This is a genomic window from Micromonospora sp. ATLC20, from assembly GCF_057196585.1.
The window spans coordinates 1-55,765 of record NZ_JBXUOV010000017.1; the positions used below are offsets into that span (position 1 = coordinate 1).

General features: G+C 73.9%; 56 protein-coding genes, 1 pseudogene and 1 riboswitch (1 of these 58 cut by a window edge). Of the genes and pseudogenes, 40 read left to right on the forward strand and 17 right to left on the reverse strand.

All coding sequences use genetic code 11. The annotated features are described in order from the left end of the window. From AC2CHG_RS06200 to AC2CHG_RS06230, 7 genes and pseudogenes are all read left to right on the forward strand, one after another. Positions 1-709: pseudogene (locus AC2CHG_RS06200) on the forward strand (primosome assembly protein PriA); the annotation flags it as partial. Between the two features lie 229 nt (positions 710-938). Next, on the forward strand, positions 939-1,919 hold the full coding sequence (locus AC2CHG_RS06205; protein WP_366619374.1) for an AAA family ATPase: 981 nt from the start codon (positions 939-941) through the stop codon (positions 1,917-1,919). Between the two features lie 93 nt (positions 1,920-2,012). Then, entirely contained in the window at positions 2,013-3,275 is a 1,263-nt protein-coding gene (locus tag AC2CHG_RS06210; protein WP_484524343.1) for a cytochrome P450, read from the forward strand. Between the two features lie 42 nt (positions 3,276-3,317). Further along, positions 3,318-3,878 carry a peptide deformylase gene (gene def / locus AC2CHG_RS06215; protein WP_043324943.1) on the forward strand — a complete coding sequence of 187 codons (561 nt, stop codon included), beginning with the start codon at positions 3,318-3,320 and terminating at the stop codon, positions 3,876-3,878. Between the two features lie 5 nt (positions 3,879-3,883). Continuing rightward, positions 3,884-4,810 (forward strand): methionyl-tRNA formyltransferase, encoded by a 927-nt coding sequence (fmt, locus tag AC2CHG_RS06220; protein WP_194802937.1) that lies wholly within the window; start codon positions 3,884-3,886, stop codon positions 4,808-4,810. Next, positions 4,807-6,456 carry an RsmB/NOP family class I SAM-dependent RNA methyltransferase gene (locus AC2CHG_RS06225; protein WP_484524344.1) on the forward strand — a complete coding sequence of 550 codons (1,650 nt, stop codon included), beginning with the start codon at positions 4,807-4,809 and terminating at the stop codon, positions 6,454-6,456. Before fmt ends, AC2CHG_RS06225 begins: the two co-directional genes overlap by 4 nt. Positions 6,457-6,692: 236 nt before the next feature. Then, positions 6,693-8,441, forward strand: a complete 1,749-nt coding sequence (locus tag AC2CHG_RS06230) for a M28 family metallopeptidase (RefSeq protein WP_484524345.1) — start codon at positions 6,693-6,695, stop codon at positions 8,439-8,441. 43 nt (positions 8,442-8,484) lie between these two features. Here the strand turns inward: AC2CHG_RS06230 and AC2CHG_RS06235 are convergent, their stop codons facing one another. After that, positions 8,485-9,375, reverse strand: coding sequence for a septum formation family protein (locus AC2CHG_RS06235; RefSeq protein ID WP_484524346.1), 891 nt, complete (start codon positions 9,373-9,375; stop codon positions 8,485-8,487). Positions 9,376-9,450: 75 nt separating this feature from the next. Next, a complete protein-coding gene (locus AC2CHG_RS06240) occupies positions 9,451-10,338 on the reverse strand; it encodes a septum formation family protein (protein WP_262015709.1) in 888 nt (295 codons plus the stop codon). A gap of 261 nt (positions 10,339-10,599) precedes the next feature. On the opposite strand from AC2CHG_RS06240, the gene rpe reads away from it, so the two are divergent. The 26 genes from rpe to argH all read left to right on the forward strand — a co-directional run bounded on the left by rpe (position 10,600) and on the right by argH (position 35,096). Beyond that, positions 10,600-11,280 carry a ribulose-phosphate 3-epimerase gene (rpe, locus tag AC2CHG_RS06245; protein ID WP_402808475.1) on the forward strand — a complete coding sequence of 227 codons (681 nt, stop codon included), beginning with the start codon at positions 10,600-10,602 and terminating at the stop codon, positions 11,278-11,280. Position 11,281: 1 nt separating this feature from the next. Then, positions 11,282-12,238: a GGDEF domain-containing response regulator gene (locus AC2CHG_RS06250; protein ID WP_194802855.1), complete on the forward strand. Its 957-nt coding sequence runs from the start codon at positions 11,282-11,284 to the stop codon at positions 12,236-12,238. Between the two features lie 74 nt (positions 12,239-12,312). Next, positions 12,313-12,485, forward strand: a riboswitch (FMN riboswitch). A gap of 165 nt (positions 12,486-12,650) precedes the next feature. Further along, a complete protein-coding gene (gene ribD, locus AC2CHG_RS06255; protein WP_135239441.1) occupies positions 12,651-13,712 on the forward strand; it encodes a bifunctional diaminohydroxyphosphoribosylaminopyrimidine deaminase/5-amino-6-(5-phosphoribosylamino)uracil reductase RibD in 1,062 nt (353 codons plus the stop codon). Between the two features lies 1 nt (position 13,713). Further along, positions 13,714-14,325 carry a riboflavin synthase gene (locus AC2CHG_RS06260; RefSeq protein ID WP_402808480.1) on the forward strand — a complete coding sequence of 204 codons (612 nt, stop codon included), beginning with the start codon at positions 13,714-13,716 and terminating at the stop codon, positions 14,323-14,325. Continuing rightward, positions 14,325-15,020: a nicotinamide riboside transporter PnuC gene (pnuC, locus tag AC2CHG_RS06265; protein ID WP_366619389.1), complete on the forward strand. Its 696-nt coding sequence runs from the start codon at positions 14,325-14,327 to the stop codon at positions 15,018-15,020. Before AC2CHG_RS06260 ends, pnuC begins: the two co-directional genes overlap by 1 nt. Further along, complete coding sequence (locus AC2CHG_RS06270; RefSeq protein WP_194802851.1) at positions 15,017-16,282, forward strand: bifunctional 3,4-dihydroxy-2-butanone-4-phosphate synthase/GTP cyclohydrolase II; 1,266 nt, start codon at positions 15,017-15,019, stop codon at positions 16,280-16,282. Before pnuC ends, AC2CHG_RS06270 begins: the two co-directional genes overlap by 4 nt. A gap of 4 nt (positions 16,283-16,286) precedes the next feature. Continuing rightward, entirely contained in the window at positions 16,287-16,784 is a 498-nt protein-coding gene (ribH, locus tag AC2CHG_RS06275; protein ID WP_091424378.1) for a 6,7-dimethyl-8-ribityllumazine synthase, read from the forward strand. A 25-nt stretch (positions 16,785-16,809) separates the two neighbouring features. Next, on the forward strand, positions 16,810-17,502 hold the full coding sequence (locus AC2CHG_RS06280) for an alpha/beta fold hydrolase (RefSeq protein ID WP_262015705.1): 693 nt from the start codon (positions 16,810-16,812) through the stop codon (positions 17,500-17,502). A gap of 64 nt (positions 17,503-17,566) precedes the next feature. After that, positions 17,567-17,830 carry a phosphoribosyl-ATP diphosphatase gene (locus AC2CHG_RS06285; protein WP_013285536.1) on the forward strand — a complete coding sequence of 88 codons (264 nt, stop codon included), beginning with the start codon at positions 17,567-17,569 and terminating at the stop codon, positions 17,828-17,830. A 43-nt stretch (positions 17,831-17,873) separates the two neighbouring features. Then, entirely contained in the window at positions 17,874-18,719 is an 846-nt protein-coding gene (hisG, locus tag AC2CHG_RS06290) for an ATP phosphoribosyltransferase (protein WP_262015704.1), read from the forward strand. Then, a complete protein-coding gene (locus AC2CHG_RS06295) occupies positions 18,716-19,678 on the forward strand; it encodes a DMT family transporter (protein ID WP_484524347.1) in 963 nt (320 codons plus the stop codon). The genes hisG and AC2CHG_RS06295 overlap by 4 nt, the downstream gene beginning before the upstream one ends. Beyond that, entirely contained in the window at positions 19,675-20,148 is a 474-nt protein-coding gene (locus tag AC2CHG_RS06300) for a PH domain-containing protein (RefSeq protein WP_194802848.1), read from the forward strand. Before AC2CHG_RS06295 ends, AC2CHG_RS06300 begins: the two co-directional genes overlap by 4 nt. A gap of 325 nt (positions 20,149-20,473) precedes the next feature. Further along, positions 20,474-21,121, forward strand: coding sequence for a translation initiation factor IF-3 (gene infC, locus AC2CHG_RS06305; protein WP_043324929.1), 648 nt, complete (start codon positions 20,474-20,476; stop codon positions 21,119-21,121). 19 nt (positions 21,122-21,140) lie between these two features. Beyond that, entirely contained in the window at positions 21,141-21,335 is a 195-nt protein-coding gene (gene rpmI, locus AC2CHG_RS06310) for a 50S ribosomal protein L35 (RefSeq protein WP_007075851.1), read from the forward strand. A 32-nt stretch (positions 21,336-21,367) separates the two neighbouring features. Continuing rightward, positions 21,368-21,760, forward strand: a complete 393-nt coding sequence (gene rplT / locus AC2CHG_RS06315) for a 50S ribosomal protein L20 (RefSeq protein ID WP_043324928.1) — start codon at positions 21,368-21,370, stop codon at positions 21,758-21,760. Positions 21,761-21,792: 32 nt separating this feature from the next. Then, positions 21,793-22,677, forward strand: coding sequence for a TrmH family RNA methyltransferase (locus AC2CHG_RS06320; RefSeq protein WP_484524348.1), 885 nt, complete (start codon positions 21,793-21,795; stop codon positions 22,675-22,677). Positions 22,678-22,845: 168 nt separating this feature from the next. Continuing rightward, positions 22,846-23,907, forward strand: a complete 1,062-nt coding sequence (gene pheS / locus AC2CHG_RS06325; protein WP_484524349.1) for a phenylalanine--tRNA ligase subunit alpha — start codon at positions 22,846-22,848, stop codon at positions 23,905-23,907. Positions 23,908-23,933: 26 nt separating this feature from the next. Next, a complete protein-coding gene (locus AC2CHG_RS06330) occupies positions 23,934-26,498 on the forward strand; it encodes a phenylalanine--tRNA ligase subunit beta (RefSeq protein WP_484524350.1) in 2,565 nt (854 codons plus the stop codon). Between the two features lie 172 nt (positions 26,499-26,670). Next, positions 26,671-27,672, forward strand: coding sequence for an N-acetyl-gamma-glutamyl-phosphate reductase (gene argC, locus AC2CHG_RS06335; RefSeq protein ID WP_484524351.1), 1,002 nt, complete (start codon positions 26,671-26,673; stop codon positions 27,670-27,672). After that, on the forward strand, positions 27,669-28,841 hold the full coding sequence (gene argJ / locus AC2CHG_RS06340; protein ID WP_484524352.1) for a bifunctional glutamate N-acetyltransferase/amino-acid acetyltransferase ArgJ: 1,173 nt from the start codon (positions 27,669-27,671) through the stop codon (positions 28,839-28,841). Before argC ends, argJ begins: the two co-directional genes overlap by 4 nt. Next, positions 28,838-29,725: an acetylglutamate kinase gene (argB, locus tag AC2CHG_RS06345; protein ID WP_484524353.1), complete on the forward strand. Its 888-nt coding sequence runs from the start codon at positions 28,838-28,840 to the stop codon at positions 29,723-29,725. The genes argJ and argB overlap by 4 nt, the downstream gene beginning before the upstream one ends. After that, on the forward strand, positions 29,722-30,984 hold the full coding sequence (locus AC2CHG_RS06350) for an acetylornithine transaminase (RefSeq protein WP_484524354.1): 1,263 nt from the start codon (positions 29,722-29,724) through the stop codon (positions 30,982-30,984). The genes argB and AC2CHG_RS06350 overlap by 4 nt, the downstream gene beginning before the upstream one ends. After that, positions 30,981-31,907: an ornithine carbamoyltransferase gene (gene argF / locus AC2CHG_RS06355; protein ID WP_484524355.1), complete on the forward strand. Its 927-nt coding sequence runs from the start codon at positions 30,981-30,983 to the stop codon at positions 31,905-31,907. Before AC2CHG_RS06350 ends, argF begins: the two co-directional genes overlap by 4 nt. Then, positions 31,904-32,416, forward strand: a complete 513-nt coding sequence (locus AC2CHG_RS06360; protein WP_262015696.1) for an arginine repressor — start codon at positions 31,904-31,906, stop codon at positions 32,414-32,416. The genes argF and AC2CHG_RS06360 overlap by 4 nt, the downstream gene beginning before the upstream one ends. Continuing rightward, positions 32,413-33,618 (forward strand): argininosuccinate synthase, encoded by a 1,206-nt coding sequence (locus tag AC2CHG_RS06365; protein ID WP_366619412.1) that lies wholly within the window; start codon positions 32,413-32,415, stop codon positions 33,616-33,618. The genes AC2CHG_RS06360 and AC2CHG_RS06365 overlap by 4 nt, the downstream gene beginning before the upstream one ends. Positions 33,619-33,632: 14 nt before the next feature. After that, complete coding sequence (gene argH / locus AC2CHG_RS06370) at positions 33,633-35,096, forward strand: argininosuccinate lyase (RefSeq protein ID WP_030271078.1); 1,464 nt, start codon at positions 33,633-33,635, stop codon at positions 35,094-35,096. Between the two features lie 308 nt (positions 35,097-35,404). On the opposite strand, the gene AC2CHG_RS06375 is transcribed toward argH, so the two are convergent. From AC2CHG_RS06375 to AC2CHG_RS06385, 3 genes are all read right to left on the reverse strand, one after another. Then, a complete protein-coding gene (locus tag AC2CHG_RS06375) occupies positions 35,405-35,758 on the reverse strand; it encodes an MmcQ/YjbR family DNA-binding protein (protein ID WP_145822649.1) in 354 nt (117 codons plus the stop codon). Positions 35,759-35,830: 72 nt separating this feature from the next. Beyond that, entirely contained in the window at positions 35,831-36,265 is a 435-nt protein-coding gene (locus tag AC2CHG_RS06380; protein ID WP_225853232.1) for a DNA-binding protein, read from the reverse strand. A 146-nt stretch (positions 36,266-36,411) separates the two neighbouring features. Then, positions 36,412-37,050 (reverse strand): DNA-3-methyladenine glycosylase, encoded by a 639-nt coding sequence (locus tag AC2CHG_RS06385; RefSeq protein WP_355509951.1) that lies wholly within the window; start codon positions 37,048-37,050, stop codon positions 36,412-36,414. A 139-nt stretch (positions 37,051-37,189) separates the two neighbouring features. Here AC2CHG_RS06385 and AC2CHG_RS06390 point away from each other — a divergent pair, with 139 nt between their 5' ends. Together AC2CHG_RS06390 and AC2CHG_RS06395 are read left to right on the forward strand one after the other, a co-directional pair. Further along, positions 37,190-38,290 carry an LLM class flavin-dependent oxidoreductase gene (locus tag AC2CHG_RS06390; protein ID WP_355509949.1) on the forward strand — a complete coding sequence of 367 codons (1,101 nt, stop codon included), beginning with the start codon at positions 37,190-37,192 and terminating at the stop codon, positions 38,288-38,290. Beyond that, positions 38,287-38,913 (forward strand): FMN reductase, encoded by a 627-nt coding sequence (locus tag AC2CHG_RS06395; protein ID WP_484524356.1) that lies wholly within the window; start codon positions 38,287-38,289, stop codon positions 38,911-38,913. Before AC2CHG_RS06390 ends, AC2CHG_RS06395 begins: the two co-directional genes overlap by 4 nt. Before the next feature lie 181 nt (positions 38,914-39,094). Here AC2CHG_RS06395 and AC2CHG_RS06400 read toward each other — a convergent pair whose 3' ends face one another. Both AC2CHG_RS06400 and AC2CHG_RS06405 read right to left on the reverse strand, forming a co-directional pair. Continuing rightward, entirely contained in the window at positions 39,095-39,979 is an 885-nt protein-coding gene (locus AC2CHG_RS06400) for a universal stress protein (protein ID WP_262015693.1), read from the reverse strand. Positions 39,980-40,049: 70 nt separating this feature from the next. Next, complete coding sequence (locus tag AC2CHG_RS06405) at positions 40,050-40,958, reverse strand: universal stress protein (RefSeq protein WP_262015692.1); 909 nt, start codon at positions 40,956-40,958, stop codon at positions 40,050-40,052. Positions 40,959-41,117: 159 nt separating this feature from the next. On the opposite strand from AC2CHG_RS06405, the gene AC2CHG_RS06410 reads away from it, so the two are divergent. Next, positions 41,118-41,588, forward strand: a complete 471-nt coding sequence (locus tag AC2CHG_RS06410) for a cyclic nucleotide-binding domain-containing protein (RefSeq protein WP_013285560.1) — start codon at positions 41,118-41,120, stop codon at positions 41,586-41,588. A 3-nt stretch (positions 41,589-41,591) separates the two neighbouring features. Here the strand turns inward: AC2CHG_RS06410 and AC2CHG_RS06415 are convergent, their stop codons facing one another. The 6 genes from AC2CHG_RS06415 to ppdK all read right to left on the reverse strand — a co-directional run bounded on the left by AC2CHG_RS06415 (position 41,592) and on the right by ppdK (position 49,274). Beyond that, complete coding sequence (locus AC2CHG_RS06415) at positions 41,592-41,846, reverse strand: hypothetical protein (protein ID WP_262015691.1); 255 nt, start codon at positions 41,844-41,846, stop codon at positions 41,592-41,594. A gap of 32 nt (positions 41,847-41,878) precedes the next feature. Continuing rightward, entirely contained in the window at positions 41,879-42,664 is a 786-nt protein-coding gene (gene pflA, locus AC2CHG_RS06420) for a pyruvate formate-lyase-activating protein (protein WP_262015690.1), read from the reverse strand. Beyond that, a complete protein-coding gene (gene pflB / locus AC2CHG_RS06425; protein WP_262015689.1) occupies positions 42,661-44,904 on the reverse strand; it encodes a formate C-acetyltransferase in 2,244 nt (747 codons plus the stop codon). The genes pflA and pflB overlap by 4 nt, the downstream gene beginning before the upstream one ends. Before the next feature lie 65 nt (positions 44,905-44,969). Continuing rightward, a complete protein-coding gene (adhP, locus tag AC2CHG_RS06430) occupies positions 44,970-45,980 on the reverse strand; it encodes an alcohol dehydrogenase AdhP (RefSeq protein WP_262015688.1) in 1,011 nt (336 codons plus the stop codon). 165 nt (positions 45,981-46,145) lie between these two features. Further along, complete coding sequence (locus AC2CHG_RS06435) at positions 46,146-46,601, reverse strand: hypothetical protein (protein WP_355509930.1); 456 nt, start codon at positions 46,599-46,601, stop codon at positions 46,146-46,148. Between the two features lie 12 nt (positions 46,602-46,613). Beyond that, positions 46,614-49,274, reverse strand: a complete 2,661-nt coding sequence (gene ppdK, locus AC2CHG_RS06440; RefSeq protein ID WP_484524357.1) for a pyruvate, phosphate dikinase — start codon at positions 49,272-49,274, stop codon at positions 46,614-46,616. Positions 49,275-49,407: 133 nt separating this feature from the next. Between ppdK and AC2CHG_RS06445 the strand changes: the two genes are divergently transcribed. From AC2CHG_RS06445 to AC2CHG_RS06455, 3 genes are all read left to right on the forward strand, one after another. Further along, the gene (locus AC2CHG_RS06445) at positions 49,408-49,911 is read left to right on the forward strand and encodes a GNAT family N-acetyltransferase (RefSeq protein ID WP_402808540.1); all 504 of its coding nucleotides are present in this window, start codon (positions 49,408-49,410) and stop codon (positions 49,909-49,911) included. 9 nt (positions 49,912-49,920) lie between these two features. Then, complete coding sequence (locus tag AC2CHG_RS06450; RefSeq protein WP_366626254.1) at positions 49,921-50,556, forward strand: hypothetical protein; 636 nt, start codon at positions 49,921-49,923, stop codon at positions 50,554-50,556. Positions 50,557-50,703: 147 nt separating this feature from the next. Beyond that, positions 50,704-52,074 carry a hemolysin family protein gene (locus AC2CHG_RS06455; protein ID WP_484524358.1) on the forward strand — a complete coding sequence of 457 codons (1,371 nt, stop codon included), beginning with the start codon at positions 50,704-50,706 and terminating at the stop codon, positions 52,072-52,074. A gap of 41 nt (positions 52,075-52,115) precedes the next feature. Here AC2CHG_RS06455 and AC2CHG_RS06460 read toward each other — a convergent pair whose 3' ends face one another. The 4 genes from AC2CHG_RS06460 to AC2CHG_RS06475 form a co-directional block, all read right to left on the reverse strand. After that, the gene (locus AC2CHG_RS06460) at positions 52,116-52,433 is read right to left on the reverse strand and encodes a PRC-barrel domain containing protein (protein ID WP_484524359.1); all 318 of its coding nucleotides are present in this window, start codon (positions 52,431-52,433) and stop codon (positions 52,116-52,118) included. Next, complete coding sequence (locus AC2CHG_RS06465) at positions 52,420-52,800, reverse strand: hypothetical protein (RefSeq protein ID WP_262015683.1); 381 nt, start codon at positions 52,798-52,800, stop codon at positions 52,420-52,422. Before AC2CHG_RS06465 ends, AC2CHG_RS06460 begins: the two co-directional genes overlap by 14 nt. Beyond that, on the reverse strand, positions 52,797-54,023 hold the full coding sequence (locus tag AC2CHG_RS06470) for an NRAMP family divalent metal transporter (protein WP_262015682.1): 1,227 nt from the start codon (positions 54,021-54,023) through the stop codon (positions 52,797-52,799). Before AC2CHG_RS06470 ends, AC2CHG_RS06465 begins: the two co-directional genes overlap by 4 nt. Positions 54,024-54,094: 71 nt before the next feature. Next, positions 54,095-54,478 carry a PaaI family thioesterase gene (locus AC2CHG_RS06475; protein ID WP_262015739.1) on the reverse strand — a complete coding sequence of 128 codons (384 nt, stop codon included), beginning with the start codon at positions 54,476-54,478 and terminating at the stop codon, positions 54,095-54,097. A gap of 107 nt (positions 54,479-54,585) precedes the next feature. On the opposite strand from AC2CHG_RS06475, the gene tyrS reads away from it, so the two are divergent. Next, a protein-coding gene (tyrS, locus tag AC2CHG_RS06480; RefSeq protein ID WP_262015738.1) for a tyrosine--tRNA ligase crosses the window boundary here: on the forward strand, positions 54,586-55,765 show its 5' portion. 104 nt of this gene lie beyond the right edge of the window; the window shows 1,180 of its 1,284 coding nt (coding positions 1-1,180); the start codon lies at positions 54,586-54,588; its stop codon lies beyond the right edge, outside the window.

Here is a 55,765-nt window from a genome sequence, read left to right on the forward strand (position 1 = left end):
GGTGGCCGCCGCGTACGCCTGCCCGGAGTGCGGCGGGCGGCGGCTGCGCGCCTCGGTGACCGGCGCCCGGCGGACCGCCGAGGAACTGGGCCGGGCGTTCCCCGGCGTGCCGGTGCGCACCTCCGGGCGGGAGGAGGTGCTGGCGAGCGTGCCGGGCGGAGCCGGGCTGGTGATCGCCACACCGGGCGCCGAGCCGGTCGCCGAGGGCGGCTACGGCGCGGTGCTGCTGCTGGACTCGTGGGCGCTGCTGACCCGGGCCGACCTGCGGGCCGGCGAGGAGGCGCTGCGGCGGTGGATGGCCGCCGCCGCGCTGGCCCGGCCCGGTACGGCAGGTGGCCGGGTGGTGGTGGTCGCCGACGGCGCGCTGGCCCCGGTGCAGGCGCTGCTGCGGTGGGACTCCGCCTGGTTCGCGGCCCGGGAACTGGCCGAGCGGCGGGAGCTGGGCTTCCCTCCGGCGGTACGGATGGCGAGTGTCACCGGCGTGGCCGAGGCGGTGGCCGACCTGCTCGCCGGCGCCCGGCTGCCGGGCGACGCCGAGGTGCTCGGCCCGGTGCCGGCCGACGAGGGCCGGGAGCGGATGCTGGTCCGCGTGCCCCGGTCCCGGGCCGCCGCGATGGCCGAGGCGCTGCACGCCGCCGCCGGGCAGCGCAGCGCCCGCAAGGCGGCCGACCCGGTACGGCTCCAGGTCGACCCGCTCACTCTGTTCTGATCGGACGCGTCCGCGTGACAGTGCGCACGCGGACCCTCGCGCACGGTCGTGACCTGGGGTTTGCCGCACACCTGGTCCGGCAATCGAGTAGCGGGCGGTGATAGCATCGCCCGTCATGCCCAGCCGCGCGGTTTTCCCGCGCGGGACGCGGCGCGGCGGGTGCCAGAGCACGTCGGGCCGACTCGGATTCGATGTCGTCAGTCAGCCGGTGAGCAGGGGTGGACCAGTCGTGACCGTTCGTCAGTCGATCGTCTTCAACGGTGACCTCGGCAGTGGCAAGAGCACCGTCTCGGTCGAGATCGCCAAGCGGCTCGGGCTGCGCCGGGTCAGCGTCGGCGACCTCTACCGCCAGATGGCCCAGGAGCGGCAGATGACCGCCCTCCAGCTCAACCTGCACGCCGAGCTGGACCAGGCCGTCGACGGGTACGTCGACCAGCTCCAGCGCGACATCGCCGCCTCCGGCGAGTCCCTGGTCATGGACTCCCGGCTGGCCTGGCACTTCTTCACCGACGCGCTCAAGGTGCACATGATCACCGAGCCGACCGAGGCGGCCCGGCGCGTGCTGGCCCGCCCGTCCGGCCCGGCCGAGAGCTACACCTCGCTGGAGGAGGCGCGGGCCAAGCTGCGCGAGCGCAGCGAGAGCGAGCGCGGCCGGTTCATCGTGCGGTACGGCGTCGACAAGGCCCGCCTGCGCAACTACGACCTGGTCTGCGACACCACCCGGGCCGACCCGGAGCAGGTCATCGCGCACGTCATCGACGTCTACGAGGGCCGCCTCGGCGCGGACGTGCTGCGGGCCGGCCGGCCGCTGCTGCTGCTCGACCCGAACCGGGTGTACCCCACCGAGGACGTGTCGACGCTGCGCGGCCTCTGGGACGCCGACGCCGCCGCCGGGGCGGCCGACAGCGACGGCGAGCCGGAGCCGCTGAGCATCGGTTACACCGGCGAGTACTTCTTCGTCGTCGACGGGCACCGGCGGCTCAGCGCCGCGGTGCGCGCCGGCCTGCCGATGGTCGCGGCCCGCCTGGTCGCCGAGGTGGACGAGCCGGTGGTCGGCGGGATCAGCGCCGTCGACTTCTTCACCGCGCAGGCCCGCCCGGGGCTCATCCACGACTGGGAGGACGCGCACGGCATCACGCTGCCGCTGCCGGAGCACGCGCTGCTCGGTGGCGGCCCGGTGCTAGCCGGGGAGCCGGGCGCCGGAGCCTGACCGCCGGGGGCACCGCCACCTCGCCGGTGCGGGTTCACCGATCCGGCGGGCCGGAGCATGATGAAGGCCTCCGATGCCTGGGGAGGCGGAATCGTGGATCCGACCGACGCGCTCGCGCTGCTGATGTCCCCCGAGGGTCGTCTCGACCCCTACCCGACTTACGAGCGGCTGCGCGCGCACGGCCCGGTGGTCCAGGCCGGGCCGGTCCTCTACGTGGTCACCGGCTATGCCGAGGCCGACGCGATCCTGCGCGACTCGCGCTTCGGTGTGATGGACGACGCGCTGCGCGACCAGTTCATGCCGGGCTGGCGGGAGAGCCCGGCGGTGCTGTCGATCTCCCGGTCGATGCTGCGCACCAACCCGCCCGACCACAGCCGGATGCGCCGGCTGGCCGCTGGCGCGTTCACCCCGCGCCGGATCGCCGCCATGCGCGACGTGGTGCGGGCGCAGGCCGACGAGCTGGTCGACGCGATGCTCGCCGCCGACGGGCCGGTCGACTTCATGGCCGCGTTCGCGTACCCGCTTCCGGTCGGCGTGATCTGCGCGCTGCTCGGCGTGCCGGCGGCGGACCGGCCGCTGTTCCGGCGCTGGGCCACCGACCTGACCGGTGTGCTCGAACCGGAGATCACCGCCGACGAGCTGGCGGTGGCCGACCGCGGCGCGACCGAGCTGCGGGACTACTTCACCGAGCTGGTGGCGGCCCGCCGCCGCGCCCCGGCCGACGACCTCACCACCGCGCTGGTCCAGGCCCACGACGGCGGCGACCGGCTCTCCGGCGACGAACTGCTGGCCAACCTGATCGTGCTGCTGGTGGCCGGTTTCGAGACCACCACCAACCTGCTCGGCAACGGCCTGGTGGCGCTGCTGGAGCATCCGCGCGTCGCGGCGGCGCTGCGCGACCGGCCCGACCTCGCCCCCGCCTACGTCGACGAGCTGCTGCGCTACGACTCGCCGGTGCAGCTCACCTCGCGGATGAGCACCGCGCCGTCCCGCTACGGCGACGTCGACCTGCCGCCGGAGAGCTGGGTCATCGTGCTGCTCGGCGCGGCCAACCGTGATCCCCGCCGCTATCCCGAGCCGGCCCGCTTCGACCCGTGGCGGGCGCAGATCGCGCCGCTCTCCTTCGGCGCCGGGCCGCACTACTGCCTCGGTGCGGCGCTGGCCCGGCTGGAGGCGCAGGTGGCGTTCCCGCTGCTGCTGCGCCGGCTGCCCGGGCTGGCGGTGGCGGGCCGGCCCGAGCGGCGGGTCCGGCTCACCCTGCGTGGTCACGCCACGCTGCCGGTGACCGTGGGGCGGGAGGCGGCCCCGGTCACCGTTCCCGGTACGCGACCCGGGGCGGCCGGGCCGACTCCGTAGACTGGACGCGCATCGTTCGACCCAGACAAGGAGCCACGCCGAGTGACCGTCCAGCCCATCCGTCTGTTCGGCGATCCGGTGCTGCGCACGCCGGCCGACCCGGTCGTCGACTTCGACGCCGAGCTGCGCAAGCTGATCGCCGACCTGACCGACACGATGCGCGAGCAGAGCGGCGCCGGCCTGGCCGCGCCGCAGCTCGGGGTGGGCCTGCGGGTGTTCACCTTCGACGTCGACGACGTCCTCGGCCACCTGGTCAACCCGGTGCTGGAGTTCCCCGACGAGGAGGAGCAGGACGGCCCGGAGGGCTGCCTGTCCATCCCCGGGCTCTACTTCGACACCAAGCGCCGGCAGAACGTGATCGCCAAGGGCTTCAACGGCTACGGCGACCCGCTGCAGATCGTCGGCACCGGCCTGATGGCCCGCTGCGTGCAGCACGAGACCGACCACCTCGACGGCGTGCTCTTCGTCGACCGGCTCGACCCGGCCGGCCGCAAGGAGGCGATGAAGGCGATCCGCCAGGCCGAGTGGTACGACCAGGCCGCCCCGCCGACGGTCAAGCTCAGCCCGCACGCCGCCGGCAACCCGTTCGGTCTGGGGCGGTGACCCGGATGCGCCTGGTCTTCGCCGGCACGCCGGCCGTCGCCGTACCCGCCCTGGACGCGATCGCCGCCTCCGGGCACGAGCTGCTCGCCGTGGTCACCCGCCCCGACGCCCCGGCCGGGCGCGGCCGGGGACTGGTCCGCTCGCCGGTCGGCGCGTGGGCCGACGCGCACGGCGTCGAGGTGCTCACCCCGGCCCGTCCGCGCGAGCCGGAGTTCCTCGACCGGCTGCGCGAGCTGGCGCCGGACTGCGTACCGGTGGTCGCCTACGGCGCGCTGGTGCCGCCGGTCGCGCTGGAGATCCCCCGGCACGGCTGGATCAACCTGCACTTCTCGCTGCTGCCCGCCTGGCGCGGCGCCGCGCCGGTGCAGCACGCCGTGCTGCACGGCGACGAACTGACCGGGGCCAGCGTCTTCGAGCTGGAGGCGGGGCTGGACACCGGCCCGGTCTACGGCACCGTCACCGACGAGATCCGGCCCGCCGACACCTCCGGTGACCTGCTGGAACGGCTCGCGCACTCCGGCGCCGGGCTGCTTGTCGCCGTGCTCGACGCGATCGGCGCCGGCACCGCCCGGGCCGTGCCGCAGCCGGCCGACGGCGTCTCGCTCGCCCCGAAGCTGACGGTGGAGGACGCCCGGGTCCGCTGGGGCGACCCCGCGTTCGCGGTGGACCGGCGCATCCGCGCCTGCACACCCGCGCCCGGCCCGTGGACCACGTTCCGCGACGACCGGGTCAAGCTCGGCCCGGTCACGCCGCTGCCCGACGGCCCGGAGCTGAAGCCGGGCGAGCTGCACGTGGAGAAGTCCGGTGTGCTCGTCGGCACCGCCACCACGCCGGTGCGCCTCGGCGAGGTGCGCGCCGCCGGCAAGAAGGCCATGCCCGCCGGCGACTGGGCGCGCGGCGCCCGGGTCACCGCCGGCGAGGTGTTCGCGTGACGGGGCCGCAGCGCCCGGACCGGCCCGTCGAGGGCGAGCGTCCCGGGGGGTACGCGCGTGAGCACGGCGACCGGCCCGGCGGCGAGCGCCGGGGCGACGACCGGTTCGGTGACCGTGAGCGCGGCGCCCGGCAGCGTTCCGACCGGCCCGCCGCGGACCGCCGTGCCGGCGACCGGTTCGGCGGTGACCGTGAGCGCGGCGACCGGCGGGGCGGGGACCGGCCCGGCGGCGACCGGCGTGGCGGCGACCGGTTCGGTGGGGACCGGCGGAGCGGGCGTCCGGTCCGTCCGGCAGTCGACCTGCCCCGGCAGATCGCGTACGAGGCGATCGCGGCGGTGCACCGCGACGACGCGTACGCCAACCTGGTGCTCCCGGCGATGCTGCGCGAGGCCGGGCTGACCGGCCGGGACGCCGCGTTCGCCACCGAGCTGACCTACGGCACGCTGCGGCACACCGGCACGCTGGATGCGATCGTCACCGACGCGGCCGGGCGGGACGTGCAGCGCATCGACCCGCCGGTGCGCGACGCGCTGCGGCTCGGGGCGTACCAGATCCTGCACACCCGGGTGCCCGCGCACGCCGCGGTGTCCTCCACTGTGGACCTTGTCCGGTCGGTGGGGCCGGGCGCCACCGGGTTCGCCAACGCGGTACTGCGGGAGATCACCACCCGGGACGCCGACGCCTGGGTGGGGAAGCTCGCCCCGGCGCAGGAGACCGATCCGATCGGGCACCTCGCGCTCGCGTACAGCCATCCGCAGTGGATCGTGCGGTCGTTCGCCGAGGCGCTCGGCGGCGACATGGGGGAGACGACCCGGCTGCTCATCGAGGACAACGAGCGCCCGCCGGTGCACCTGTGCGCCCGGCCGGGGCTGGCCGATCCGGTGGTGCTGGCCGACGAGGTGGGCGGCGCGCCCGGCGCGTTCTCGCCGTACGCGGTCTACCTGCCCGGCGGCGCGCCGGGTGACCTGCCGGCGGTGGCCGACGGCCGCGCGCACGTGCAGGACGAGGGTTCCCAGCTGGTGGCGGACGCGCTGGCGGTGGCGCCGCTGGACGGCCCGGACGGCCGCTGGCTGGACCTGTGCGCCGGTCCGGGTGGCAAGTCGGGCCTGCTCGGCGCGCTCGCCGCGATCCGGGGTGCCCGGCTCACCGCGGTCGAGGTGGCCGAGCACCGGGCACGACTGGTGGAGCAGGCCACCCGCGGGCTGCCGGTGACGGTGCTGCACACCGACGGACGCAGTGTGGGCAGCGACCCGAAGCTGCCGGAGGGGCACTTCGACCGGGTGCTCGTGGACGCGCCGTGCACCGGGCTGGGCGCGCTGCGCCGCCGTCCGGAGTCGCGGTGGCGCCGCCAGCCGTCGGACCTGCCGCCGCTGACCCGGTTGCAGCGGGAACTGCTGACCGCCGGGCTGCGGGCGGCCCGGCCGGGTGGCCTGGTCGCGTACGTGACCTGCTCGCCGCACGTGGTGGAGACGCACGTGACGGTGACCGAGGCGGCCCGGCGGTGCGGTTTCGGCGTCGATTTCGTCGACGCGCGGCCGCTGCTGCCGGCCGGCATGCCGGGCCTGGGTGACGGTCCCACGGTGCAGCTCTGGCCGCACCGCCACGGCACCGACGCCATGTTCCTGGCGGTCCTCCGCCGGGTCTGACCCACCCCTCTTTGCAGTCGATCAAGGAGTTCGTGTCCCCGGGGCCGCCGCGCCCCGGACACGAACTCCTTGATCGTCATGGGAGAAATGGGGAGGGATGGAGCGTGTGCGGCATCCCGGTGGGGGGAGGGGGCCGGTGGGATGTGACAGCCCGTTGACTGTGCGATCGATACATGTAACTGTTCCGATCACCGGTCCCGGCACCCCCGCCCGCCGAACCCCCACGAGGAGTCTCCATGAGACGCAGAACGCCGACCACGAGCCTCGCGCTCGCCCTCGTCGCCACCCTGACGACGGCGAGCCTGGCCGGCACCGCCTCCGCCGCGCCCGCTCCGGCCGTCGCCCCCGCCCCGGCCGCCGCCGCGCTCGCCGCGCCGGACGTCTCCCTGAGCAACATCCAGGCCCACCTCACCCAGTTCAACTCCATCGCCACCAGCAACGGCGGCAACCGGCGCGCCGGCTCGGCCGGCTACACGGCGTCGGTCAACTACGTCAAGGGCAAGCTCCAGGCCGCCGGCTACACGGTCACCGAGCAGAACTGCTCCACCTGCACCTACCCGGGCAACAACCTGATCGCCGAGTGGCCGCAGGGCCCGTCCGACCAGGTCGTCATGTTCGGCGCCCACCTGGACGGCGTCGCCGCCGGCCCCGGCATCAACGACAACGCCTCCGGCTCGTCGGTGCTGCTGGAGAACGCGCTGGTGCTGGCCGCGCAGAACCCGACCATGACCAAGCGGGTCCGGTTCGCCTGGTGGAACGGCGAGGAGCAGGGCCTGCAGGGGTCCAAGCACTACGTCAACCAGCTCAGCTCCACCCAGCGCGGCTACATCAAGGGCTACTACAACTTCGACATGGTGGGCTCGCCCAACGGCGGGTACTTCATCAACCGGATCACCTCGGCCACCGCCGCGCCGCTGAAGGCGTACTGGGACTCGTTCGGCATCTCGCCGGAGGAGAACACCGAGGGGCAGGGCCGCTCCGACGACTACTCGTTCGCCAACGCCGGCATCCAGACCTCCGGCTACGCGGCGGGCGCCAGCTACACCAAGACCTCGGCGCAGGCCAGCAAGTGGGGCGGCACCGCGGGCGCGGCGTACGACGGGTGCTACCACCGCTCCTGCGACAACACCAGCAACATCAACACGACCATCCTGAACCGGGCCGCGGACGGCGTCGCGTACGCGATCTGGCAGCTCGCGGTCGGCGGCGGCACGCCGACAAACGACTTCTCCGTCTCGGTGAGCCCCACCTCCGGCAGCGTCGCCCGGGGCGGCTCCACCACCGCCACGGTCAGCACCGCCACCACCGCCGGCAGCGCGCAGACCGTGGCGCTGTCCGCCAGTGGCGCCCCGAGCGGCGTCTCGGTGAGCTTCAGCCCGTCCTCGGTCACCTCGGGCGGCTCGGCCACCATGACCGTCACCGCCTCGTCGACGGCCACCACCGGCACGTTCACGCTCACCGTGACCGGCACCGGCTCGGCCACCCGCACCGCCGGCTACACGATCACCGTGACCGGCGGCAGCGGCGGCTGCACCGGCGGGCAGCTGATCGGCAACAGCAGCTTCGAGTCCGGCACCACGCCGTGGACGGCCAGCTCCGGCGTGATCACCAACAGCTCCAGCCAGGCGGCCCGCACCGGGTCGTACAAGGCGTGGATGAACGGGTACGGCTCCTCGCGTACCGAAACGCTGTCCCAGTCGGTCACGCTGCCGGCCGGGTGCAGCAGCTACACGTTCTCGTTCTGGCTGCACATCGACTCGGCCGAGACGACCACCTCGACCGCGTACGACAAGCTCACCGTGCAGGTCGGTTCGACCACGCTGGCCACGTACTCGAACCTGAACAAGGCCACCGGCTACACCCAGCGCACCTTCAACCTGGCCGCGTACGCCGGTCAGACGGTCACGCTGAAGTGGACCGGGGTCGAGGACTCCTCGCTGCAGACCAGCTTCGTCGTGGACGACGTGACGCTGCAGGTCGGCTGAGCGGTACCGGGCGGGGTGGGCGCCGGCCCGCCCCGCCCGGTTCTCAGTTGATCGGCAGCGCCTTGGCGCCCGCGCCCTTGACCGAGCGGGTCAGCGACCGTCCGGAGACCCACAGGAAGCACTGCACGCCCCGGTCGCCGTCGCGCCACTGCTCCTCGTACGGGTGATAGATGATGGTGCCGGCCCGGTACTGCATGTTGCCGTCGTTCGGCAGCCCGGCGTACTTGGCGATCAGGCCGCGGCAGGCCTTGTGCGCGCGCAGCGGCGTGCGGTCGAACTCCGCGTAGCTGATGTCCGGCGCCTGGTAGACGCCGACGAACTCGGCGTGGTGCTTGCTGGTGCAGGCCACCGGCCGCATCGACTGCACCTCGTCCTTGCTCAGCTTCGGGTTGAAGCAGCCGAGCGCGAGCTTCGAGCCGGGCTTCAACGCCCCCCGCAGGCTGCCGGTGCGCTGGGACACGGCGCCCTCGTCCAGATCGCCGATCTCGGCGACGTCGCAGCGGTACCAGCGGGCCCCGCCGGACCACGCGAGCGCCGACGGGAAGACCACCGCCAGGCGCAGCCGCCCGGAGCGCCAGTCCGCGCCGACGGCGCGGGTGACCTGGCGGGCGCACTCGGCGTGCGCGGCACGCATCCCCGCCGAGCCGGTACGCGGCGGCGCGGAACGCTCCGCCTCCGCGCCGGTCGTCGTGCCCACGTGCAGCGTCTCGGTGCGGTGCGGGGTGGCGCAGTCGACCGGCTGGTAGCCGCTGAGGTAGCCGACGTCGGCGACCGTGGGGTGACAGGCGCCGGACTTCGGCACGAACCCGACCGGCGCGGCGAACGCGGGCCAGTCGTCGACCAGGTCCCGGTCCACTCCGGCCGGCGCGGCACAGCCGCCGAGCGCCAGCGCCAGCGCCGCGCCCACGGTGACCGCCACCCGCCATCGCCGCATCCCGACCGACCTCCCCCGCATCCGGCGCCGTCCGGTCACCCGGTACGCCTCGGCGGTGGAGCATACGGCAGCCGATCAGGTGACCGGGAGTCCCTCGGGGCCGGCGCCGCGCACCGATCGGTTCAGCTTGCGGTCGTCACTCCACAGGAAACAGCGCACGCCCCGGTCGCCCTCCTCCCACTCCCGCTGTGACGGCGGGTAGAAGATGGACCCGGCCCGGTACGGCAGCTCGGCGTTGTCCGGCACCTCGGCGAACGCGGCGATCAGCGTCATGCAGCGCCGGTGCGTGGCGGGCGCGCCCTTTGTGAACTCCGCCCAGCTCATGTCGCGTTCCTCGTACACGCCGACGAACTCCGCGCGGTGCGGTTCGGTGCACAGCACCGGTGCCATGTAGTTGAGGTTCTGGCCGATCAGCTTCGGGTCGAAGCACCTGTGCACCAGCGGGTTGTCGCCGACGAGCGCGCCGCGCAGGCTGCCGACCCGGTTGACCGGGCGGGTGTTGTCGATGCTGTCGGTCTCGGCCAGGTCGCAGCGGAACCAGCGGGCGCCGGACGTCCAGGCGGTGACGGTGGGCAGAGCGATGTTCAGCGTCAGCCGGGCGGCCCGCCAGTCCCCGCCGATCATCTCCCGGGCCCGCTGGTCGCACTCGGCGCGCGCGGTACGCAGCGCCGGTGAGCCGGGTTCCGGGCGTACGCCCTGCGCCGCCGGCCCGGTGAACCGGCCGACGTGCACGGTCTCGGCCAGGTGGCTGCCCGCGCAGTTGACCGTCTCGTAGGTGGCGGCGGCCACCACGGTGCTCAGCCGGGGCAGGCAGGCCTCGGTCGCCGGGACGAACAGCTGCGGTACCGGCAGCGCCGCCCAGTCGTCGATCAGGTCGCCGTCGGCCCGATGCACCTGGGCGCAACCCGCGAGCACCGCAGTCGCGGCGCCGGCCAGCGCGAGCACGTGGAGCCACCGTCGCATCGTCCGCCCCTTCCGGGAGAGATGACAGCCGGTCGTCATAGGCCCGACCGGCGTCCCCCGCGCCCGGGCGTGCAGCATACGTGACCGTCCCTGTAGGAGTTTCGTCATCTTTCAATCGATCGGCCAGTCACCGGCGACTATTCGTGCCGATTTTCTCTCCGGACGGCCGGATGGTGCACCGCGGGTGACGGAAGGATCACCGCTGGTCGCTCCGGGAGCCGTGCCGCTACCTCCGGATCACCGCGTTCGTACACTGGCCCCGTGACCGTACCGCCGCTGATCGTCGCGCCCAGCATCCTGGCCGCCGATTTCGCCCGCCTCGCCGACGAGGTCCGTGCCGTGGAGCCCGCCGCCGACTGGCTGCACGTCGACGTCATGGACAACCACTTCGTACCCAACCTGACCATCGGGCTGCCGGTGGTGCAGAGCCTGCGCGCCGTCACCGGGATCCCGTTCGACGTGCACCTGATGATCGAGGACCCGCGCCGCTGGGCGCCCGGGTACGCCGACGCCGGGGCGTACAACGTCACGTTCCACGCCGAGGCGTGCGACGACCCGGTGGCGCTGGCGAAGGACCTGCGCTCGGCCGGGGCGAAGGCCGGGCTGGCGATCGACCGGGACACCCCGATCGAGCCGTACCTGGAGCTGCTGCCGAGCTTCGACACGCTGCTGATCATGACGATCAAGGCCGGCTTCGGCGGCCAGCGGTTCCTGCCGCAGCTGCTGGACAAGGTGCGCGCGGCCCGCCGGCACGTCGACAGCGGGCACCTGGAACTGCGCATCGAGGTCGACGGCGGCATCGCCGCGGACACCATCGAGCAGGCCGCCGCGGCCGGCGCCGACGCGTTCGTCGCGGGCACCGCCGTCTACGGCGCCGACGATCCCGCGGAGGCGGTGCGCCGCCTGCGGGGCCTGGCGGAACGCGCGATGACCGGGGCCTGAGATGGACCCGGCCGGCGAGCGACCCGACGTGATCCTCGTCGTCGACGACGACGAGGACATCGCCCGCTTCGTCGAGTTCAACCTGCGCCTGCACGGCTTCGAGGTGCTGCACGCCGCCGACGGCCAGGAGGCGCTGGAGGTCATCGAGCGGCAGCGGCCCGACCTCGCCGTGGTCGACCTGATGATGCCGCGCATCGACGGGCTGGAACTGACCCGGCGGCTGCGCGCAGACCCGATGACCTCGGCCCTGCCGGTGATCATGCTGACCGCCAAGGGAATGACCCAGGACAAGGTCAACGGGCTCAGCGTCGGCGCGGACGACTACCTGGTCAAGCCGTTCGACACGCTGGAACTGGTGGCCCGGGTCAACTCCACGCTGCGCCGCAACAAGGAGTTCCGGGAGGTCTCGCCGCTGACCGGGCTGCCCGGCAACAGCCGGATCCGGCGGGAGATCAGCGATCGGGTCCGCAACGGCGTCGACTACGCCGTCGGCTACATCGACATCGACCGGTTCAAGAGCGTCAACGACCGGTACGGCTTCGTGCGCGGCGACGAGTTCATCTCGGCGCTGGCCCGCAGCCTGCACCGGGCGGTGGTGTCGATCGGGATGCCGCCGGCGTTCCTCGGCCACGTCGGCGGCGACGACTTCGTCATCGTCTGCGCCCCCAGCCAGGTCCGGCCGCTGACCAGCCGGGCCGTCGTCGACTTCGAGAAGGCCGCGGACGCGCTCTACGACGCCACCGACCGGGAACGCGGCTTCGTCGAGCTGAAGGACCGGCGCGGCAACATCCGCCGCGCCGCGCTGGTGACGCTCTCCATCGGCGTGTCGCTGTCCGATTCCGGCAAACGGTTCACCGACCCGCTGGAGGCGATCGCGGTGGCCTCGGAGATGAAGACGGTGGCCAAGAGCCAGCCCGGCTCGTACGTGGCGGTGGACCGCCGGCGCGGCGTCACCTGAGGCGGTCCTGTGAGGTAGCTCGCCTCTGTGGCGCGCGCCCGGGCGGAACGTGTAAGACTTCCCGTATACCCACCACGCGCTGGCGGGGCTCGGTGAAATTCCGAACCGGCGGTGATCCACGGTCCGACCGTGGTAAGCCCGCGACCCGGACGGCTTCGGCCGGACGGTGGACCTGGTGAGAATCCGGGGCCGACGGTTGGGGTGCGGCTCGTCCGCCCCCAGAAAGTCCGGATGGGAGACAGCGCGCGGAACGGGGGAGGCCCCTGCCGGCCGCTGAGCACCCTCAGCCGCCGCGTGGGCTCCCCGGGGTCGGCGTCGCCGTCCCCGGGTTCCCGCCGCCGCGTGTCCGCGGCTTCCTGCCGCTGCTCCCGAACCGCCCGCGCGCGACCGGCGAGCGGGAGGACAGGCGGCCATGGCGAGCGTCTCCGTCGACGAGGCGATGCGTCGTGCCATCGAACTGGCCGCGCGCGGCCTCGGCACCACCAGCCCCAACCCGGTGGTCGGCTGCGTGCTGCTCGACACCGAGGGCGAGGTCGTCGGCGAGGGCTTCCACGCGTACGCCGGTGGCCCGCACGCGGAGATCGTCGCGCTGGCCCAGGCCGGCACGCGCGCCCGCGGCGGCACCGCTGTGGTCACCCTGGAACCCTGTGACCACACCGGCCGCACCGGCCCGTGCAGCCACGCCCTGATCGCCGCCGGGGTGTCCCGCGTGGTGATCGCCGTGCCCGATCCCAACCCGGTCGCCTCCGGCGGCGCCGCCACGCTGCGCGCCGCCGGGGTCCAGGTCGCTCTCGGGGTACGCGCGCAGGAGGCCGAGGCCGGCAACGTGGCCTGGCTCACCTCGATGCGCCGCGGCTGGCCGTACGTGATCTGGAAGTACGCGGCCACGCTCGACGGGCGTTCCGCCGCCGCCGACGGCACCAGCATGTGGATCACCTCCGAGGCGGCCCGGATCGACGTGCACGCGCTGCGCGGCACCGTCGACGCGGTGCTCGCCGGCGTGGGCACCGTGCTCACCGACGACCCCCGGCTGACCGCGCGCAACCTGCGCGACGGCACCCTGGCCATCCGGCAGCCGCTGCGGGTGGTGGTGGACAGCTCGGGGCGTACCCCGGCCGACGCCCGGGTCCGCGACGGCGCCGCCCGCACCTGGGTGGCGACCGCCGCTGAGGTCGGCGCCGGGCCGGACGGCCGGGTCGACCTGGCGGCGCTGCTGGCGGAGCTGCACCACCGCGGCGTGCGGGCCGCGCTGCTGGAGGGCGGGCCGACGCTGGCCGGCGCGTTCCTCGCCGCCGGCCTGATCGACAAGATCGTCGGGTACGTGGCGCCGAAGCTGCTCGGCGCCGGCCCGACCGCGCTGCTCGACGCCGGCGTGAGCACCATCGCCGACGCCATCGATCTGGAGATCACCGACGTTACGCGGGTCGGTCCCGACCTGCGGATCACCGCGCTGCCCCGGAAGAGGGAGGGCTGACATGTTCACCGGCATCGTCGAGGAACTGGGCGAGATCGTCCGGAGCACCGAGACCGGCGACGACTCCGCGCTGGTCGCCATCCGCGGCCCGCTCGTCACCTCGGACGCCCGGCACGGCGACTCCATCGCCGTCAACGGCGTCTGCCTCACCGTGGTCGACGTCGACGGCGGCGTGTTCACCGCCGACGTGATGGGCGAGACGCTGCGCCGTACCGCGCTCGGCGCGCTGCGCCCCGGCGACCCGGTCAACCTGGAACGGGCCGCCGCGCTGAACAGCCGCCTCGGCGGCCACCTGGTGCAGGGCCACGTCGACGGCGTCGGCGAGATCGTCGCCCGGGAGCCGGCCGCGCAGTGGGAGACGGTCCGGTTCCGGCTGCCCGCCGGGCTGGCCCGGTACGTGGTGGAGAAGGGCTCGATCACCGTCGACGGCGTGTCCCTGACCGTCGCCGAGGCGGGCGACGACTGGTTCTCGGTCGGCCTGATCCCCACCACGCTGAAGCTCACGGTGCTCGGCACGAAGCAGGTCGGCGACCCGGTCAACCTGGAGGTCGACGTGCTGGCCAAGTACGTCGAGCGGCTGCTCGGCGACCGGAGCGCGGGGGGTGCGCGGTGATGGGCCCGCTCGGCTGGCTGCTCGACGCCCAGGTGCACGTGGCCGGCTCGCCGGTGCTGGTCCGGGAGATCGTCGGCAACGTCTTCGGGCTCGGCTCGGCGCTGCTCGGGCTGCGCCGCGTGGTCTGGGCCTGGCCGGTCGGGATGATCGGCAACGCGCTGCTGCTCACCGTGTTCCTCGGCGGCGTCTTCGTCACCCCGCAGGCGCACGACCTCTACGGCCAGGCCGGCCGGCAGGTCTTCTTCTTCGCCGTCAGCGTGTACGGCTGGTGGCGCTGGTCGCGCAACCGGCGCGCCGGTGGCGGGGACGAGCCGGCCGTGGTGCCGCGCTGGGCCACCTGGCCGGAGCGGCTCGGCCTGCTCGTCGCCGCCGCCGCCGGCACCGCCGCCGCCTACCCGGTGCTCGCCGCGCTCGGCTCGTGGGGGCCGCTGCCTGATGCCTGGATCCTGGTCGGCAGCCTGCTCGCCACGTACGGCATGGCCCGCGGCTGGGTCGAGTTCTGGCTGATCTGGATCGCCGTCGACGCGGTCGGCGTACCGCTGCTGCTGCGCGGCGGCTTCTACCCGTCGGCCGCCATGTACCTGGTCTACGGCGCGTTCTGCGCGGCCGGCCTGTACAGCTGGTGGCGCACCTCCCGGGCCGTCGCGACCGCGCCCGCCCCGATCCCGGCGACGTACTCGGAGGCCGTGGCATGAGCACGTTCGGTTCGATCGAGCAGGCGGTGGCGGACATCGCCGCCGGGCGTCCGGTGGTAGTGGTCGACGACGAGGACCGCGAGAACGAGGGCGACCTGATCTTCGCGGCCGAGCTGGCCACCCCGGAGCTGGTCGCGTTCATGGTCCGGTACACCTCCGGCTACATCTGCGTGCCGCTGACCGAGGACGAGTGCGACCGGCTCGACCTGCCGCCGATGCACCACACGAACCAGGACCGGCGCGGCACCGCGTACACGGTGACGGTGGACGCCCGGGAGGGCGTCAGCACCGGCATCTCGGCCGCCGACCGGTCGCACACCATCCGGCTGCTCGCCGACGCCGCCACCGGCCCGACCGACCTGGCCCGGCCCGGCCACGTGGTGCCGCTGCGCGCCCGCGCCGGCGGGGTGCTGCGCCGTCCCGGGCACACCGAGGCGGCGGTGGACCTGACCCGGATGGCCGGGCTGCGCCCGGCCGGGGTGCTCTGCGAGCTGGTGAACGACGACGGCACCATGATGCGCCTGCCCGACCTGGAGAAGTTCTGCGCCGAGCACGGGCTCACGCTCGTCACCATCGCGGACCTGATCGCACACCGGCGGCGTACCGAGAAGCAGGTCGAGCTGGCCGCCGAGGCCCGGATGCCCACCCCGTACGGCGTGTTCAAGGCGCTCGGCTACCGCGCCGAGCACGACCCGGCCGAGCACGTCGCGCTGGTCATGGGCGACCTCGGCGACGGGCGGGACGTGCTGGTGCGGGTGCACTCCGAGTGCCTCACCGGCGACGTGTTCGGCTCGCTGCGCTGCGACTGCGGGCCGCAGTTGCAGGCCTCGCTGGCCCGGGTCGCCCAGGAGGGGCGCGGCGTGGTCCTCTACGTGCGCGGGCACGAGGGCCGGGGCATCGGCCTGCTGCACAAGCTGCAGGCGTACCAGCTCCAGGACCAGGGCCGCGACACCGTGGACGCGAACCTCGACCTGGGCCTGCCGGCCGACGCCCGCGACTACGGCACCGGCGCGCAGATCCTCTACGACCTGGGCGTCCGGTCGATGCGGCTGCTGACCAACAACCCGGCCAAGCGGGCCGGGCTGGAGGGGTACGGCCTCACCGTGACCGGCCGGGAGGGGCTGCCGGTGCGGTCCAACCCGGAGAACGTGCGCTACCTGCGCACCAAGCGGGACCGGATGGGTCACCTGCTGGACGGACTGGACGAGGTGACCGAGGCGCCGATGGGCCGCCCGGTCGCCGGTGACGAGATCGGAGCGTAGGGCGATGGCGGGTTTCGGTGAGCCGGGCGTGACCGCGGTGGACGCCGCCGGGATGACCGTCGGCGTGGTGGCCGCCCGGTGGCACGGCGACCTGACCGACCACATGACCGAGCGGGCCGTGGCCGCCGCGCAGGCGTGCGGGGCGCGGGCCGTGGTGGCCCGGGTGGCCGGTTCGGTGGAGCTGCCGGTGGTGGCCCAGGCGATGGCCCGCCGCTTCGACGTGGTCGTCGCGCTCGGCGTGGTGGTCCGCGGCGCGACGGCGCACTTCGACTACGTCTGCCAGTCGGTCACCGAGGGGCTGACCCGGGTGGCGCTGGACGAGGGCAAGCCGGTGGCGCACGGTGTGCTCACGGTCGACACCATCGAGCAGGCCCGGGACCGGGCCGGGCTGCCCGGCTCGGCCGAGGACAAGGGCTGGTCGGCGACGGTGGCAGCGCTGGACGCCGCCCTGGCCGTCCGCGCCCTCGACGCCCAGTCCGCCCACCGGGTCGGCTTCGCCTGACCCACCGCTGTGGTTGACTGCCGCGGTGACGGAGATCGGGTACGCGGACCTGCCGGGGCTGCGGATGGCGTACCGGACCTGGGGCCGGGCCGACGGCCGCCCACTCGTGGCGCTGCACGGCGGCGCCGGATCGGGGGAGACCTGGGCCGCCCTCGCGGCGGCGCTCGGCTCGGCCACCCGCACGTACGCCCCCGACCTGCGCGGCTACGGCGCGACCGGGCCTGCCGGCGCCTACTCGCTGGAACTGGTCCGCGACGACGTGCTGGCGTTTCTGGACGCCCTGGCGCTGCCCCGGGTCGTGATGCTGGGCCACTCCTCGGGGGCGGTGGCGGCCCATCTGTTCGCCCGGGCGTATCCGGACCGGGTGGCGGCGCTGGTGCTCGTCGAACCGCCGCCACCGGTGCCGCTCGGCCTGCGGCTGCCACCTCGGCCGGCCGGCCCGCTGCCCTATGACTGGGCCGCCCGCGAAGCGGTCGTCGCGGAACTCAACGCCCCGCCTCCCACGTGGTGGGAGGAGCTGACCGAGATCACTGCGCCCACCCTGGTGGTGGCCGGTGGTCCCGCCAGTCACCTGCCGCAGCACGAGCTGGCGCGGATGGCGGCCCGGATCCCCGCCGCCCGCCTGGTGACAGTCGAGGCCGGTCACGCGGTGCCGGCCGCGCGCCCCGCCGAGTTCGCCACCGCGGTGCGGGACTTCCTCGCCGCGCTGCCCAGGTGAGCCGGACGACGCGGGTGGACCCGGTGGGCGTGCTCACCCGGGGCGGCTGGAAGAATCGCCTTCCGTGAAGACGTTCGAGGAGTTGTTCGCCGAGCTGCAGGCCAAGGCCGCCGCCGGCACCCCGGGCTCGGGCACGGTCGAGGCGCTCGCCAAGGGCGTGCACTTCATCGGCAAGAAGGTCGTCGAGGAGGCGGCCGAGTCGTGGATGGCCGCCGAGCACGAGGGCCCGGAGCGGGCCGCCGAGGAGATCTCCCAGCTGCTCTACCAGGCGCAGGTGCTGATGCTCGCCACCGGCCTGGAACTGAAGGACGTCTACCGACATCTGTGAGTGCCCGTCCGCTGATCATCCGATCGAACGAAGGAGCACTCCCATGCTGCGTGTCGCAGTACCCAACAAGGGCGCCCTGGCCGAGTCGGCGGCCCAGATGCTGCGCGAGGCGGGCTACCGCCAGCGCACCGACCCGAAGGACCTGGTCTGCCGGGACGAGGCCAACGACATCGAGTTCTTCTACCTGCGCCCCAAGGACATCGCCACCTACGTCGGCTCCGGCGACCTGGACGTCGGCATCACCGGCCGTGACCTGCTGATCGACTCCGGCGCGCCGGCCGAGGAGATCGTCGACCTCAACTTCGGACGGGCCACCTTCCGGTTCGCCGCCCGGCCCGACGACGTGGCCTCCGTCCAGCAGCTCGGCGGGCACCGCATCGCCACCGCGTACCCGGGTCTGGTCGAGCGGCACCTGGCCGAGCTGGGCGTCAAGGCCGACGTGATCCGCCTGGACGGCGCGGTGGAGAACGCCATCCGCCTCGGCGTGGCCGACGTGGTCGCCGACGTGGTGGAGACCGGCGCGACGCTGCGCCAGGCCGGCCTGGTGGTCTTCGGCGAGCCGCTGCTGCGCTCCTCGGCGGTCCTGGTCCGCCGCGCCGGCGCGACCGGCGGCGCGCAGCAGGAGCAGTTGCAGCGCCGGCTGCACGGGGTCCTGGTGGCCCGCCGGTACGTGATGCTCGCCTACGACGTCCCGGCCGGTCTGCTGGACCGGGCCAGCTCGCTGACCCCGGGCATCGAGTCGCCGACGGTCTCGCCGCTGCACCGGGAGGGCTGGGTCGCGGTGCAGGCGATGGTGCTCCGCGACGACGTGCACCGGATCATGGACGAGCTGTACGAGCTGGGCGCCCGCGCGATCCTGGTCACCAACATCCACGCCTGCCGGCTGTGAAGCCGCTGCCGCTCCCGGCCGCGCTGGCCGTGGTGGTGGCCGGCGGCGTGGCGTCGGCCGCCCAGGGCGCGGTCAACGCCGAGATGGGGGAGCGGACCGGTGCCCCGGTTCTCGGCGCGGTGGTAAACAACCTCGGCGGCTGCCTGCTGGTGCTGGCCGGGATCGTGGCGCTGCCCTCGATGCGCGCCGGACTGGCCGGGCTGCGCCGCTCCGGGTTGCCGTGGTGGGCGTACCTGGGCGGGGTCGGCGGTGCGGTGATCGTGCTGGTCGCGCCGGTGGTGGTGCCGGTGCTCGGGGTGGCGGTGTTCACCATCGCCCAGGTGGCCGGCGGCAGCCTCGGCGGCCTCGCGGTGGACCGGGCCGGGCTGGCCGCGACCGGCCGGATGCCGCTCACAGTGCCCCGGGTCGGCGGGGCGGTGCTCGGCGTCGGCGCTGTCGCGCTGGCGCAGCTCGGCCGCCCGGTCGGCGACCTGGCGGTCGGGCTGGTGCTGCTCTGCGTCCTGGGCGGGCTGGCGGTGGCGACGCAGTCCGCGCTCAACGGGCGGGTCGCCGCGTCGGTCGGCCCGGCGGCCGGGCTCGCCGTCAACTTCGCGGTCAGCACCGTGGTGATCGGCGCGGTCGCGGCGCTCACCGGCGCGCTCGCGAGTCAGCCCCGCTGGCCCGGCCAGTGGTGGCTCTACGTCGGCGGCCTGCTCGGCGTCGGCATCGTGCTCTCGCTGCTGGTCGGGGTACGCGCCGCCGGGGTGCTGCGCACCGGCCTGGCGCTGGTGGCCGGGCAGCTCGGCGGCGCGCTGCTGCTCGACCTGATCCTGCCCGGCGGCCCCGGTGTGCGGCTGCCGGTGCTGGCCGGCGCCCTGCTCACGCTGCTCGCCGTGGTGGTCACCGGCCTGCGCCGGCGCGGCCCGGACCGTGTGGCGGCCGAAGGCGCGCGTGAACCGGATGGCAGACTGGTCGGGTGAGCGATTCCGTGGTGACCGTGCGACCCCGCCGCGTCCGGGTCGTCTGCTGGGTGTCGGCCGTCACGCTGATCGTGGTGTTCAGCCTCGTCGCGACGTCGCTGACCGGCGCCACCGGCAACGGCTACGGCACGTTCCAGCGCGGCGACCAGTTCGCCATGATCGGCCTGGGTGTCTTCGGCGCGCTCGGCTTCCTGCTGTTCACCCGCCCCCGGGTGATCGCCGACGCCAAGGGCGTCCGGGTGCGCAACGTGTTCAGCTCGTACGAGCTGCCGTGGGAGGTCGTCCGCGGTGTCCGGTTCGACCGGGGCGCACCGTGGGCCAGCCTGGAGCTGCACGACGACGACCTGCTGCCGATGGTCGCGTTGCAGGCCGCCGACAAGGAGAGCGCGGTCGAGGCGGTGCGCGCGCTGCGCCGCCTGCACCAGGCGCACCTGGCGGCGCTGTCCGCCGGCCAGTCGGCACCCCGCTGACCTGCGAGCCCGGTTTGGGCGGACCTGGGCCGAGGGTGTAGTGTTGCGGAGTCGACCAGACTGCCCCCGTCCCTGACGCGCGGGCGGTCGAGAAGCGGAGCGCCCGCTCCCACCCGAGTCGCCGCCACGGTGGCCGGGTCCGGTCCCCGGTTTCGGGCATGTCCCGACGCCGGATGCGCGATCCTGTGATCGTGCCGACCGGTCGAGTGGGCCCTGGCATACGCCGGGGCCTTCTGCTTTCCGGGTCGGCTCCCACCCGGGAGCCCACGGAGTCGGCACCGTAGGAGACTCGACTCGAGGAGGCCCCATCAGCGTCGAACCACGCGTGAACGAGCAGATCCGGGCACGTGAGGTCCGACTGGTCGGTCCTGAGGGTGAGCAGGTGGGCATCGTCCCGCTGGAGCGCGCCCTGCAGCTGGCCGCGGACGTCGACCTGGACCTGGTCGAGGTTGCGCCGATGGCGCGCCCGCCGGTGTGCAAGCTCATGGACTTCGGCAAGTTCAAGTACGAGAGCGCACTCAAGGCGCGCGAAGCGCGGCGTAACCAGCAGCAGACCGTCATCAAGGAGATGAAGCTCCGGCCGAAGATCGACCCGCACGACTACGAGACCAAGAAGGGTCACGTGGTGCGGTTCCTCAAGGCCGGCGACAAGGTCAAGGTGACGATCATGTTCCGCGGTCGCGAGCAGAGCCGCCCGGAGCTGGGTTACCGGCTCCTGCGCCGGCTCGAGTCCGAGATCACGGACCTGGGATACGTCGAGGCCGCGCCGAAGCAGGACGGCCGAAACATGATCATGGTTCTCGCTCCGCACCGGGCCGTCAAGGCCTCCGCGGTCGCCGCCACGGCGTCCCGCGGTGGACCGCGCGACCGGGCGGCGGAGGAACCGGCCGCTCCGGCCGGCGAGACCCCGGCGGCCGGCGACACCGCAGCAGCCGGCGAGACCGGCACGACCGCTGAGACCAGCGGCCAGTAACAGGGGAGAAGACGTTCCAATGCCGAAGATGAAGAGCCACACGGGTATGGGCAAGCGGGTCAAGGTGACCGGCAAGGGCAAGATCGTTGCCCAGCAGGCCGGCCTTCGCCACAACCTGGAGAAGAAGCCCAGCACCCAGACCCGTCGGCTGACCGGCACCGTCGAGCTGGCCAAGGCCGACACCAAGCGCATCAAGAAGCTGCTCGGCCGCTGACGCGAGCCACCTGAACCGAAGAAGGAGTTGAGATGGCACGCGTCAAGCGGGCTGTGAACGCCCAGAAGAAGCGTCGTACCCTGCTGGAGACCGCGAGCGGTTACCGCGGTCAGCGCTCCCGGCTGTACCGCAAGGCCAAGGAGCAGGTGCTGCACTCGATGCAGTACTCCTACCGGGACCGTCGCGACCGCAAGGGCGACTTCCGGCAGCTCTGGATCCAGCGGATCAACGCCGGCGCCCGGGCCAACGGTCTGACCTACAACCGGCTGATCCAGGGCCTGCGCCTGGCCGGCATCGAGGTCGACCGGAAGATCCTGGCCGACATGGCCGTCAACGACGCCGCCTCGTTCGCGGCGATCGTCGAGCTGGCTCGCGCCGCCGTGGCGGCCGAGGGCACCGGTGGCGCCGCGGCTCAGGCCGCCTGACCCACCCCGTACGGCAGATCGAGGCGTCTCCCATGCAGTCACGTTCGCAGGGGAGGCGCCTCGACGCCGTTCCCGGACCGTTCACCCCGCGTACCCCCAGGGTCGTGGCGGCCCGTCGGCTGCATCGCCGGCGCGACCGCGACCAGGCCGGCCGGTTCCTGGCCGAGGGTCCGCAGGCGGTCCGGGAGGCGCTCGCCCGCACCGGCACCGTGGTCGAGCTGTTCGGCACCCCGGCGGCGCTCGACAGGTACGCCGACCTCGCGGCCGCGGCCGCCCGTGCCGACGTGCCCGTCTCCGAGGTGACCGACGACGCCCTGGCCGCGCTGGCCGAGACCGTCGCGCCGCAGGGCCTGGTGGCGGTGTGCCGGCACCTCGACGTACCCCTGGAGCAGGCCCTCGCGCACGGGCCGCGACTGGTCGCGGTGCTCGCCGGGATCCGCGACCCGGGCAACGCCGGCACCGTGCTGCGCACCGCCGACGCGGCCGGTGCGGGCGCTGTGGTGTTCGCGGGCGAGGCGGTCGACCCCTACAACGGCAAGTGCGTGCGGGCCTCCGCCGGCAGCCTCTTCCACGTCGACGTGGTGCGCGCCGCCGACCCGCTCGCCGCCGTCGAGGCGCTGCGGGCCGCCGGCCTGGAGATCCTGGCCACCACCGGGTACGGCGACAGCGACCTGGACGACCTCGCCGATGCCGGAAGGCTGTCCGCCCCTACCGCGTGGCTGTTCGGCTCGGAGGCGCACGGCCTGCCCGAGGAGCTGACCGGCGCCGCCGACGCCCGGGTCCGGGTGCCGCTGCACGGGCGCGCGGAGAGCCTGAACCTGGCTGCGGCGGCCGCCGTCTGCCTGTATTCTTCCGCCAGAGCACTGCGTGTCCCCCGGGGCGCGCGAGAGACAGCAGGGGAGTCCGCCTCGTCATGAACGCGCCACGGCGTTCGTTTAGCCAGCCCGCCGGTGTCGGCGGGCGGCGGGCCTGACCCTTCCCCCTGCACGACTCCCCACCGGCGGGCTGCGGCGAAGCCGCGCGTCCGTAGACTCGCCTAGCCACCCGCGAGGGTCGGCGCCGCCGTGAGGGAGTGCCCGTTCACCATGAGCTACCGCAACGATCCGTACGACCCGAAGCAGGTCGCCCTGCTCGACCCGGACGCCCTGGCCGGAGCAGTGGCCGAAGCCGAGAAGGCGTTCGCCGAGGCCGCCGACCCGGACGCGCTCACCGCGCTGCGCCCCGCGCACCTCGGTGACCGGTCCCCGGTGTCGCTGGCGCGCCGGGAGATCGGCGCGCTGCCGCCGGCCGCGAAGGCCGACGCCGGCAAGCGGGTCAACGAGGCCCGCCGGGCCATCGAGTCCGCGTACGCCGCCCGGCAGGAGATCCTGGACCGGGAACGGGCCGCGCGGGTGCTGGTCGAGGAGCGGGTCGACGTGACCCTGCCGTACGACCGCCGGCCGCGCGGCGCCCGCCACCCGCTGAGCGTGCTGATGGAGCAGATCAGTGACCTGTTCATCGGCATGGGCTACGAGGTGGCCGAGGGCCCCGAGGTCGAGCTGGAGTGGACCAACTTCGACGCGCTGAACATCCCGGCCGACCACCCGGCGCGCGGCCTGATGGACACGTTCCACATCGCACCCGAAGGCAGTGGCCTGGTGCTGCGTACCCACACCTCGCCGGTGCAGGCGCGCACCATGCTCAGCCGCAAGCCGCCGATCTACGTGGTGGTGCCCGGCCGGGTCTACCGCACCGACGAGCTGGACGCCACCCACGCGCCCGTCTTCCACCAGGTCGAGGGCCTGGTGGTGGACAAGGGCATCACCATGGCGCACCTGCGCGGCACGCTCGACCACTTCGCCCGGGCCATGTTCGGCGAGGGCGCGAAGACGCGCTGGCGGCCGCACTACTTCCCGTTCACCGAGCCGTCGGCCGAGTTCGACGTGTGGTTCCCGGAGCACCGGGACGGTCCGCAGTGGGTCGAGTGGGGCGGCTGCGGCATGGTCAACCCGCGGGTGCTGCGCGCCTGCGGCATCGACCCGGAGGTCTACTCCGGATTCGCGTTCGGCATGGGCATCGACCGGACCGTGATGGTCCGGCACGGCGTCAGTGACATGCGGGACATGGCCGAGGGCGACGTGCGGTTCACCCGCGCGTTCGGCGCCTGAGCTACGGGAACGGTGGTTTAACAGTCATGCGAGTCTCTGTCAGTTGGCTGCGGGAGTACGTGGACCTGCCGGCCGACCTGCCCACCGGCGACCTGGAGCAGGCGCTGGTCGACCTCGGTATCGAGGTCGAGTCCGTGGTGGACCTGCGCGAGTCGGTCACCGGCCCGCTGGTCGTCGGCGAGGTCCTGGAGATCGAGGAGCTGACCGGCTTCAAGAAGCCGATCCGCTTCTGCCGGGTCGACGTCGGCGCCGCGAACGGCACCGGTGAGCCGCAGGAGATCGTCTGCGGGGCGCGCAACTTCGCCGTGGGCGACAAGGTCGTGGTGATCCTCCCCGGCGGTGTGCTGCCCGGCGGGTTCGCGATCGGCGCGCGCAAGACGTACGGGCGCAACTCCCACGGCATGATCTGCTCGGCGCAGGAGCTGGGGCTCGGCGACGACCACTCGGGCATCGTCGTGCTGCCCGAGGACGTCAAGGCCCAGCCCGGCGACGACGCCCGGCCCGTCGTCGGCCTGGACGACGTCGTGGTCGAGATGGAGATCACCCCGGACCGCGGGTACGCGCTGAGCGTGCGCGGCATCGCCCGGGAGCTGTCGCACGCGCTCGGCGTGCCGTTCCGCGACCCGGCCGACGCGCCCGCGCCCGGCGCGACCGCCGAACCGGCGTACCCGGTGGAGGTCCGCGACACGGTCGGCTGCGACCGGTTCGCGGCGCGGATGGTGCGCGGCGTCGACCCGACCGTGGAGACGCCCGGCTGGATGCGGCAGCGCCTCACTGTGGCCGGGGTGCGCAGCATCTCGCTCGCCGTGGACATCACCAACTACCTGATGCTCGAACTCGGTCAGCCGATGCACGCCTTCGACGCGGACCGGATCGCCGGGACGCTCGTGGTACGCCGCGCCGAGGCGGGAGAGAAGCTGACCACGCTGGACGGGGTCAACCGCACGCTGTCCGCCGAGGACCTGGTCATCTGCGACGACTCGGGTCCGATCTCGCTGGCGGCGGTGATGGGCGGCGAGACCAGCGAGGTGCTCGCCTCCACCACGAACGTGCTGTTCGAGGCGGCGCACTGGGATCCGGCCACCGTCGGCCGTACCGCGCGGCGGCACAAGCTGTTCAGCGAGGCGGCGAAGCGGTGGGAGCGGGGCGTCGACCCGGCGCTGCCGCTGGTCGCGCTGGAGAAGGCGGTCCGGCTGCTCACCGACCTCGCCGGCGGCACCGCGGGCGAAGAGGTGCTCGACATCGACCACGTCGTGCCGCGTACGCCGGTGACGCTGCCGGTGGACCTGCCCTCGCGGCGGGTCGGCGTGACGTACTCGCCGGACCGGGTGGTGGAGCTGCTGGAGCAGGTCGGTTGCACCGTCACGCGCGGCGCCGACCGGCTCGCCGAGGACCCGGGCACCGTCGGATCGGCCACCGGTGGTGGTTCCGCCGCGGGGGGTGGTGAGGTGCTGACCGTCACGCCGCCGAGCTGGCGGCCCGACCTGACCGACCCGGCCGACCTGGTGGAGGAGGTGGTACGCCTCGACGGCTACGACCGGGTGCCGTCGGCGCTGCCCACCGCGCCGCCCGGCCGGGGCCTGACCTGGCAGCAGCAGCGCCGCCGGGCCGTCGCCCGCTCGCTCGCCGAGCGCGGCTACGTCGAGGTGCTGGCGCAGCCGTTCGTCGCGCCCGAGCTGGTCGACCAGCTCGGCCTGCCCGCCGACGACCCGCGCCGCCCCGCGGTACGGCTGGCGAACCCGCTGTCGGAGGAGGAGCCGCTGCTGCGCACCACGCTGCTCGGCCCGCTGCTCGGCATCGTCAAGCGCAACGTCGGCCGGGGCCAGCGAGACGTGGCGATCTACGAGATCGGCACGGTCTTCCACCCGCGCCCCGGCGCCGGTGCCCCGCCCGCGATGGGCGTGGACCGGCGGCCCACCGACGAGGAGTTCGCCGCCGCCGACGCGGTGGTGCCCGCCCAGCCGCGGCACGTCGCGGTGGCGCTCACCGGCGAGATCGAACCGGCCGGCTGGTGGGGCGCGGGCCGCACGGCCGGCTGGGCGGACGCCGTCGAGGCGGGCCGGGCGGTGCTCGACGCCGCCGGGATCCCCGCCGACCGGGTGACGGTACGGGCCGGCGAGCGGGCGCCCTGGCACCCGGGCCGCTGCGCCGAACTGGTGGTGGACGACGTGGTCGTCGGCCACGCCGGTGAGCTGCACCCGGCCGTGCTGGCCGCGCTGGAGCTGCCCCGGCGTACCAGCGCCATGGAACTGGACCTGGACGCGCTGCCCGCCGCACCGCTGGCGGCCGGCCCGGCCATCTCCACGTTCCCGCCGGCCCTGATCGACGTGGCGCTGGTGGTGGACGACGCGGTGCCGGCGGCCGAAGTGCGGGCGGCGCTGGTCGAGGGCGCCGGCGCGCTGCTGGAGGACGTCCGCCTGTTCGACGTCTACACCTCCGAGCAGCTCGGCGAGGGACGCAAGTCGCTGGCGTACAAGCTGACGTTCCGCGCCCCGGACCGGACCCTCGCGGGCGAGGAGGCGGTGGCCGCGCGCGACGCGGCGGTGGCTGTCGCCGCCGAGCGCTTCGGCGCCACCCTGCGCGGCGCCTGAAAGGAGGGGCCCCCTCTTAACGCCTCCGGTAGAGGAGGGGGCCCCTATCAACACGCCGGCCCACGCGAGCCGCTGGTGAACGTCATCTCATGGCTATGCAACGCGCCGTATGACCTTGCGGTGGCGCTGCCTCGACCGGTACTCTTCCCTGCATAGTCATGCGGAGGTGGGTATGGGCATTCGGGTTGCCGTGGCCGGGGCGAGTGGATACGCCGGGGGCGAACTGCTGCGCCTGCTCGCCGGTCACCCCGAGTTCGAGCTGATCACCGCCACCGCACACAGCCAGGCCGGTCAGCCCGTCAGCGCCGTACACCCGCACCTCGCCGGCCTCGACCTGGTGTTCGCCGCGACCGAACCGGCGGCCCTCGCCGACGCGGACCTGGTCTTCCTGGCCCTGCCGCACGGGCAGTCCGCGGCGCTCGCCGCGGCGCTGCCCGATTCGGTCAAGGTGGTCGACCTCGGCGCGGACCACCGGCTGCGCGACGCCGGCGCCTGGTCCCGCTACTACGGCGGCGAGCACGCCGGCGCCTGGACCTACGGGCTGCCCGAACTGCCCGGGCAGCGGGCCGAGATCGCCGCCGCGACGCGGGTCGCCAGCACCGGCTGCTACGCGGTGGCGACCACGCTGGCGCTGGCGCCGCTGATCGCCGCAGGCGCGGTACGCCCCGACGACGTGGTGGTGGTCGCCGCCTCCGGCACCTCCGGGGCGGGCCGGGCCGCCAAGGCCCACCTGCTCGGCAGCGAGGTGATGGGCGACCTGACCCCCTACAAGGTGGGCGCGCACCAGCACGTGCCGGAGATCAAGCAGGCCACCGGCGCGACCGGCCTGTCCTTCACCCCGGTGCTCGCGCCGATGCCCCGGGGCATCCTGTCCACAGTCACCGCGGTGCCCACCGGCGACGCCGACCCGCGCGCGGTGCTGGCCGCCGCGTACGCCGACGCGCCGTTCGTGCACCTGCTGCCCGAGGGATCGTGGCCGCACACCGCCGCCACCGCCGGGTCGAACTCCTGCCACCTCCAGGCGACTGTGGACGTCGACTCGGGCCGGGTGATCGTGGTCAGCGCTGTCGACAACCTGGGCAAGGGCGCGGCCGGCCAGGCCGTGCAGAACGCCAACCTGATGGTGGGTCTCCCCGAGACCACCGGTCTGTCCGTGTTTGGAGTGGCCCCGTGAGCGTCACCGTCCCCCGTGGGTTCCGCGCCGCAGGTGTCGCGGCCGGACTGAAGTCCTCCGGCGCCGCCGACGTCGCCCTCGTGATCAACGACGGCCCGGACGCCGGTGTGGCCGGTGTCTTCACCGCCAACCGGGTCAAGGCCGCGCCGGTGCTGTGGAGCCAGCAGGTCGTGCACGGCGGCGTCGTGCGCGCCGTGGTGCTGAACTCCGGCGGCGCGAACGCCTGCACCGGCCCGGCCGGCTTCCAGGACACCCACGCCACCGCCGAGCACGCCGCCGCCGCGATCACCGCGGCGAACGCCCGGCTGATCGTCGGCGCCGGCGAGGTCGCTGTGTGCTCGACCGGCCTGATCGGCGAGCGGCTGCCGATGGACAAACTGCTTCCCGGCGTACGCGATGCGGTGCGCGGCCTGTCCCGCGACGGCGGCCCGGCGGCCGCCGAGGCCATCATGACCACCGACACCCGGCCCAAGACGACTGTGGCGCAGGGTACGGGCTGGACCGTCGGCGGCATGGCCAAGGGCGCGGGCATGCTCGCCCCGGCCATGGCCACCATGCTCTGCGTGCTCACCACCGACGCGGTGGCCGGGCCTGATGCCCTGGACGCCGCGCTGCGCGCCGCCACCCGGATCACGTTCGACCGGATCGACTCCGACGGCTGCATGTCCACGAACGACACGGTGCTGCTGCTCGCGAGCGGCGCCTCGGGCATCGAGCCGACCGCCGAGGAGTTGACCGCCGCGGTCACCGCCGCCTGCCACGACCTGGCCCAGCAACTCCTGGCCGACGCGGAGGGCGCGACCAAGGAGGTGGCGATCGAGGTGGTCGGCGCGGCGAGCGAGGACGACGCGGTCGAGGTGGGCCGCACGGTGGCCCGCAACAACCTGGTGAAGACCGCGCTGTTCGGCAACGACCCGAACTGGGGCCGGATCCTCGCCGCGGTCGGCACCACGGCCGCCGTGTTCGAGCCGGACGGCGTGGACGTCGCGGTCAACGGCATCTGGGTGTGCCGGGGCGGCGCCGCCGCCGAGGACCGCGCCAAGGTGGACCTCACCGGCCGCGGTGTCACGGTCCGGATCGACCTGCACGCCGGCACCGACGCGGCCACCATCTGGACCAACGACCTGTCCCACGCGTACGTCCACGAGAACTCGGCTTATTCCACATGAACTTGAGTGCTGACCTCACCCGGGCCCAGGCCAAGGCCGCCACGCTGATCGAGGCACTGCCCTGGCTGGCCCGTTTCTCCGGCGCCACGGTCGTGGTCAAGTACGGCGGCAACGCCATGGTCGACCCCGAACTCCAGCGGGCGTTCGCCGCCGACATGGTGTTCCTGCGCTACGCCGGCCTGAAGCCGGTAGTGGTGCACGGTGGCGGCCCGCAGATCTCCGCCATGCTCGGCCGCCTGGGCATCGCCAGTGAGTTCCGGGGCGGCCTGCGGGTCACCACCCCGGAGGCGATGGACGTGGTCCGGATGGTCCTGGTCGGTCAGGTCGGCCGGGAACTGGTCGGGCTGATCAACGCGCACGGCCCGTACGCGGTCGGCCTCTCCGGCGAGGACGCCGGGCTGTTCACCGCGGTGCGCCGCCCCGCGTACGTGGACGGGGAAGCGGTCGACGTCGGCCAGGTGGGCGACGTGGAGTCGGTGAACGCCTCGGCTGTGACCGACCTGATCGCGGCCGGCCGGATCCCGGTCATCTCGACAGTCGCGCCTGATGCCGACGGGGTGCTGCACAACCTCAACGCGGACACCGCCGCCGCCGCGCTCGCCGTGGCGCTGGACGCCCGCAAGCTCGTCGTGCTGACCGACGTGCCCGGCCTGTACGCCGACTGGCCCGACACGTCCAGCCTGATCAGCGAGATCACCGCGGACGACCTGGCGAAGCTGCTGCCGTCCCTGGAGTCGGGCATGGTCCCGAAGATGGAGGCCTGCCTGCGGGCGGTGCGCGGGGGAGTGCCGGCCGCGCACGTCGTCGACGGCCGGGTCGCCCACTCCACGCTGCTGGAAGTGTTCACGTCGGAGGGCTTCGGAACGATGGTGATCGAGTCATGAGCACGCTCGTGCAGCGGTGGAACGCCACCATGATGGACAACTACGGCACGCCGCCGCTGGCGCTCGTCTCCGGCTCCGGCGCCGTCGTAACCGACGAGACCGGCCGGGAGTACGTCGACCTGCTCGGCGGCATCGCCGTCAACGCGCTCGGCCACGCCCACCCGGCGGTGGTTGCCGCCGTCAGCAAGCAGGTGGCGACGCTCGGGCACGTGTCCAACCTGTTCGTCGCCGAGCCGCCGGTGGCGCTGGCCGAACTGCTGCTCGCGCTGGCCGGACGCCCGGGCCGGGTCTTCTTCGCCAACTCCGGCGCGGAGGCCAACGAGGCCGCGTTCAAGCTGTCCCGGCTCACCGGCCGCCGGCACGTGGTCGCCACCCACGGCGGTTTCCACGGCCGGACCATGGGTGCGCTGGCGCTGACCGGGCAGCCCGCGAAGGCCGACCCGTTCCGCCCGCTGCCCGGCGACGTCACCCACGTGCCGTTCGGCGACGCCGCCGCGCTGGCCGAGGCCGTCACCGGCGACACCGCCATGCTGATCATCGAGCCGATCCAGGGCGAGAACGGCGTGGTCGTCCCGCCTCCCGGCTACCTGGCCGCGGCCCGGCGGATCACCGCCGCGCACGGCGCGCTCCTGGTGCTGGACGAGGTGCAGACCGGCGTCGGCCGGACCGGCCACTGGTTCGCCCACCAGGCCGACGGCGTCGAGCCGGACGTCATCACGCTCGCCAAGGGTCTCGGCGGCGGGCTGCCGCTGGGCGCCTGCCTGGCCTTCGGCCGGGCCGCCGACCTGCTCACCCCGGGCTCGCACGGCACCACGTTCGGCGGCAACCCGATCAGCTGCGCCGCCGCGCTCGCTGTCGTCTCCACGATCGCGCACGAGGGTCTGCTCGACCACGTCAAACGGGTCGGTGAGCGGCTGCGGCGCGGCGTCGAGGCGCTCGGGCACCCGCTGGTCCGCGAGGTGCGCGGCGCCGGGCTGCTGCTCGGCATCGTGCTCGACGAGCCGGTCTCCGCCGCCGCCGCGGCAGCGCTGCGCGAGGCGGGTTTCCTGGTCAACCCGGTGCAGCCGGACGTGGTCCGGCTCGCCCCGCCGCTGATCCTCACCGCCGCGCAGGCAGACGCGTTCCTCGCCGCGCTGCCGGCCGCGCTGTCCGCCGCCGCGCCGACCCCTTCCACCGACGCCGCCGCGCCGGCCGGCATCGCCGCGACCGCCGAGGCCGCCGCGCCCGACGCCACGACCCCGACGGAGGCTCCCGCATGATCCGCCACTTCCTGCGCGACGACGACCTCACGCCCGCCGAGCAGGCCGCCGTGCTCGACCTCGCCGCCCGGATGAAGACCGACCGGTACGCGCACCAGCCCCTGACCGGGCCGAAGTCGGTGGCGGTGCTGTTCGACAAGCAGAGCCTGCGTACCCGGATCTCGTTCGACGTGGGCATCGCCGAGCTGGGCGGGCACCCGCTCGTGGTGGACACCCAGGTCACCCACTTCGGCCGGGGCGAGACGCTCGGCGACGCCGGCCGGGTGCTGTCCCGCTACGTCGCCGCGATCGTGCTGCGCACCCACGGCGACGACCGGATCGCCGAGGTCGCCGAGCACGCCACGGTGCCCGTCGTGAACGCGCTCACCGACACGTACCACCCCTGCCAGCTGCTGGCCGACCTGCTCACCGTGCGGGAGCGCTTCGGCGGCACCGCCGGGCGGATCGTGACGTACGTGGGCGACGCGGCGAACAACATGGCCCACTCGTACCTGCTAGCCGGGGCGACCGCCGGGATGCACGTGCGGATCGCCGGTCCGGAGGGGTTCCAGCCGGACCCGGAGATCGTGGCCCGCGCCGAGAAGATCGCCGCCACCACCGGCGGGTCGGTGCAGCTGTTCACCGACCCGGTCGAGGCGGTGCGCGGCGCGCACGTCGTCGCCACCGACACCTGGACGTCGATGGGGCAGGAGGACGACGGGCTGGACCGGATCACCCCGTTCCTGCCGTACCAGGTAAACGCCGTGCTGCTCGGTCACGCCGACGCCGACGTGATCGTGCTGCACTGCCTGCCCGCCCACCGGGGCGAGGAGATCACCGACGAGGCGCTCGACGGCCCGCACAGCGCGGTGTTCGACCAGGCGGAGAATCGGCTGCACGCCCAGAAGGCGCTGCTGACGTTTCTCCTGGAGGAATCCGCATGACCGCTCCGCTGACCCGCGCCGCGCGGCACGCCCGCATCGTCGAGCTGATCCGCGACACCCCCATCCACTCGCAGACCGAGCTGGCCGACCGGCTCGCCGGGGACGGCATCCAGGTCACCCAGGCCACGCTGTCGCGCGACCTGAAGGAACTGGGAGCGGTGACCGCGCGGGGCGGCGACGGGCGCGGCGTCTACCTGATCCCGGAGGACGGGCACCGGCCGCTGCGCGACGCCGAGGGCGCACCGGCCCGGCTGGTCCGGCTGCTGCGTGAGCTGCTGAACGGCGTCGACTCCAGCGGCAACATCGCGGTACTGCGCACCCCGCCGGGCGCCGCCCAGTACCTCGCCAGCGCGCTGGACCGGGCCGGCCTGACCGAGATCGTCGGCACCATCGCCGGCGACGACACCATCCTCGTCGTGGCCCGCGAGGCCGACGGCGGCGCCGCGCTGGGCGAGCGGCTCGCCGCGTGGGCCCGCCGCGACGACACAGTCGAAGGGGGCACCTCGTGACCGAGCGGGTCGTGCTCGCGTACTCCGGGGGCCTGGACACCTCGGTCGCGATCCCGTACCTGGCCGAGCGGACCGGCGCGGAGGTGATCGCGGTAGCCGTGGACGTCGGCCAGGGCGGCGAGGACATGGCCGTGATCCGGCAGCGCGCGCTCGACTGCGGCGCCGTCGAGTCCGAGGTGGTCGACGCCCGCGACGAGTTCGCCGCCGACTACTGCCTGCCGGCGATCCGGGCCAACGCCCTCTACATGGACCGCTACCCGCTGGTGTCCGCGCTGTCCCGGCCGCTGATCGTCAAGCACCTGGTCGCGGCGGCGCGTGCCCACGGCGGCACGATCGTGTCGCACGGCTGCACCGGCAAGGGCAACGACCAGGTCCGGTTCGAGGTCGGCCTGGCCGCCCTCGCGCCGGACCTGAAGGTCGTCGCGCCGGCCCGGGACTTCGCCTGGACCCGGGACAAGGCGATCGCGTACGCCGAGGAGAAGGGGCTGCCGATCGACGTGTCGGCGAAGTCGCCGTACTCGATCGACCAGAACCTGTGGGGCCGGGCCGTCGAGACGGGGTTCCTGGAGGACATCTGGAACGCCCCGGTCGAGGACCTCTACGCGTACACCGAGGACCCGGCGTCGGAACGCGACCCGGACGACCTGGTGATCACGTTCGACGGCGGCGTACCGGTCGCCATCGACGGCGAGACGGTCACCCCTTACCAGGCGATCCGGGAGCTGAACCGGCGGGCCGGGGCGCACGGCGTGGGCCGGTTGGACATGGTCGAGGACCGGCTCGTCGGCATCAAGAGCCGCGAGGTGTACGAGGCGCCCGGCGCGCTCGCCCTGATCACCGCCCACCAGGAACTGGAGGCGGTGACAGTCGAGCGGGATCTCGCCCGGTTCAAGCGCGGCGTCGACCAGCGGTGGGGTGAGCTGGTCTACGACGGGCTCTGGTTCTCGCCGCTGAAGCGCGCGCTGGACGCGTTCATCGACGACGCCCAGCGGCACGTCACCGGCGAGGTACGGCTGCGCCTGCACGGCGGCCGGGCGGTCGTCACCGGCCGGCGCTCCGAGGCGAGCCTCTACGACTTCGGCCTTGCCACCTACGACACCGGCGACACGTTCGACCAGTCGCTGGCGAAGGGATTCGTACGACTGTGGGGACTGCCCAGCACGATGGCCGCACAACGGGACGCCCGGATGGGAGGGGCCTGATGGGGGGCACCACAATGGGTGGGGTGGACGACAAGAGCCTGACCGAGAACAGCGCCCCCGCCAACCGGACGAGCCTCTGGGGCGGCCGGTTCGCCGGCGGTCCCGCCGAGGCGCTCGCGCGGCTGTCGGTGAGCGTCCAGTTCGACTGGCGCCTCGCCCCGTACGACATCGCCGGTTCCCGCGCGCACGCCCGGGTCCTCGCCGGCGCCGGCCTGCTCGACCCGGACGAACTGGGCCGGATGCTCGCGGCGCTGGACGACCTGGAGGCGGCCTGCGCCTCCGGCGCGTTCCGCCCGACCGTTGACGACGAGGACGTGCACACCGCGCTGGAACGCGGCCTGCTGGAGCGGCTCGGCAGCCTCGGCGGCAAGCTGCGCGCCGGCCGGTCCCGCAACGACCAGGTCGCCACCGACCTGCGGCTCTACCTGCGCGACCACGCCCGCGGCGTGGCGGCCCGGCTGGTCGAGCTGGCCGAGGCCCTCGTCGAGCAGGCGGAGCGGCACGTGGACACCGCCGCGCCGGGCATGACGCACCTGCAGCACGCCCAGCCGGTGACGTTCGGGCACTGGCTCCTGGCCCACGTGCAGCCGCTGCTGCGCGACCTGGAGCGGATGCGCGACTGGGACGAGCGGACCGCGATCAGCCCGCTCGGCGCGGGCGCGCTGGCCGGCTCGGGGCTGCCGCTGGACCCGGTGGCGGTCGCCAAGGAGCTGGGTTTCCGCACCTCGTTCGCCAACTCGATGGACGCGGTCGCGGACCGCGACTTCGTGGCCGAGTTCCTGTTCGTCACCGCGATGATCGGCGTGCACCTGTCCCGCCTCGGCGAGGAGGTGGTGCTCTGGACGTCGCAGGAGTTCGGCTGGGTCGAGCTGGACGACGCGTTCGCCACCGGCTCGTCGATCATGCCGCAGAAGAAGAACGCGGACATCGCCGAGCTGGCCCGGGGCAAGTCCGGCCGGCTGGTCGGCGGCCTGATGAGCGTGCTCACCATGCTCAAGGGCCTGCCCATGACGTACGACCGGGACATGCAGGAGGACAAGGAGCCGGCGTTCGACGCGGTCGACACGCTGGAACTGCTGCTGCCCGCGCTGGCCGGGATGATCTCCACGATGACGGTCCGGGTGGACCGCCTGGTGGCCAGCGCGCCGTCGGGCTTCTCGCTGGCCACCGAGGTCGCCGACTGGCTGGTCCGGCGCAACGTGCCGTTCCGCGACGCGCACGAGATCACCGGCAAGCTGGTGGCGCTCTGCGCCGCCCGCGACTGCGCGCTGGACGAGGTGTCCGACGCCGACCTGGCCGCGGTGAGCGAGCACCTGGACCCGTCGGTGCGCGACGTGCTGTCGGTGCGCTCGGCGCTGGCCGCCCGCATCACGCCCGGCTCCACCGGCCCCGGCCCGGTCGCCGACCAGCTCGCTGCCGCGGCGGACAAGCTGACCGGCTGGCGCGAGTGGGCCGCCGAGCGGGTCGTCCCCCGCTGACCTGCGCGGCTGGTCCGGGCCAGGCGCTCGCCCGCCCGGACCAGCCCCCGCGCCCCGCGCCCCGCGCGAGATCTTGGTACAAATGGCCCCCATAGGGGCGCTTAGCTTCCAAGATCTACAAGGGTCCTGCTTTGTGGAACGCGGATCCCGGATTGCGGGACCTCGGGCTGCGGCCTCGGACTTCGGGCTCAGCCGCACGGAGCGGCTTCCGCTGTTGCCCGGATCTGCCGCACCATCAGCGGCGCTGGTCCGTTTGCGCAGGGTCGTTTCGGCGAGCCGGGCGGTCGGTGCTCCGTCCGCGTTTCCGGTCAGCCGGTGGGGCGCTCGCGCTTCGGCAGCTTCGCCACGACCGCGTCGTACGACCCGTCGACCGCCTCGATCAGCTCGTCGTCCGGGATGCCGCCGGAGAGCCGCAGCGTGTTCCAGCCCGACCGGCCGATGTAGGGGGAGGGGCGCGCGTCGGCCGGGAACCGGTGCAGCCACTCGTCGGCCACCTCCCGGGACGCCCCGCACTTCACCCCGAGCCGGGCCTCGCCGTCGGGGGAGCCGAGGAACGCGAAGATCCGGCTGCCCACCTTCACCACCTCGTCGCCCTCCCACGGCCGGTCGAGCCAGGCTCCCGGCTTGGCCAGGCAGTAGGCCAGCATCTCCTCGCGCGTCATCGCGTCCTCCCGTGCCGTCGTCCGGCGCAGTCTCGCCCGCCGCTGTGACAGCCCGCGTCGCCGGGCCGCCGGTCAGTCGCCGGTGCCGGTGCGGACGGTGAGCCGCTCGTAGCGCTGCCGGGCCGCCTGGGCGCTGCCCAGCCCCAGCCCGAAGGCGATCGCCTGCCAGGTCATGCCCCGGCCGCGGGCCACCTGCAGCAGGCCGGCCTCCAGTGCGTCCACCTCGGCCCGTACGTGCGGGATCAGCGTCAGCGCGGCCATCAGGTCGGCCTGGTCGACGGGCTCCTCACCCTCGTCCAGCTCGGCGCCACCGGCGAGCGCCATCACCAGCGTGGCCGCCTCGTAGGCGTCGGGCACGTCGGGGTGGGCGTAGCGCCGGCGGCGGGAGTTGGTGCCGGCGTGCCGCTCGGCGATCCGCAGCAGCGCCGCGTAGTTGCGGTGCGCCCGGGCCTGGGCAGCATCCGGAGCGGTGAACGGGTCGTTGTCCACGGTGACCATGTCGTCCATCCCACACCCAAGAATGGCCCGTTGTCAACACCCCGTTGAAATCCCTTCGTGTAAAACACCGTGACCTCAACACGTGGTGAAGAGTCGGCGCGTCATGCCACCACAGACGCGCCGCGGGGTGTCCCGGGTTGCCCGGGACGGCCGATTCAGGCCGGTGAGTTCCGCACCGAGGCGGCCGGGGTGGGCCGGCGGCGAGGGGTGTGCCGCCGGTAGACGCTCACGCTCGGCTCGTCCGCCAGCCAGAACCGCCACGGCAGGTCGTGCGCGGCGGCGACCCCGACGCGCGGCCCGGCGACGATCCGCGCCGGGTCGACCGGGCTCGCCGGTGGCGTCAGCAGCAGCGGGCCGCTGCCGTCGATCGCCGAGGTGCCGTTCGCGTCCCGCCCGAGCCCGAGCGTGGTGACCAGCCGGGCCGGCCCGCGGGCCAGCTCCCGGTCGGCGGCGCGCGGCCGGCGCTCGCGGGCGATCTCGACGCCGTCGACCACCTCGCCCGCGCGCAGCAGCACCGCCGCCGCCTCGCCGTCGCGACCGCAGACGATGTTCGCGCACCAGTGCATGCCGAACACGAAGTACACGTAGACGTGCCCGGCGGGCCCGAACATGACTCTGTTGCGCGGCGTCGGCCCGCGGTGGGCGTGCGACGCCGGGTCCTCGCCGGTGCCCGCGTACGCCTCGACCTCGGTGAGCCGGACGGTGACGCCGCCGGCCGACACGGTCCAGCCGAGCAGCGTCCGCGCGGTGTCGGCGACCTGCGCGGCGGGTGCGTCGAGCCAGGGGTACGTCATCGCGGCAAGGGTAGTCGGCGGGTGGCGCGTGATCCGGGCCACGCCGGGGCGGGCGGCCACCGGAATAGTTGACTCGTCAAATATGTTGTGAGGAGCGATCCCGGGCCGACCGGTCCGGACCCCACGCGAGGAGCTGGTCATGCAGTTCGGAGTCTTCACCGTCGGTGACGTCACCGTCGACCCCACGAACGGGCGGCTGCCGTCCGAGCGTGAGCGGATCAAGGCCATGACCGCCATCGCGCTCAAGGCCGAGGAGGTCGGCCTCGACGTCTTCGCCACCGGCGAGCACCACAACCCGCCGTTCGTGCCGTCGTCGCCGACCACCATGCTCGGCTGGATCGCCGCGCGCACCGAACGGCTGCTGCTGTCGACATCGACCACGCTGATCACCACGAACGACCCGGTGAAGATCGCCGAGGACTACGCGATGCTCCAGCACCTGGCCGACGGCCGGGTGGACCTGATGATGGGCCGCGGCAACACCGGTCCGGTCTACCCGTGGTTCGGGCAGGACATCCGCAACGGCATCCCGCTGGCGATCGAGAACTACGACCTGCTGCACCGGCTGTGGCGCGAGGACGTGGTCGACTGGAAGGGCCGGTTCCGTACGCCGCTGCAGTCGTTCACCTCGACCCCGCGCCCGCTCGACGGCGTACCGCCGTTCGTCTGGCACGGCTCGATCCGCAGCCCGGAGATCGCCGAGCAGGCCGCGTACTACGGCGACGGCTTCTTCGCCAACCACATCTTCTGGCCCAAGGAGCACACCCAGCGGATGGTCGGCCTCTACCGGGAACGGTTCGCGCACTACGGCCACGGCTCGCCGGAGCAGGCCATCGTCGGCCTCGGCGGGCAGGTCTTCATGCGCCGCAACTCCCAGGACGCGGTACGCGAGTTCCGCCCCTACTTCGACAACGCCCCGGTCTACGGGCACGGCCCGTCGCTGGAGGAGTTCACCCGGGAGACGCCGCTGACCGTCGGCAGCCCGCAGCAGGTCATCGACCGCACGCTGGGCTTCCGCGAGTACGTCGGCGACTACCAGCGGCAGCTGTTCCTGATCGACCACGCCGGACTGCCGCTGAAGACGGTGCTGGAGCAGCTCGACCTGCTGGGCGAGGAGGTGGTACCGGTGCTGCGCAAGGAGTTCGACTCGCTGCGTCCGGCACACGTGCCCGAGGCGCCCACCCACGCCAGCCTGCTCGCCGCCCGCGACGCCGCCCCGGCCGCCGGGGAGCAGCGATGACCAGCCGTACCCTGGCGGTGGTCTCGGCCGGTCTCGGTCAGCCGTCGTCGACCCGCCTGCTCGCCGGCCAGCTCGCCGCGGCCGCCCGCGACGAGCTGGCCGGCCGCGGCGCCACTGTGGAACTGCGCGTGGTCGAGCTGCGCGAGCACGCCCACGACGTGGTGAACCACCTGCTCACCGGCTTCGCGCCGGCCGCGCTGCGGCGGACGCTCGACGAGGTGGCCGCCGCCGACGGGCTGATCGCGGTGACGCCGATCTTCAACGCGTCCTACAACGGGCTGTTCAAGTCGTTCTTCGACGTGGTCGACCGGGACGCGCTGGCCGGCAAGCCGGTGCTGCTCGGGGCGACCGGCGGCACCGCCCGGCACTCGCTGGCGTTGGAGCACGCCGTCCGGCCGATGTTCACGTACCTGCGGGCGGCGACACTGCCCACGGCGGTGTTCGCCGCGCCGGAGGACTGGGCCGGCGACGACGGCGACAGCGCGCTGCGGTCCCGGATCCGCCGGGCCGGAGCCGAGCTGGCCGAGCAGGTGGACCGACGCCCGCCCGCGAACGGCCCGGCCGACCCGTTCGCGCTCACCACCGACTTCGCCGACCTGCTCGCCGGCCGCGACCCGTCCTGACGCCGGGGAGGTTCGGCGCGGAGGCGACCGCCGCCGGGCGTGGCCGTCGCCCGCGAACCACGCCGGAGAACTCGTTATGGCTGAGAGGCATGTTCATGCCTCTCAGCCATGACGCTTGCAGGACATCCCTCTGACCGAGCGGCTCACCGGACCGGAGCGGACCGGCTAGCCCCGCGGCGCGTCAGTCGTCGGCCGGCTCGGGCCGGTGAGCGACGAGCACCGGGCAGTGGGAGTGCTGGACCAGCGCCTGGCTGACCGAGCCGAGCAGCAGCCCGGCGAAGCCGCCCCGGCCCCGGGAACCGACCACCACGAGCGACGCCTCGCCGCTGGCCTCCACGAGCGCGGTCTCCGGCGAGGCGGCGGTCACAGCCCGCTCCGTCACACGCAGGCCCGGGTGCGCGGCCCGGACCCGGTCCGCGGCCTCCACCAGCAGCCCCGCCGCCTCGGCCCGCTCGGCGGTGGACGCCTCCGCCGCGACCTCCGGCGCCACCGCGCCCCGTTCCGGCGACCGCACGTGCATCAGCACCAGCTCCGCGTCGCGCCGGGCGGCCTCGTCCGCGGCCAGCTCGATCGCGTACGCGGCCGAGTCGGAACCGTCCACGCCGACCAGCACCGGACCGTCCACCGGGATCGGCTGCTCCTCCGGGCGGACGATGAGCACCGGGCAGTGCCCGTGCTGAGCGAGCTGCCCGCTGACCGAGCCGAGCAGCAGGCCGGCGAAGCCGCCCACGCCCCGGCTGCCCACCACGACCAGCTCGGCGCGGCGGGACTCCTCGACCATCGTCGCGCCGGGGCCGCCGGCGACCTGGCGCACCTGCACCCGCAGGCCCGGGTGCCGCTCGGCCAGGTCGGCGGCGACCGACTCCAGCATCTTCTCCGACTCCGCGGTGGGCGCCGGCACCCCCAGGTCGTACGGGTTGAGCGGCACGCCGTAGCCCATCGGGTGCAGGTAGCCGTGCACGAGCAGCAGCGGCCGGGAACGGGCGACGGCGGTCGCGGCGGCCAGGTCGGCGGCGGCCAGGCTGGACGGCGATCCGTCCACTCCCGCCACGACGGGTCGGTTCATCTGGTGCTTTCCCTCCGGTCGGCTCAGGCCATTGTGGCGGTACCGGCCCCGCCCGGACCGGGGAACCGGCTCAGTGGGTCCGGTCGCCCCGGTGCCGGACGACGGCGAGCGGGCTGTGGCAGTGGTGCAGCACGGCGTGGCTGACCGAGCCGAGCAGCAGCGCACCGAGGCTACCGCGCCCGTGCGCGCCGACCACCGTCAGCTGCGCGCCGACGGACTCCTCGACGAGCACCCGGGACGGGGTGGCGGCGGCGACCAGCTTCGGCCGTACCGTGACCTCCGGGTAGCGCTCGGACCAGCCGGCGATCGCCTCGGCCAGCACCCGCTGCTCGTCGGCGCGCAGCTCCTGCGGGTCGTACGCCAGTGGTACGACGTCGCCGAACGCCTCCCGGTAGGTCACCGGCTGCGGGTACAGCCAGGTGTGCACCACGACCAGTTCGGCGCCGCGCGCCGCGGCCTCGGCGAACGCGAACCCGACCGCCTCGTCCGACAGCGCGGAGCCGTCCACGCCGACCACCACCGGGCCGTCGGCGCGGGCCTCACCCCGGGCCACGAGCACCGGGCAGTCGGCGCGGGCGGAGAGCTGCACCGCGGCGGAGCCGACGAGCAGTTCGGCGAAGCCGCCCAGTCCCCGGTGACCCAGCACGAGCAGGGCGGCGTCGCGGCTCTCCCGCAGCAGCACCGCCACCGGCCCGCCGTCGACGACCGCACCGGTCACCGCCAGCTCCGCGTCGACCTTGCGGGCCTCGTCCACCGCCTCCTCGACCAGCTTCTCGGCCTCCTGGCGCAGCTCGATGTCGGGCAGCACCGGGGCGACCATGCCCAGCGGCGTGCCGACCAGCGGCCACAGGAAGGCGTTCACCACCCGCAGCGGCCGGTGCCGCAGCACCGCCTCGCGTGCGGCCAGCCGTACCGCGTCCAGCGCGGACGGGGAGCCGTCCACGCCCACCACGACGGGGGCACCGGTTCTGTCGGTCATCACGTCCTCCTTCGGTTCCCCCTCAGCCTGCGCCGACAGCTCCCACCTGGGCAGAGTCGATCCGCCCGGCACGGCCGGGACCATCGGCCCCTACCGGCCGGGGCGGTGGCGGGGTGGAATGGAAGCCAGTGCTCCCCTCCTGTCGACCCTGGAGGCGCGATGACCCCGCTGGAGATGCTCCGCGTCCACCCTTTCCTGGCCGGGCTGCCCGACGAGTGGCTGCCCCGGCTCACCGGTTACGCCCGTCCGGTGGTCTGGCATCCCGGGCACCGGCTGTTCCGCGCCGGCCAGCCGGCCGACCGGTTCTGGCTGGTCCGCGGCGGCCAGGTGGCGCTGGACTTCCCGGTGCCGGGCCGCGGTGACGTGGGCATCGAGACGATCGGGCCGGGCGGGGTGCTCGGCTGGTCCTGGCTGTTCCCGCCGTACCGCTGGCAGTTCGGCGCGGTCGCCACCCAGCGCAGCACCGCCGTGGAACTCGACGCCGACGGGGTACGCCGGCTGATGGAGTCCGACGACACGCTCGGCCGTCAGCTCACCACCCGGTTCATGAGCGTGGTGGTGGACCGGCTCCAGGCGTCCCGGGTCCGGCTGCTCGACCTGTACGGCTACCCGACGGCGGCGGCCAGCTAGGGCTCAGCGGTCGCGGACGACCAGCTCGTCCACCTCGAGCCGGCCGATGCGCAGCTCGCGGATCACCGCGCGGCGCACTGCCAGCCGGCCGACCACGAGTGAGCCCACCGCCACGGCGCCGAGCGCGATCGCGCCGAAGGCCAGTGCGCCGATCGCGGTCGCGCCCAGCGCCCGCGCGCCCGTCGCACCGGCACCGGTGGCCTGCGCCCCGGTCGCGGCCACCGGGCGGACACGGACGATCGGGCGCAGACGAGACATGCCCCGATCCTAGTGGCGTGACGGCGGGCCGGTCAGGTGACGGTGAGACCGCGGGCGGCGAACTGGCCGCGTACCCGGGTCAGCAGGTCGGCATCCGGCGGCTCGGTGTCCGCCAGCGGGAACGTCAGGCCCAGCTCGGCGTACTTGTGGGCGCCGAGCCGGTGGAACGGCAGCACCTCGACGCGCTGCACGGTGGCCAGCCCGGCGGCCACGTCGGCCACCCGCTCCACCTCGTCGACCGCGTCGGTCAGGCCGGGCACCAGCACGTACCGGATCCAGATCGGCGTACCCCGGTCGGCCAGCCGTTGCGCGAAGCGCAGCGTCGGCGCGAGCCGGCCGGTGCCGGTGACCCGGCGGTACGTCTGCGGGTTACCCGCCTTGACGTCGAGCAGCACCAGGTCGGTGGCGTCCAGCAGCGCGTCGTCGGCGCGGACGCCGAGGAAGCCGGACGTGTCCAGCGCGGTGTGCAGGCCGAGGTCGTCGTGGCAGCGGCGCAGCAGTTCCCGAGTGAACGCCGGTTGCAGCAGCGGCTCCCCGCCGCTCACAGTGACGCCGCCGCCCGCCACCTGGATGAACCGGCGGTAGCGGGTGGCGAGCGTGACCATCTCGTCCACCGTGCGGCGGCGGCCGCTGCGGCCGTACCAGGTGTCCGGGCTGTGGCAGTAGCGGCAGCGCAGCGGGCAGCCCGCCAGGAACACGACGAAGCGGGTGCCCGGCCCGTCCACCCCGACCGAGGTGTCCCACGAGTGCACCGCGCCCGTGACGGCACCCGGCGCCGCCGGAGTCACCTCCGGCGGCGCGGGCGGGCGGCCGGTCACAGCGACCCGTGGAAGGTCCGCGACACCACGTCGCGCTGCTGTTCCGGCGTGAGCCGGACGAAGTTCACCGCGTACCCGGAGACCCGGACGGTGAGCTGCGGGTACCGCTCCGGGTGCGCCATCGCGTCCAGCAGCGTGGCCCGGTCCAGCACGTTGACGTTGAGGTGGAACCCGCCGGCGTCGGCGTAGCCGTCGAGCACCCCGGCCAGGTTCGTGATCCGCTCGTCGCGGGTGTGGCCCAGACCGTCCGGCGTGACGGTGCCGGTCAGCGAGATGCCGTCGCGGGCCGCGTCGTACGGCAGCTTCGCCACCGACAGCGCCGACGCGACCAGGCCGTGCGTGTCCCGCCCGTTCATCGGGTTCGCCCCGGGCGCGAACGGCTCACCGGCGCGCCGGCCGTCCGGCGTGTTGCCGGTGTGCTTGCCGTACACCACGTTCGAGGTGATGGTGAGCACCGACATGGTCAGCTCCGCGTCACGGTACGTGCGCTGCCGGCGCAGCTTCTCCGCGAACGTCTCGACCAGCCACACCGCGATCTCGTCGGCCCGGTCGTCGTCGTTGCCGTAGGTCGGGAACTCGCCCTCGACGGCGAAGTCGACGGCCAGGCCGGTGGCGTCGCGCAGCACCTTCACCCGGCCGTACCGGATGGCCGCCAGGCTGTCCACGGCGACCGACAGGCCGGCGATGCCGGTGGCCATGAACCGGCGCACCGGGTGGTCGTGCAGCGCCATCTCCAGCCGCTCGTACGCGTACCTGTCGTGCTGGTGGTGGATCACGTTCAGCGCGTCCACGTACGTCTCGGCGAGCCAGTCCAGCGTCCGGTCGTACGCGGCCAGCACCTCGTCGTAGTCGAGCGTCTCGCCGCCCACCGGCGCGGCCGGCGGGGCCACCTGCGTGCCGGTCAGCTCGTCCCGGCCGCCGTTGATCGCGTACAGCAGCGCCTTCGCCAGGTTCGCCCGGGCGCCGAAGAACTGCATGTCCCGGCCGACCCGCATGGCCGACACGCAGCAGGCGATAGCGGTGTCGTCGTCGAACGCCGGGCGGATCAGCTCGTCGTTCTCGTACTGGATGGCGCTGGTGTCCAGCGACACCTGGGCGCAGAACCGCTTGAACCCCTCGGGCAGCCGCGGCGACCAGAGCACCGTCAGGTTCGGCTCCGGCGCCGGGCCGAGGTTGTAGAGCGTCTGAAGGTAGCGGAACGCGGTGCGGGTGACCAGCGGCCGTCCGTCCGCCCCCATCCCGCCGAGCGACTCGGTGACCCAGGTCGGGTCGCCGGAGAACAGCTGGTCGTACTCGGGGGTGCGCAGGAAGCGGATGATCCGCAGCTTGATCACGAAATCGTCGATCAGCTCCTGCGCGCCGCTCTCGTCCAGCCGTCCCTCGGCGATGTCCCGCCGCAGGTACGCGTCGACGAACCCGGCGGTGCGCCCGAGCGACATCGCGGCGCCGTTCTGCTCCTTCGTGGCCGCCAGGTAGGCGAAGTAGAGCCACTGGATCGCCTGCGCGCCGGTGGCGGCCGGGCGGGAGATGTCGAAGCCGTACGAGGCGGCCATCTCCCGCAGCTCACCGAGCGCGCGGATCTGCTCGGCCAGTTCCTCCCGGTCGCGGATCACGTCGTCGGTGCTGCGCCGCTCGTCCAGCGCCGCCTTGAGCGCGCGGCGCTCCTCGACCAGCCGGTCCACGCCGTACAGCGCCACCCGGCGGTAGTCGCCGATGATCCGCCCGCGCCCGTACGCGTCGGGAAGTCCGGTGATGACGTGCGAGCGCCGCGCCGCCAGCACACTCTCCGGGTACGCGTCGAAGACCGCGTCGTTGTGGGTGCGGCGGTACCGGGTGAAGATCTCGTGCACGCGCGGGTCCGGTTCGCGCCCGTACGCCCGCAGCGCCGTCTCCACCATCCGCAGCCCGCCGGCCGGCATGATCGCCCGCCGCAGCGGCGCGTCGGTCTGCAACCCGACGATCAGCTCCCGCTCCCGGTCGATGTACCCGGGTGCGTGCGAGGTGATCGTCGACGGGGTGGCCGCGTCGACGTCGTACACGCCGCGCCGCCGCTCCTCCGGGAACATCTCCCGCAGCCGGTCCCACACGGCGAGCGTGCGCGGCGTCGGCCCGGCGAGGAACGACGCGTCCCCGGTGTACGGCTCGTGGTTGTGGCGGACGAAGTCGGCCACGTCGATCGTTTCCTGCCACGCTCCGGCGTGGAATCCGCGCCAGGGGGCCAGGGGTTCGGTGGCGGTCATGTCGGTCCCTCTCCGGGCGTCGGCGGTGGCCCGGTCCCCGCGGGGTGCGGGGACCGGGGCGGGGGTCAGGGCTGGAGCACGAGCCGGGCGGCGACCCGGCCGGCGAGGACGTCGTCCACCGCGTCGTTGATGTCGTCCAGCTTGCGGGTCTCGTAGACGACCCGGGTACGGCCGGCGGCGTGCAGCGCGAAGACCTCGGCCAGGTCGGCGCGGGTGCCGACGATCGAGCCGAGCACCGTGATGCCCTTGAGCACCGTCTCGAAGACGGGCAGGGTGATCGCGTTGTCGGCGGGCAGGGACACCAGCACCAGCCGGCCGCCGCGCCGCAGCGAGCGGTGGGCCTGCTCGATCACCCGAGGGCTGGCCGCGAGCACGATCGCCACGTCCACGCCGCCCAGCGCGGTGATCCGCTCGACCGGGTCGGTGGTGGCGGCGTCGACGGTGTGCGCGGCCCCCAGCGAGGTGGCCAGTTCCAGCTTCTCGGCGGTCACGTCCACCGCCACCGTCTCGGCGCCGAAGATCTGCGCGTACTGCTGGGCGAGGTGACCCAGGCCGCCGATGCCGAAGATCGCGACCCGCTCGCCCGGCCGCACCCCGGCGACCTTGACGGCCTTGTACGTGGTGACGCCCGCGCAGGTCAGCGGCGCGGCCTCGAACGGGTCCACGGCGTCGGGCACGCGTACCGCGTAGCGGGCCGAGGCCACCGCGTACTCGGCGTGCGCGCCGTCGATGCTGTAGCCGGTGTTGCGCTGCGACTCGCACAGCGTCTCCCAGCCGGTCACGCAGTACGCGCAGGTGCCGCAGGCCCAGCCGAGCCAGGGCAGCGCGACGCGGTCGCCGACGGCGTGCTCGGTGACGCCGGGGCCGACCCGCTCGACCAGGCCGACGCCCTCGTGTCCGGGGACGAACGGCGGGGTGGGCTTCACCGGCCACTCGCCGCGGGCGGCGTGGATGTCGGTGTGGCAGAGTCCGCTGGCTTCGATGCGGACCAGGATCTCGCCCGGGCCGACCTCCGGCACGGGACGCTCGGTGATCTCCATCGGACGGTCGAACGCGGTGACGACACTGGCGCGCATCGGGGGCCTCCTTCTCTCGTTCTCCCCCTCAGCGTCGTCCGTCCGGGAGCGTCCCGGCAGGGGCGCAGGACCGCGGTGACCCGGGACCAACGGCCCCTCCCGTGCGGCCCGGGGAACGGCGGTACGGCCGCCGGTGACGTACCGGCGGCCGTACCCCTGGGGTGCTCAGCGGTCGACGACCAGGCGGCGGGCCCGCAGCAGGCGCGCCCACCAGGGCCTGTGGTCCGGGCGCAGCCGCGGCGCCGGCACGCCGCGCAGGCTGACCCATCCGCCCGGCCCCATGGTGACGGCGCCGACCGACGGCGGGCGGCGCCGCGACCAGACTGCCACGGCGGCGGTGAGCGAGGCGACCGCGAACGCGCCGGTGGCGGCGGCGACCAACTGGTCGGGTTCGACCACACGCCGGTAGCGGACCCGGCCGCCGGCCGCGACGAACACGCCGACCGGGCGGCCGTCGCGGTTCACCGGCACCAGCGCGGCGTCTCCGGGCAGCTCCAGCACCGGGCCGACCGGCCCAGTCGGCGTCGCGGCCGGGGTGGGGACCGGCGTCGCGGCCGGTGGCGGCGCGGGCCGGGGGAGCGGCGTGACAGCCGGTCCGGTCGGGTTGAAGATGGCGGTCATGGTGCTGCCCTCCTAGCGGGAGTCGGACTTCTCGGTGCGGGCCTCGACAGCGGCCCGGCCGGCGGCCAGCCGCGCCACCGGCACCCGGTACGGCGAGCAGGAGACGTAGTCGAGCCCGGCGTCGGCGAAGAACCCGATCGACTCCGGGTCGCCACCGTGCTCACCGCAGACGCCGACGGTCAGGTCCGGCCGGGCCGCCCGCCCCTCGGCGACGGCGAGGCGGACCAGCCGGCCCACGCCGGTGGCGTCGATGCTCTCGAACGGCGACACCGGGAAGATCCCCCGCTCCAGGTACGTGGAGAAGAACGCCCCCTCCACGTCGTCCCGGGAGAACGCCCAGGTCATCTGCGTCAGGTCGTTGGTGCCGAAGGAGAAGAAGTGCGCCTCGGCGGCGATGTCCCCGGCGGTCAGCGCCGCCCGGGGCGTCTCGATCATGGTGCCGACCGGGATGGCCGGTGCATCAGGCACCTCGGCCAGCACCCGCCGAGCCTCGTCCGCCACCGCGGCGAGTTCCCGCACGTCACCGACAAGCGGCACCATGATCTCCGGGCGTGGGTCACCGCCGGCCCGGACCCGCTGCGCGGCCGCCTCGGCCAGCGCCCGCACCTGCATCGCGAACAGGCCCGGCACCACCAGTCCGAGCCGTACGCCGCGCAGCCCCAGCATCGGGTTCGTTTCGTGCATCCGGCGCACCGCCGCCAGCAGCACGCCGTCGTGGCCCGGTTCCTCGCCGCGTGCCTGCGCGCCCGCCACCCGGGCGGTCAGCTCGGCGAGCGGAGGCAGGAACTCGTGCAGCGGCGGGTCGAGGAGCCGGACGGTGACCGGCAGCCCATCCATCGCGGTGAGCAGCCCGAGGAAGTCGGCCCGCTGCAACGGCAGCAGCTCGTCCAGCGCCGCGCCGACCTCGGCCGGGCCCTCGGCCAGGATCAGCCGCTCGACCAGTTCCCGGCGCTCGCCGAGGAACATGTGCTCGGTGCGGCACAGCCCGATCCCGGCGGCGCCGAGTTCACGGGCCCGGCGGGCGTCGTCGGGCGTGTCCGCGTTGGCGCGGACGCCGAGCGTGCGCACCGCGTCGGCGTGCCCGAGCAGCCGGTGCACGGCGGCGACCAGCGGGTCCGCCTCCGGCCGCAGCTCACCGGTCAGGTAGCGGGCCACCGGCGACGGCTGCACCGGCACCTCGCCGAGCCAGATCCGCCCGCTGGTGCCGTCGATCGAGATCACGTCGCCGGCGCGCACCACCTGCTCGCCGGCGGTGAACTCGCCGCGCTCGACGTCGATGCCCAGCGCCTCGGCGCCGCAGACGCAGGTCCGACCCATGCCCCGGGCCACCACCGCCGCGTGCGAGGTCTTCCCGCCGCGCGAGGTGAGCACCCCGGCCGCGGCGATCATGCCGGGCAGGTCGTCCGGGTTGGTCTCCGGGCGGACCAGGATCACCGGTCCGTCGGCCGCCGCCGCTGCGGCCGAGTCGAACACCACCCGCCCGACCGCGGCGCCGGGCGAGGCGCCGACGCCGACCGCGAGCGGCTCGGGCGCGCCGGCGGCGTCGAAGGCCGGGAACATCAGCTGGGCGAGCTGCGCCCCGCTGACCCGGGTGAGCGCCTCGTCCGCGGTGATCAGGCCCTCCTCGGCCAGCTGCGCGGCGATCACGAACGCCGCCGCCGCGGTGCGCTTGCCGACCCGGGTCTGCAGCATCCACAGCCGGCCGCGCTCGATGGTGAACTCCACGTCGCACAGGTCGCGGTAGTGCCGCTCCAGCGTCGCCATGATCTCCCGCAGCCGGTGGAAGCTCGCCGGGTCCAGCCGCTCCAGCTCGGTCAGCGGCACCGTGTTGCGGATGCCCGCCACCACGTCCTCGCCCTGCGCGTCGGTCAGGTAGTCGCCGTACACACCGGGGGCGCCGGTGGCCGGGTCGCGGGTGAACGCCACCCCGGTGCCGGAGTCCGGGCCGAGGTTGCCGAACACCATCGCCATCACGTTGACGGCGGTGCCCAGGTCGTCCGGGATGCGCTCCTGCCGCCGGTAGATCCGGGCCCGCTCCGAGTGCCAGGACTCGAACACCGCGCGCACGGCCAGGAACAGCTGCTCGTGCGGGGCCTGCGGGAAGTCGTGCCCGACGTGCCGGACGAAGATCTTCTTGTACGTCTCGACCAGGTCGCGCAACTGCCCGGCGCCCGGCCCGTCCGGCCCGGCGGTGGCGCGCAGCGCGGCCAGCTCGTGCTCGAACTCGTCGGCCGGGATGCCGTGCACCGTCCGGCCGAACATCTGGATCAGCCGCCGGTACGAGTCCCAGGCGAACCGCTCGTCACCGGTGCGGGCGGCCAGCCCGGCCACCGTGGTGTCGTTGAGCCCGATGTCGAGGATCGTCTCCATCATCCCCGGCATCGAGTACCGCCCGCCGGAGCGCACCGCCAGCAGCAGCGGGTCACTCGGGTCGCCCAGCCACCTGTCCAGCCGCGCCTCCACCTCCCGCAGGTGCGCGTTGATCTCCTCGTACAGGCCGTCCGGCGGCGCGCCGGTGGCCAGGTACGCCCGGCACGCGTCGGTGGTCACGGTGAACCCGGGCGGCACCGGCAACCCGAGCCGGGTCATCTCGGCGAGGTTCGCGCCCTTGCCGCCGAGCAGGTCGGCCCGGCTGCGGTCACCCTCGATGAAGTCGTAGACGTACTTCGACATGGTCCGGCCTCCTCGACTGCGTCGTTCCACCTCCTTGGTAGCCGGGCCGGACGGCGGCGCGGCAGGGCCGGACGGGACACACACCGGGCCGGAGGTCCCGAGAGTGTCGGTGAGGCCGCGTATCGTCCCGGCCGTGACCAACGAGGTGCTGCTCCGCCCGGTGCGCGACGACGACCTGCCCGCCTTCTTCGCCCACGAGCAGGACCCGCAGGCGAACTGGATGGCCGCGTTCGGCCCGAAGGACCCGTCCGACCGGGCCGCGTTCGACGCGCACTGGGCCCGCATCCGCGCCGACGCGCGCATCGTCAACCGCGCGGTCACCGTCGACGGCCGCCTGGTCGGGCGGGTCGCCGCGTTCCCGGTCGGCGAGCAGACCGAGGTCAGCTACTGGATCGACGCGGCGCACTGGGGGCGCGGCCACGCCACCGCCGCGCTGCGCGCGCTGCTGCGCGAGGTGCCGCACCGGCCGCTGCACGCCCGCGCCGCGAAGGACAACGCCGCCTCGCTCGCGGTGCTGCGCAAGTGCGGGTTCGTCGTGGTCGGCGAGGACTCCGGGTACGCCCCGTCGCGCGGCACCGAGGTCGAGGAGTACGTGCTGGAGCTGCCCGCCGAGGGGTCTGACCAGGCAGACCGCTAGTCTCCCCGGGTGAACTGGCTGGAACTCGTCGGCTGGGCCGGCTCCGCGCTGCTGGTCTGGTCTCTGCTGCAGACCCGGATCCTGCGGCTGCGCGCGCTCAACCTGGTCGGCTGCCTCATCCTGATCGGCTACAACACCGCGGTGCAGGTCTGGCCGATGGTCGGGCTGAACGTGGTGCTCGCCGTGATCAACGTGTGGTACCTGCGCAAACTGCTGACCACCCGGCACGACGAGCAGACCTACCAGGTGGTCGAGGTGGGCACCGGCGACGCGTTCCTGGCGCACACGCTGCGGGTGCACGCCGCCGACATCGCCCGGTTCAACCCCGGCTTCCACTGGGACCCGGCCGCCGCCGACCGCTCGGCGTTCCTGGTGGTACGCGCCGACGAGGTGGTCGGCGTGATGCTCTCGCACGCCGAACCGGGCGGCGTGGCCCAGGTCGACCTGGACTACGTGACCCCGCCGTTCCGTGACTTCACCCCGGGGGAGTTCGTCTACCGGCGCAGCCGGCTGTTCACCGACCGGGGTTTCCGCCGGGTGGTCAGCCCGCCCGGCATGATCGCCCCCTACTACCACCGGCTCGGGTTCCGCCCCGAGGACGGCGCGTACGTGCTCGACCTGCCGGTTCCCGCCACGCACGGGTGAAAGCGGGCACCCGCCGCCCGACGCTCAGTGATCGCACAGGATTCAGGCGCGGGCCCGCGGGGCAACAGAGGGCCACGCCGACCGGATCTACCGGCCGGCGAGTCGGCCATCGGCCGACCCGGATCGGGCCGAGGGAGATAACCGGTCGTGCAGAGCTACTGGAGCCAGCTTGCCCTGGTCGGTGTGCTGGTGATCCTCAACGCGGTGTTCGCCGGCAGCGAGATGGCATTGGTGTCCCTGCGCGACAGCCAGGTGCAGCGGCTGGAGCGCAGCAGCCGTGGCGGACGGACCCTCGCCCGTCTCGCGAAGGACCCGAACCGGTTCCTGGCCACGATCCAGATCGGCATCACGCTCGCCGGGTTCCTGGCGTCCGCCGCCGCCGCGGTGTCCCTGGCCCGGCCGCTCGTCCCGCTGCTGGGCGTCTTCGGCAACGCCGCCGAGACCGTCGCCATCGTCGCGGTCACGCTGGTGCTCACGTTCGTCACGCTCGTCTTCGGTGAGCTGGCACCGAAGCGGATCGCCATGCAGTCGGCCGAGCGGTGGGCGCTGCTGGTGGCCCGCCCGCTGGACGTGCTGTCCAGCATCACCCGGCCCGCCGTCTGGCTGCTGGGCGCCACCACCGACCTGGTGGTACGCCTGTTCGGTCTGGACCCGAAGGCCGAGCCGGACGAGATCGGCCCGGACGAACTGCGCGACATCGTGGCCGGCAACCACGGCTTCACCAAGGAACAGCGCACGATCATCGCCGGCGCGGTGGAGATCGCCGACCGGCAGTTGCGGGCGGTGCTCGTACCCCGGTTGCAGGTCTTCACGCTCGACAGCGGCACCACCGCGGAGGCCGCGCGGCTCGTCCTGGCGGCGACCGGCCACTCCCGGGCGCCGGTGGTCCGCCACGGCGGCCTGGACGAGGCGGTGGGCGTGATCCACCTGCGGGACCTGGTCGGCGTCTCCGACGACCGGCTGGTCGACGAGATCGCCCGCCCGCCGATGCTGCTGCCCGACTCGCTGCCGGTGGTCGACGCGCTGCGCCAGTTCAAGGCCGAGCGCCAGCACATCGCGCTCGTTGTCGACGAGCGCGGCGCGGTCGACGGGATCGTGACGCTGGAGGACATCCTGGAGGAGATCGTCGGCGAGATCTACGACGAGACCGACCGGGACCTGCGCGCCGTGCGCACCGAGGCCGACGGCACGCTGGTGCTGCCCGGCACGTTCCCGGTGCACGACCTGACCGACCTCGGCGTGGAGCTGCCGAACCGGCCGGCCGGCGACTACACCACCGTCGCCGGGCTGGTGCTGATCTGCCTCGGGCACATCCCGACGGTGGCGGGGGAGCAGGTCACCGTGGACGGCTGGGAGCTGTCCGTGGCCGGCGTCGACCAGCGGGCCATCACCGAGGTGCACGTGCGCCGCCACCGCCGCGGCGAGCACTCGGCGGACGACGGCGCGGCGACCGGCAGCCCGGACGGCGACGCGGCCGACCCGGCCGACGCCCCCGAACTCGACGACGCCCGCCGCTGACCGGCACCGGGCAGTCGCCTCACCGGCGTCCGCCGCCCGGTTCAGCGGCCTGCGGCCGGCGGGCCGAACGGGAAACCGGGCACCGGCGGAATCAGCTGCACCGCGTCGGCGGGCAGCTGACGGGTGCTCCGCCCGGCCAGCCGGGCCACCACCCGCAGCAGCCACGGCCCGGACGGGTGCAGCTCGGGGCCGATCATCCGGCTGATCACCCGGGTCCACCAGTGCCCGGCGACGATCACGTCGGTGATCCGCAGCCGGTCCGGCGGCCACCCGCCGCGCACCACCACGTCCACCACCCGGCCCAGCCGCCGCCCGTGCAGGTCGTACGCGGTGCGGCCGAGCAGCTCACCCGCTCGCACGGCCGGACCCCGGGATGCGCTCGATCAGGTGCCGGCGCAGCCACGCCTCCACCGGTGACGGCGGCAGGTCCGCCGCCGGGCAGCGCAACCGCACCGCGCTGTCCACCCGGGCGACCTGCGACAGCGGTACGCGCAACGGCGGCACCGGCGGGTCATCGGTGAACCGGTCCGCCACCGCCACCAGCAGCCGCCCGACCCGCCCGCCGATCCGCTGCCCGAGCGCGCCCTGCCCGGTGAGCAGGCAGTCCACGTACGGATAGCCCGCGTCGTCCACGGCGAACGCGATGTCGTCGACCCGCCCGACCAGCCGCCCGTCCACGTCGACGATCTGCCGGTCGAGCAGCCGCTTGGCGAGCTGAACCCTCATCGCCCCATCCCCGTCATGATCGCCAGTGGGATCGCCGCCACCGACGCCGCGACGATGAGCAGCAGGAACACCGCGCCGAGCAGGTTCATCCACCGCCCGTTGACCCGGTCGCCGAGATACCCGCGGTCGTTGGCGACCACCAGGATCGGCAGGTACGTCAGCGGCAGCACCACAGCGCTCAGCACCAGCATGTACTCGGTCAGCCGCACCGGGTCCACCGTCGTCATCAGCATCACCACGCCGAGCAGCAGACCGACGAGCAGCACGCTGTGGAACCGGGCCGCCTCCCGCGGGCGGACCCGCTTGCCCCACTGCCACCCGAAGTACTGCGCCGCCGCGTACGCCGCCGACAGCCCGGTCTCCAGCGCCGCGCCGAACGTCACCGCGAAGAACGCCAGCACCGCGGCGGCCAGGCCGGCGCCGCCGAGCGCCGTCGCCACCGGCCGCGCCACCTCGTCGAGCGTACTGAGCGACGCCTCCGACGGGTGGTAGGCCACCGTCGCCACGGCGACCAGCGACAACGCCAGGAACCCGCCCACCGGGAAGCCGATCAGCACGTTCGAGCGGGCCCGCGCCAGGTCCGCCGCGCCCCATCGCTCCTCGACGCCGCCGGAGGAGAAGAAGAACACCTCGTACGGGCTCACAGTCGAGGCGAACAACGCCACCGCCACGAACCAGTACAGCGGCCAGCCGTGCCCGGACGCGCTGACCTGCCACACGCCCTGCCCGAGTTGCGGCCAGTCGGTCGGCAGCGCCACCAGCGCGACCGCGAACACCAGCAGCGCCAGCCCGGCCAGGCCGAAGATCCGTTCCATCAGCTCGAACCGCAACCGCCACAGCACCAGCCAGACCGCCAGCGCGGCGAGCGGCACCCAGAACAGGTGGCTCAGCCGGGTCGCCAGTTGCAGCGCCAGCGCCACCCCGCCCAGCTCCGCGGCGAGCGTGACCACAGTGACCAGCCACGACGCGACCAGGTTCAGCAGCGCCACGCGCGGCCCGAGCCGCTCCCGGACCAGGTCGAAAACCGCCCGTCCGCTCACCGCCGCGATCCGGCCGGCCATTTCCGCGTACGCGCAGATGCCGACCACGCCGACCAGCAGCACCCAGGTGTGGGCCATGCCGAACAGCGCGCCGGCCTGACTGGCCGCCACCAGGTCACCGATGTCGACGAAGCCGCCGACGGCCGACAGCACGCCGAGCGTGGCGGCGAACAGCTTCCTCACGTCGGGTCGGGAGCGGACGATCTCACCGAGGCGACGATATCGGCGTCAGTGCCCGGTTTTGGGCGAATGCGTCAGGAGGCGGTCAGGTTCTGCAGCCGTACCTGACCGCGCGCCACCAGCCGGCTGTCGGCGTCGGTGATCTCCACGAGCCAGAGCTGCTGGCTGCGGCCCCGGTGCACCGGCGTGCCGACAGCGGTCAGCTCGCCGTCGCGCACCGCGCGCAGGAAGTCGGTCTGGTTCGACACCCCGACGACGTTGCCCTTGTCGCCCAGCCAGAGCGCGCCGCCGATGCTCGCCGCCGTCTCCACCACCGAGCAGTAGACGCCGCCGTGCTGGATCCCGTACGGCTGGTGCAGCTCCGGGCGCACCTTCCAGCGGATCACCACCCGGTCCCCGCTGACCTCGTCGAACGTCAGGCCCAGCAGGGCCACGAAGCCACCGGTCAGGTTCGGCATGTCCACCGCGGTTCCTCCTCGCGTTCGACGGAGCCGCCAGCCTAGTCGGCCGTACCTCGGCAAACCCGGTACGGGCCGGGCCCGGTGATGGGGGAGAATCGGTGACCGTGACCGACAGCAACCTCCCGCAGGGGCGGGACTCCCTGACCGACGACCTGCTGTGGCGGGGCCTGATCCAGGACTCGACCGGCCTCGACGAACTGCGCGAGCTGCTCGACGGCGGGAGCACCACCTTCTACGTGGGCTTCGACCCCACCGCGCCGAGCCTGCACATCGGCAACCTGATGCAGGTCGTCATGGCCCGCCGGCTCCAGCAGGCCGGGCACCGTCCGCTGCTGCTCGTCGGTGGCGCCACCGGGCAGATCGGCGACCCGAAGGAGAGCGCGGAGCGGACGCTGAACCCGCCCGAGGTGATCGCCGGCTGGGTGGAGCGCATCCGCGAGCAGCTCTCGCCGTTCGTCACGTACACCGGGGAGAACGCGGCGCAACTCGTCAACAACCTGGACTGGACCGGCGAGATGTCGGTGGTCGAGTTCCTCCGGGACGTCGGCAAGCACTTCCCGGTGAACAAGATGCTCGCCCGCGAGGTGGTCAAGGCGCGGCTGGAGACGGGCATCAGCTACACCGAGTTCAGCTACCAGCTCCTCCAGGCGAACGACTACTTCGAGCTGCACCGCCGGCACGGCTGCCGGCTCCAGTACGGCGGCTCCGACCAGTGGGGCAACATCACCGCCGGGGTGGACTACATCCGGCGGCGCGGCGCCGGGCCGGTGGAGGCGTTCACCACGCCGCTGGTGACCAAGGCCGACGGCACCAAGTTCGGCAAGAGCGAGACCGGCACGGTCTGGCTCGACCCGCAGATGACCAGCCCGTACGCGTTCTACCAGTTCTGGGTCAACGCCGACGACCGCGACGTCAGCCGCTACCTGCGGTACTTCAGCTTCCGCTCCCGTGAGGAGCTGGAGGAGCTGGAGAAGGCGACAGCGGAACGCCCGCAGGCGCGCCTGGCCCAGCGGGCGCTCGCCGAGGAGCTCACCACGCTGGTGCACGGTGAGCGGGAGATGGCCCAGGCGGTGGCCGCGAGCCAGGCGCTGTTCGGGCGCGGCTCGCTCGACGAGCTGGCCCCGGAGACGCTGCGCGCCGCGCTGACCGAGGCCGGCCTGGTGCACCTCGACGAGCTGCCGGACGTGGCCGGCCTGCTCAAGGAGTCGGGCCTGGTGCCGAGCATGAAGGAGGCACGGCGGGTCATCGCCGAAGGCGGCGCGTACGTCAACAACACGCGAATCT

What these genes read in the sequence shown, in the direction of transcription:
- AC2CHG_RS06405 (WP_262015692.1), bottom strand. Translation starts at nt 40,958, where the DNA reads ATGACCGACAGAACCGGTGCCCCCGTCGTGGTGGGCGTGGACGGCTCC.
- ribH (WP_091424378.1), top strand. Translation starts at nt 16,287, where the DNA reads ATGGCGGGTTTCGGTGAGCCGGGCGTGACCGCGGTGGACGCCGCCGGG.
- AC2CHG_RS06360 (WP_262015696.1), top strand. Translation starts at nt 31,904, where the DNA reads ATGACCGCTCCGCTGACCCGCGCCGCGCGGCACGCCCGCATCGTCGAG.
- rpmI (WP_007075851.1), top strand. Translation starts at nt 21,141, where the DNA reads ATGCCGAAGATGAAGAGCCACACGGGTATGGGCAAGCGGGTCAAGGTG.
- AC2CHG_RS06395 (WP_484524356.1), top strand. Translation starts at nt 38,287, where the DNA reads ATGACCAGCCGTACCCTGGCGGTGGTCTCGGCCGGTCTCGGTCAGCCG.
- AC2CHG_RS06350 (WP_484524354.1), top strand. Translation starts at nt 29,722, where the DNA reads ATGAGCACGCTCGTGCAGCGGTGGAACGCCACCATGATGGACAACTAC.
- AC2CHG_RS06260 (WP_402808480.1), top strand. Translation starts at nt 13,714, where the DNA reads ATGTTCACCGGCATCGTCGAGGAACTGGGCGAGATCGTCCGGAGCACC.
- hisG (WP_262015704.1), top strand. Translation starts at nt 17,874, where the DNA reads ATGCTGCGTGTCGCAGTACCCAACAAGGGCGCCCTGGCCGAGTCGGCG.
- AC2CHG_RS06235 (WP_484524346.1), bottom strand. Translation starts at nt 9,375, where the DNA reads ATGCGGCGATGGCGGGTGGCGGTCACCGTGGGCGCGGCGCTGGCGCTG.
- AC2CHG_RS06375 (WP_145822649.1), bottom strand. Translation starts at nt 35,758, where the DNA reads ATGACGCGCGAGGAGATGCTGGCCTACTGCCTGGCCAAGCCGGGAGCC.
- argH (WP_030271078.1), top strand. Translation starts at nt 33,633, where the DNA reads ATGGGTGGGGTGGACGACAAGAGCCTGACCGAGAACAGCGCCCCCGCC.
- AC2CHG_RS06385 (WP_355509951.1), bottom strand. Translation starts at nt 37,050, where the DNA reads ATGACGTACCCCTGGCTCGACGCACCCGCCGCGCAGGTCGCCGACACC.
- AC2CHG_RS06410 (WP_013285560.1), top strand. Translation starts at nt 41,118, where the DNA reads ATGACCCCGCTGGAGATGCTCCGCGTCCACCCTTTCCTGGCCGGGCTG.
- argC (WP_484524351.1), top strand. Translation starts at nt 26,671, where the DNA reads ATGGGCATTCGGGTTGCCGTGGCCGGGGCGAGTGGATACGCCGGGGGC.
- argF (WP_484524355.1), top strand. Translation starts at nt 30,981, where the DNA reads ATGATCCGCCACTTCCTGCGCGACGACGACCTCACGCCCGCCGAGCAG.
- AC2CHG_RS06330 (WP_484524350.1), top strand. Translation starts at nt 23,934, where the DNA reads ATGCGAGTCTCTGTCAGTTGGCTGCGGGAGTACGTGGACCTGCCGGCC.
- ppdK (WP_484524357.1), bottom strand. Translation starts at nt 49,274, where the DNA reads ATGTCGAAGTACGTCTACGACTTCATCGAGGGTGACCGCAGCCGGGCC.
- AC2CHG_RS06230 (WP_484524345.1), top strand. Translation starts at nt 6,693, where the DNA reads ATGAGACGCAGAACGCCGACCACGAGCCTCGCGCTCGCCCTCGTCGCC.
- AC2CHG_RS06465 (WP_262015683.1), bottom strand. Translation starts at nt 52,800, where the DNA reads ATGAGGGTTCAGCTCGCCAAGCGGCTGCTCGACCGGCAGATCGTCGAC.
- AC2CHG_RS06390 (WP_355509949.1), top strand. Translation starts at nt 37,190, where the DNA reads ATGCAGTTCGGAGTCTTCACCGTCGGTGACGTCACCGTCGACCCCACG.
- AC2CHG_RS06320 (WP_484524348.1), top strand. Translation starts at nt 21,793, where the DNA reads ATGCAGTCACGTTCGCAGGGGAGGCGCCTCGACGCCGTTCCCGGACCG.
- rplT (WP_043324928.1), top strand. Translation starts at nt 21,368, where the DNA reads ATGGCACGCGTCAAGCGGGCTGTGAACGCCCAGAAGAAGCGTCGTACC.
- pflB (WP_262015689.1), bottom strand. Translation starts at nt 44,904, where the DNA reads ATGACCGCCACCGAACCCCTGGCCCCCTGGCGCGGATTCCACGCCGGA.
- AC2CHG_RS06240 (WP_262015709.1), bottom strand. Translation starts at nt 10,338, where the DNA reads ATGCGACGGTGGCTCCACGTGCTCGCGCTGGCCGGCGCCGCGACTGCG.
- argB (WP_484524353.1), top strand. Translation starts at nt 28,838, where the DNA reads ATGAACTTGAGTGCTGACCTCACCCGGGCCCAGGCCAAGGCCGCCACG.
- AC2CHG_RS06415 (WP_262015691.1), bottom strand. Translation starts at nt 41,846, where the DNA reads ATGTCTCGTCTGCGCCCGATCGTCCGTGTCCGCCCGGTGGCCGCGACC.
- pnuC (WP_366619389.1), top strand. Translation starts at nt 14,325, where the DNA reads ATGGGCCCGCTCGGCTGGCTGCTCGACGCCCAGGTGCACGTGGCCGGC.
- fmt (WP_194802937.1), top strand. Translation starts at nt 3,884, where the DNA reads ATGCGCCTGGTCTTCGCCGGCACGCCGGCCGTCGCCGTACCCGCCCTG.
- AC2CHG_RS06380 (WP_225853232.1), bottom strand. Translation starts at nt 36,265, where the DNA reads ATGGACGACATGGTCACCGTGGACAACGACCCGTTCACCGCTCCGGAT.
- pheS (WP_484524349.1), top strand. Translation starts at nt 22,846, where the DNA reads ATGAGCTACCGCAACGATCCGTACGACCCGAAGCAGGTCGCCCTGCTC.
- AC2CHG_RS06400 (WP_262015693.1), bottom strand. Translation starts at nt 39,979, where the DNA reads ATGAACCGACCCGTCGTGGCGGGAGTGGACGGATCGCCGTCCAGCCTG.
- ribD (WP_135239441.1), top strand. Translation starts at nt 12,651, where the DNA reads ATGGCGAGCGTCTCCGTCGACGAGGCGATGCGTCGTGCCATCGAACTG.
- AC2CHG_RS06475 (WP_262015739.1), bottom strand. Translation starts at nt 54,478, where the DNA reads ATGCCGAACCTGACCGGTGGCTTCGTGGCCCTGCTGGGCCTGACGTTC.
- AC2CHG_RS06250 (WP_194802855.1), top strand. Translation starts at nt 11,282, where the DNA reads ATGGACCCGGCCGGCGAGCGACCCGACGTGATCCTCGTCGTCGACGAC.
- adhP (WP_262015688.1), bottom strand. Translation starts at nt 45,980, where the DNA reads ATGCGCGCCAGTGTCGTCACCGCGTTCGACCGTCCGATGGAGATCACC.
- AC2CHG_RS06270 (WP_194802851.1), top strand. Translation starts at nt 15,017, where the DNA reads ATGAGCACGTTCGGTTCGATCGAGCAGGCGGTGGCGGACATCGCCGCC.
- AC2CHG_RS06435 (WP_355509930.1), bottom strand. Translation starts at nt 46,601, where the DNA reads ATGACCGCCATCTTCAACCCGACCGGACCGGCTGTCACGCCGCTCCCC.